Genomic DNA, 57,671 nt, shown 5'->3' with positions numbered 1-57,671 from the left:
GATACCTTGGTTAACGTTAATGGTGGTGGATTCTCCGGACAAGCCGGAGCAACTCGTCATGGAATTGCTCGTGCTTTACTTTCCGTTGATCCCGACTTCCGTGGACCATTAAAGCGTGCAGGTTTATTAACCCGTGATGCTCGTATGAAAGAACGTAAGAAGCCAGGTCTTAAAAAGGCTCGTAAAGCTTCACAATTTTCAAAGCGTTAAAATTATATTGTTTTATCAAAACACTTCTCTTCGGAGAGGTGTTTTTTATTGAGATTATTTTAAGCTTGTCCTCAAAACGATATTCCACGGCAAATTTGTATTAGAATACAATCCGTTATTGTATAATGAACGCATCAAATTTAAAGGGGTAACGACACATGCCTGTTAAGAAGAAGACTTTACGGCTAAACATGCTCGCAATGTTTATTGCCATCATTTTACTGCAGACCTCAATTCCACTAATTGGCTATATCCCAATTGGACCGCTTGAAATTACGATCATCCCGATGACCGTTGTTGTTGCGACTGTTTTGTTGGGGACAGTCGACGGCGCAATCATCGGTGGTGTTTGGGGATTCACCACTTTTGTCAGGGCGTTCGTTTGGCCTACCAGCCCATTGGCAGCAATTGTTTTTGTTAATCCGTTAATCTCGGTCATTCCCCGAATCATGATTGGGGTCGTTGCGGGAGTTGCTTACACATATTTACGAAAGCACTTGAAGAGCCAGGCAGCCAGTATTTCCATATCGGCGGTTTTAGGGTCTTTAACCAATACGATCCTGGTGTTAGGTTTGATCTATTTGTTTTACAAAGCCAAGGCGCCTCAACTTTATCAAATTAATATTAAGGAATTGTTGCCATACTTGTTGGGAGTCGTTGGTACCAATGGAGTTCCCGAAGCAATCTTTAGTGGAATCGTAACGCCGTTGATTGCTATTCCAGTTAAAAAGATATTTGATCGTACCAATCATTAAAAAAATAGGCCTTGCACGTATATGCAAGGTCTACTTTTGAATCATTATTTCTTGTTGGATTTTTTGGACTTTGAATCTTTAGATTCGTCATCGTCTTCATCATCTTCGACTTCAGGTTGAGGTGCAGCCTTTATCATCTTTAGGTGACGGTTGTTGATAACGACTTTCTTGTGATACTTGTCAATGATTTCAGGATCATCCGATTCAAAGGTGATCAAAAACGAGTTGGTATAGCTCTTATCCACGAAACCGGTAAATGTTTGTTTTTCGATCTTGAATGAAACCTCATCACCAACATGAAATTTTGATTGAGCTTCAGATACTTCGGTGTTTTTAGCCATTGGTTTTCATCTCCAGATTTAAGTGTCAGCTGATAACATAACCGAAAATACAACATTTGTCAATTTTTACGCACTAACATTAATGCGTAATATGTAAATTTTGTTTGTCTTTATTCCCATTTATCGTTAGAATTAATTTTAAAGTTAGAAAGTTTGAGGTTGGATTGGCAAAATATAAGAAGGGGCGGAAACGCCGGGCAAAAAAAGCAAATATGATCCTTATGCTGATCCTGGTTATTTGTGGATTGGTCATTATTTTGGGTTTCCATGCACTATATGAAAACGGGTATCATACGGATAATGCTCAAAATTCAAATAACGAGGTGGCTGTGGAACACCGCAAGTTTATTAACAAATTGGCACCGCAAGCGCAGCGGCTCCAAGGACAGTACAATATTCTTCCGAGTATTACACTGGCCCAGGCAATTTTAGAGTCTGACTGGGGAACCAGCAAGCTTGCCAGTAAGTACTACAATTTGTTTGGGGTCAAGGCACAGGATAATACGACTCATTCTGTTTATTTGAATACTCAGGAATTCGTAAATGGCCGATATGTGACAATCAAGGCGAGATTCCAAGTATATCAGGATTGGAACGAATCCCTCGCTGATCACGCTAAATTGCTTGCGTATGGGACGAAGTGGAACCCCCAGCAGTACAAGGACGTCATTGCCGCAGACAACTACCTGCAGGCAGCTGATGGCCTTCAGCAGGATGGTTACGCAACCGACCCGACTTATACCAAAAAATTGATAGCCATAATCAAACAGTATAAACTATATCAATATGATGATTAGAAAGGAATTTTGAGATGGACTTACTTAAGAAACGCATATTAGAGGATGGCACTGTATTACCCGGGAACGTACTAAAGGTGGATAACTTTTTAAATCACCAGGTTGATGCCAAACTGATGGACCAAATTGGCAAAGAGTTTGCCCGCTTATTTAAAGATGAAGGGGTTACAAAGGTTGTGACCGTTGAATCATCTGGGATTGCTCCAGCTTTGACCACGGCCATTCACATGGGAGTACCGCTGATCTTTGCCCGTAAACATAAGAGCTTGACGTTGACGGATAATTTGTATACTGCCAGTGTTTATTCATATACTAAACAGGTTAGCAACGATATCAGTGTTGATAAGCGTTTTTTGAAGCCTAATGATCGAATTTTGATTATCGATGATTTCCTCGCCAACGGACAAGCTGTCCAAGGTTTGTTGGAGATTGCCAAATTAGCTAACGTTCCTGTTGCCGGAGTTGGCATCGTGATTGAAAAGAGTTTCCAGAAGGGCCGCTCAATGATTGAAAAAACTGGCGTCAGACTTGAATCACTTGCCAGAATTGCTTCGTTGGACAATCAAAAAGTAACATTTGTTGAATAAGCTTTCTTCAAAAATGGTACGATAAATTCAGTGATCCATAACTATTAGTGATAATTACGAAATGAAAGTAGTGAAATCAATTGGCAAACGCAAATGTCATCTATCCTGGTCAAACAATTGGAATTCTAGGGGACAGTACGAGTACACCCACTCTGCTGGCTCGTGCAAAGCAGATGGGCTTTAATGTCGGAATGTACAGTTCTAATGAGAACAGCAAGGCAATGGAGTTGGCAGACTATAAATATATCGGCCCATACAGTGACAAGGAAACATTAAAAATGTTTGCTGAACGCTGTGAGGCCGTTATATATGATAATGAGTTTATTGATTCTGACGTTGTTAGATATATTTCACAGTTCACAGCTGTTCCACAGCAGGATGGCATGCTGGATATTGTCCAAGATCGTTTAATTGAGCGAACATTTTTTGAAACACTGAACATCAATATGGTGCCATACTCGACAATTGTCACTTTGGAAGATATTTATCAGGCAATTAATTCAATTGGTTACCCCGCAATTCTGAAGCCGATTCAGCGTGGTCTGAATGGTGGTAAAGAATTATTAATCAAGAATCAGGCTGACATTGTTTTAGCTTCCGGTTTCTTGGATTCCGGGACCTATATTCTGGAATCATATGTTGAGCATGATACGGATTATTCGGTGATTGTGACGCGAACAGAATCGGGTTCAACCGTGATGTTTCCTCCGGTGGAAGTGGTTTATGTGGGCGATCAGCTGATGACCGCATATACGCCTGCCCAACTTGACCCAAGTGTTAAAAAAGAAATGGAACGCATTACCAATGAAATTGCGAAGAATGTTGACTACGTTGGCACATTTGAAGTTTCATTATTTCTTGCTAAGAGCGGTTCGATTTACGTTAGCCGGGTTGCTCCCAAGTTGAGCCCAGCCGGATTTGTTTTTGACTATGCTGCCAACGCAGATGAATTTGAACAGCATTTACGAGCAATTGCCGGATTACCGTTAACAAAAATTATTCCTGGAATTGCGACTGTCTTTCAAGCAATTCGACAAAAGGAGTATCAACGGGTTCAAACTCAATGGGTTATCAAAGATAACTGGCATTTTACCTTCTATGGCAATAAGCCAAATGATGATGCCCAATGTGTGGGTCACGTTTTAATTCCAACCAAATCAATTTCGGATACTTTGGTGAAGCTTGAAGCGACCGGTATCTGGAAAGATGTCGATTATAAATCAAAATATAGCAGTATGTAGAGAGTCGGGAAGCCGACTTTTTTGTTATAATTAAAAAGATAAATGCGAGAGGATGGAATATTTAGTGGCAGAAGAAAGTTTATTAACAGGTTTGAACAAAGATCAAAAAGACGCCGTTGTTCACACAGAAGGTCCAGTCCTGATTATGGCGGGTGCCGGCAGTGGAAAGACAAGGGTCTTAACCCATCGGATTGCGTACATAATTGAACACAACCATATTATGCCATGGCGGATTTTAGCAATCACTTTTACCAATAAGGCTGCCCGGGAAATGCGTGAACGGGTTTCAAAACTGCTGGGTGAAGGTGGAAACGATGTCTGGGTTTCAACATTTCATGCACTTTGCGTGAGAATTTTGCGGCGCAATATTGACTTGCTTGGATACAATAAAGCATTTACGATTGCTGACACCAGCGAACAACGCACGTTAGTCAAACGGGTTCTTCGAGATCTTAATATTGATCCCAAAAAGTTTGATCCGAGATCAGTATTATCGAGCATTTCAAATGCGAAGAATGATTTGTTGACACCTAAGCAGTTCAAAGCTCAGGCTAATAGTGCTTTTGACCAGATTGTGGCCGACGTTTACGAACGTTATCAAGCTGAGCTCAAGCAAAATGAGTCACTTGATTTTGATGATTTGATCATGATGACGATTCAGTTATTTGACGAAAATAAAGATATATTAGCGCACTATCAAGACAAATTTCAATATATTCATGTTGATGAATACCAGGATACCAATGAAGCCCAATACAGATTAGTCAATATGCTGGCTAAAAAGAATCAAAACATTTGTGTTGTTGGGGATGCCGATCAGAGTATTTATGGTTGGCGGGGTGCCAACATGCAAAACATTCTCGATTTTAAAAAAGACTATCCATCAGCTCATGTGACTTTGTTGGAACAAAATTACCGTTCAACTAAAACAATTCTGGACGCAGCCAATTCAGTCATTGCACATAATGACAACCGGGCAGACAAGAATTTATGGACTGAAAATGCCAAAGGCGATCAAATCTCATACTACCGTGGTCAGACCGAAAATGATGAAGCCAGATATGTTGTCGCTAAAATTCAAGAAGAAATGGCAAAGCCAAAAAGAAATTATGGCAGTTTTGCGATTCTTTATCGTACCAACGCTCAGTCACGGGTCATTGAAGAAACACTGCTTAAATCAAACATTCCTTACACGATGGTTGGCGGTCATAAATTCTATGATCGAAAAGAGATTCGAGATACCCTTTCATATCTGACGTTATTGGCTAATCCAAATGATTCCATGAGCTTTGAACGAGTGATTAATGAACCTAAACGTGGAATCGGTCATGCCAGCATTGAACGGTTACGGGCATTTGCCAACGATCATGGCTGGAGTCTCTTAGACGCATCGAAAAACGTCGACTTGGCTAATGAAATTTCCACAAGAGCGAAGAACTCAATTTCTGGATTTGAACAGGTCATGCATTCAATCTCAGATAAAATGGACAAAATGTCAATTACCGAGATTACTGAAGAAATCTTGGACAAGAGCAGTTATTTAAGTACTTTGAAAGCATCCAAATCACTTGAAGCGCAGACCAGGTTAGAAAACTTGGAAGAATTTATTTCTGTTACTCAAAAATATGATGAAGACAACGAAGGCGAAACCGGCCAGCAAAATTTGGTTGATTTCTTAAGCGACTTGGCTTTGGTTTCCGATCAGGACAGCCTTGAAGAAGACAACGCCCAAGTTACTTTAATGACGCTTCATGCTGCCAAAGGATTGGAATTTCCAGTTGTCTTTTTGATGGGAATGGAAGAAGGATTGTTCCCACTTTCAAAAGCTGCTGCCGATGAATCGGAACTCCAGGAAGAGCGGCGATTGGCCTACGTTGGGATCACTCGGGCCAAAGAAAAGCTGTATATTACCAATGCGTATTCAAGAATGCTCTATGGACGACGTCAGAACAATCCGGAATCACGGTTTGTCAACGAAATTACTCCGGGACTCATTCACAGCGATAATCAGCAGCAGTCGGAAACGCCACTCACAACACCATTTGACCGAAGAACCAGAAGAGCTACGGCCACGACTTACCATCGGCCAAATAAAGTCGTTGAAACACCTAAAGGAACCGGTGCAGACAAGAAAGCCTGGTCGGTTGGTGACAAAGTAGCCCACAAGGCCTGGGGTGTTGGAACGGTTGTTAAAGTAACCGGAACCGGCGAGGACATGGAACTTGATATTGCTTTTAAACAAGAGGGCATTAAGCGGCTTTTAGCAGCATTTGCTCCAATCAAAAAACAGGAAAACTAATCAACAGAAGGTGTTATTGTGGCATTTGAAAATGTTTCCGAACAACAGGCTGCCCAACAGGCGGCTGGATTACGGACTCAATTAAATAAATGGGCGGATGAGTATTATACGTATGATTCTCCCAGTGTGGAGGACTCGGTTTACGATAAGACGTATCAACAATTGGTTGATCTTGAAACCAAGTTCCCACAAATTGTCACACCGGATTCGCCAACTCAAAAAGTCGGCGACCATACATTACCTGGTTTTACCAAGGTTAATCACGAGATTCCAATGCTTTCTCTTGGGGATGTCTTTTCTAAAGATGAACTGGGAGAGTTTGTTGATCGCTTGTCCGAAAATGATGCAGTTGAATTTGAATATAACTGTGAACTGAAAATTGATGGATTGGCGATCAATCTTCGTTATGAAAACGGTATTTTCGTTCAAGGATCTACTCGGGGTAATGGTCAAATCGGTGAGGATATTACCCGGAATTTGAAGACGATCAAATCGATTCCGCGAAAACTCAGCCGGCCGATCAACATTGAAGTCCGTGGTGAATGTTACATGCCAAAGGAATCCTTTGCCAAATTAAATGAGGAGCGGCAGCTTAATGGGGAAGAACCCTTTGCTAATCCTCGAAATGCTGCTGCCGGAAGCTTGCGGCAGTTGGATCCACGTGTGACAAGAAGCCGTAAATTAAGTACATTTATGTATAATGTTGCCGATATTGATGATCTGCAGTCAGATACTCAGAGCGGTATGCTCGAAGAATTCAAGGAATTGGGATTCACCATTAATCCTGACTACAAAGTTGCTCATAATATGGCTGATATTGATCGGTATGTAGATAAATATAAAGACCTGCGAGATGGCCTGCCGTATGGAATTGACGGGATCGTCATCAAGGTTAACTCATTGCCTCTACAAAGGTCTCTGGGGGCAACTGTCAAAGTTCCCCGATGGGCGATTGCATACAAATTTCCACCTGAAGAAGTTCAAACCGTTGTGAGAGATATTGAATGGACCGTTGGCAGGACAGGGGTTGTTACACCAACCGCCGTTATGGATCCAGTTGCTTTGGCGGGCAGTACGGTTAGTCGTGCTTCACTTCACAATCCGGATTATCTGCAGGAAAAAGATATTCGAGTTGGTGATACTGTCAAGCTTCATAAAGCGGGCGATATTATTCCTGAAATCTCCCAGTATTTGGCTGATAAACGACCTGCGGACAGCAAGCCCTATAGCATTCCAACCGAATGTCCATCCTGTGGCTCCAAACTGGTTCATTTAGATGAGGAGATTGCACTGCGGTGCATCAACCCACAGTGTCCAGCTCAGTTGAAAGAAGGACTGACCCACTTTGCCTCAAGGGATGCCATGAACATTGACGGACTGGGGCCGAAGATTATTGCCCAACTGTTTGAAAAACACATGGTGTCTGATGTCGCCGGCCTTTATGGGCTTTCATTTGACCAGTTGCTGACCTTGGATAAATTTGGTGAGAAATCGGCAAATAAACTGTTATCCGCGATTGATAATAGTCGTGGTAATTCGTGTGAGCGCCTTTTGTACGGATTAGGAATTCGCCATGTCGGGATTAAGGCTGCCCGACTGATTTCTCAACGTTTTAAAAATATTGATAAGGTTATGCAGGCAGGCGCGCAAGATATTGCTGAAATTGATACAATGGGAATGATTATTGCTGACAGTGTTGTGACTTATTTTTCAACCCCCGAATCCAAACAGTTGATTGATCAGCTCAAACAAGTCGGCGTCAATATGGACTATTTGGGAGTGACGGATGAGGAGATTGCCGAAAGCGACTCCTTCTTTACCGGGAAAAGATTTGTTTTAACCGGTAAACTTCAAAACATTACCCGTCCCGATGCAACCCAATGGCTCGAGGATCATGGTGCTAAAGTCAGCAGTTCAGTATCAAAAAATACAGATGTAGTTGTTGTGGGGGAAGACCCCGGCAGCAAGTACGATAAGGCAAGAAGCCTCGGCGTCGAGACCTGGGACGAAAATCGTTTCCACCAGGAAATGGCCGATGAAAAGTGACAATGGAGGAACAAATTGTGAAAAAAATTATCCTGGGAATTTCAATCATTCTGTCGGGATTTATGCTGGCAGCGTGCGGCAGCGTCGATAATTTATCAAAGGACACCAGTAATTCCAGCGGATCCAAGGCGAAGACCCAGTTAACCGGACAGACAAACACTGATTATTACCAAGGAGTCATTAAAAATGGCCGCTATCAGACCAGTAAGTCTCGTGGTGTCAGTGTTTCTCAAGAGTCAAATCAATTTAACATTAAGGGATTTGAAAACGGCTTGTTGGATATTTCTAAAAAGGAATTTTCGACTAAAAAGTATATATTCCAAGAAGGCCAATATCTTTCAACCAGTACAGTTGAAAATTGGCTGGATCGAAAATCAAAGTCAAATCCAACCGGCTTGAATCCTGTTAAATCGAAGTCGACTAATCCAAATACCAGAAATCCGGTTTATCTATCTCAAATTGACGAGCAGGATTTTATGACTCAAAGCGGCAAGTCACTTAGATTGTCCGGAATGACCATTGGGTTGGCGATTAATTCAGTTGATTACTACAAGAAGACGGCTTATGGCCCGACCTATGAAACCAATATTTCCAATGCCCAAGTTAAAAAACAGGGAAAAGCAATTGCCAACCAGGTTATCAAACGCTTGCGGCAGCGTAAATCTCTCAAGAATATTCCAATCATCATTGCATTGTACAAACAGGCATCTGACGATAGCTTGGTAGGTGGTAATTTCTTTGCTTACTCAATGAATGATGATGGGGAAACCAAGGTTGCCAAATGGAATACAATTAACCAGAAAAATTATGTCTTTCCAATGCAGTCCAATAAAAAGGGACCAAGTCAAAACGATGCTGATTCTTTTGACAACTTTAAATCCGAAATTCAAGGATTCTTCCCTAATTTGAGTGGGGTAACTGCCCAAGCACAGTACACAGACGGTTCATTGAGTGGGATGAACATCAGTATTACCACTCAATTCTACAGTCAAACTGAGATTATTAGTTTTACCCAGTACATTCAAAATGCGGCACAAAGATATCTGCCGGCAAATGCCCCAATTGATATCACGGTATCCTCGACGGAAGGCATTCAAAGCTTCCTGAGTCGGAAACAGAATGAAAAGAAGTTTTCTGCTCATATTTTCAATAGTTATTAATTTCCAAAAAATGCCATTCTTTCTATGGTAAAATTATTGTTGTTATAAAATTTTGAATATTCAGAAGAGAGAAGGATTTCAATGACTGAAAAGATCTCCGAAGATCAAGTAAAACACGTTGCTGAACTGGCCAAACTAAAAATTGCCGATGATCAACTGCCATATTTCACAACTCAGCTGGATCAAATCATTGGTTTATTTGAAACTTTAAGCGAGGTAGACACTGAAGGTGTTGAACCTACAAGTAGTGTGACCGATCAAATTAACGTTATGCGAGACGATATCGCAGAAAACTGGAACCAACGACAGGCACTTCTTGATAATGCGCCTGATACCGCCGATGGTTACATTAGAGTGCCAACCATTATTGATGAAAGCGGGGATAACGAATAATGAACTATTTTGATCAATCATTAAGCAGCATTCATAAACAACTGGTCAACAAAGAAATCTCTGCTAAAGACCTGACTCAGCAGACCTTGGATAATATCAAGGCTGTCGATGGTGATATTAATGCCTTCATTACCGTCGATGATGAAGGGGCTTTGAAAACGGCTGCTGATGTCGACGCCAAGGGCATTGATGCGGATAATGTATTATCAGGTATGCCAATTGCCATCAAGGACAACATGGTGACCAAGGGCTTGAAGACAACTGCTGCCTCAAAAATTTTGGAGAACTTTAAGCCAATTTATGATGCCACTGCGGTGGATAAGTTGAATAAATTAGGGACGATTACAGTTGGTAAGACCAACATGGATGAATTTGCCATGGGTGGGTCAACTGAAAATTCTGCCTTCAAGATTACCCACAATCCTTGGGATACAACCAAGGTTCCCGGTGGTTCATCAGGTGGATCAGCTGCTGCCGTTGCGTCCGGCGAAGTCATTGCTGCGTTAGGTTCGGATACCGGTGGTTCAATTCGTCAGCCAGCTTCATTTAATGGGGTTGTCGGAATGAAGCCAACTTATGGTCGTGTCTCACGTTGGGGCTTGATTGCATTTGGTTCAAGCTTGGATCAAATTGGACCAATTACCCGCAACGTTGCCGATAATGCCACTATCATGAACGCAATTGCCGGACATGATAAGCATGATTTAACTTCATCAACTAAAGAAGTTCCCGACTTTACCAGTACCTTGAACAAGGGTGTTAAGGGCTTGAAAATTGGTATTCCAACCGAGTTCATGGCTCAAGGCTTGGATGATGATATTAAACAAACTGTTTTGGATACTGCCGAAACCTTCAAAAAATTAGGGGCAACTGTGGAAGAAGTGTCTCTTCCACATACCAAATACGGTGTGGCAGCATACTATATTATTTCTTCATCAGAAGCTTCTTCAAACTTACAACGATTCGATGGGATTCGATATGGCCGCCGTGCCAAAGATATCAAAGACCTTGAAGATTTGTATGTTAAGTCACGTTCTGAGGGCTTTGGTGACGAAGTTAAACGTCGGATCATGCTGGGGACATTTTCTCTTTCAGCAGGATTTTATGATGCATACTTCAAGAAGGCTGCTCAGGTTCGGACTTTGATGATTAATGACTTTACAAACGTTTTTAAAGACTATGACTTGATTCTGGCACCAACTGCTCCAACTCCTGCATACGGAATTGGTGAAGATGTGTCGGATCCAATGACTATGTATATGAATGATGTTTTGACTTTGCCGGTTAACTTGGCTGGACTTCCAGGGATGTCAATTCCTGCTGGTTTCTCCAAAGGGTTGCCTGTCGGCGTACAGCTTATCGGCCGTCCTTATGATGAGTTGACTGTCTATCAAGCAGGAAATGCGTTTGAACAAGAAACCGATTTTGCCAAACAAACACCAAAGATGGGAGGAAATAACTAATGAATTTTGAAACGACAATCGGACTAGAAGTCCACGTTGAGTTAAAAACCAATTCCAAAATTTTTAGTCCATCTCCTGTAGAATTTGGTGATGAACCCAACTCCAACACAAACGTTATTGACTGGGGCTATCCTGGTGTTTTACCAACGACTAACAAAGGCGTTGTCCACGATGGTATTATGGCTGGCTTGGCGCTTCATGCACAAATTGAACGCCATCCACACTTTGATCGAAAGAACTATTTTTACCCTGATAATCCTAAAGCTTACCAAATCACACAATCAGAAACCCCAATTGCTCATGATGGCTGGGTTGAGATCGATGTTGACGGTAAGAAAAAGAAAATTGGAATTGCCGAAATGCATATTGAAGAAGATGCCGGAAAGAACTCCCATGCTTCTGAATATTCATATGTTGATTTGAACCGTCAGGGAACCCCATTAATTGAAATTGTTTCCAAACCTGACATTTCTTCACCTGATGAAGCATATGCTTACTTGGAACAATTACGTCAAGTTATCCAGTTTACTGGTGTATCTGACGTTAAGATGGAAGAAGGATCCATGCGTGTTGATGTCAACATTTCAGTTCGTCCGGTCGGCCAAAAAGAATATGGTGTTAAGACTGAGCTGAAGAACTTGAACTCATTCAACTACGTTAAGAAGGGGCTTGCTTTTGAAGAGCAGCGTCATCAAAGAGTTCTCATGTCTGGCGGCAAGATTTCTCAGGAAACTCGTCGTTTTGATGAAACCACCGGTCAAACAATTCTGATGCGGACCAAGGAAGGCTCTGACGATTATCGTTATTTCCCTGAACCAGATTTACCAGTTTTGAACATTTCCCAAGAATGGATTGACTCCATTGAAAAGGAACTGCCAGAGCCACCGGCAAAGCGTCGTGAACGTTATGTCAACGAACTGGGAATTACTGACTACGATGCAATGGTTATCACTCAGACCAAGGAAATGTCCGACTTCTTTGATAAGATGATTGCAGCGGGTGCGGATGCCAAATTAGCTGCCAACTACCTCCAAGGTGATGTTAATGCCTACATGAACGATAATCAGGTCGAATTGCAAGACACCAAGATCACACCTGAGCACTTGGCAACGATGATCAAACTTATCTCAGATGGAACAATTTCTTCAAAGATGGCCAAGAAAGTCTTCAAGGCAATTACAAATGGCGAAGAACCAAAGAAATTTGTTGAAGACAAAGGGATGGTTCAATTATCCGACCCTGCCAAGCTTCAGCCAATTGTTGATGAAGTTGTTGCTGCAAATCCTCAATCAGTTGAAGATTTCCACAACGGTAAAGATCGGGCCATTGGATTCCTTGTTGGTCAGATTATGAAGCAAACCCATGGGAAGGCAAACCCACAAGTTATTAACAAAATGCTAAAGGATTCAATGAGTAAATAGAAAGTCGGGATAAATATGCGAAAACGGGCCCGGGTTATTTATAACCCCACTTCGGGAAGAGAACTTCTCAAGCAAAAGTTGGTCGACATTTTAAATATTTTTGAGCAGGCTGGTTATGAGACCAGTGCTTATGCGACAACCGCTGCGAAGGATTCTGCTAAAAATGAAGCGCGTCGTGCAGCTGAAGACGGGTTTGAATTAGTTGTGGCCGCCGGCGGTGATGGGACGATTAATGAAGTTGTGAACGGAATTGCCCCATTGAAGAAGCGCCCTAAGATGGCAATTATTCCTGCCGGGACAACTAACGATTACGCACGGGCTTTGCATATCCCTCGAGAAGATCCCGTTGACGCCGCGAAGGTTGTCCTCAAAAAGCAAACCATTCGGATGGATATTGGCCGAGCAGGTGATAATTACTTCATCAATATTGCAGCTGGTGGACTTCTGACAGAACTGACCTATGATGTTCCTTCTGATCTAAAGACCTTCTTTGGGTATTTGGCTTATTTGGTCCGGGGTGCAGAATTATTGCCACGGATTAAGCCGATTCAGATGGATCTTAAATATGATAATGAGGAGTTCAAAGGAAAAGCCTCGATGTTCTTCTTGGCTTTAACTAATTCAGTTGGTGGGTTTGAACAAATTGTTCCCGATGCTTCATTAGATGACGGAAAGTTTACTCTGATCATCGTTAAGACCAGCAACTTGGTGGAAATTCTCCATCTGGCTTCTAAAGTCCTTAACGGCGGTCGACACGTGGATGACCCACGGATTGTTTACAAGAAGGTTCGCAAGGTCACTGCCAAACCGGTCCATGATCGGATGCAGATTAACCTAGATGGTGAATACGGTGGGGATGCCCCGATGACGTTTGTTGATCTTAAACAACACATTGAATTCTTTGCCAATACTGATGAAATTCCTGACGATGCCTACTCGGAGGAAACCAATGAGATGAGAAGAGTCGAAAAGAACTTCGTAAAAGGCGTTGACAAACTCCCTGATAAAGAATAGTTTAATAAGATGTTATAATTGCGTTACGAAGTTTTCGTTTCGCAATTTTTGTTTCTAAGATTAAAAAAGGTGAATAAATGAAAAAGATAGTACCAGTCCAAAAGAACCAAGATTATGATGTTGATATTAGCGACTTAACTTATCAAGGTTTGGGAGTTGCGAAGATTGACGATTTTCCAATCTTTATTGAAAATGCCCTTCCAACCGAGAACGTGACGATGAAAGTTATCAAAGTGAAGAAAAACTTTGCGTTTGGTCGAGTCGTTAAGATCAATAAAAAGAGTAAAGACCGAGTTGAATTGGTCGACAAAGCCTATACCCAAACTGGGATTGCACCTCTTCAGCATCTTAAATATGATGCTCAACTCAAATTTAAGCAACATCAAATTGAAGTTGATTTCAGTAAGATGAAGCTCGATGTTCAAGTTAACCCAACGATTGGAATGGATGATCCGACCCACTACCGCAACAAAGCCCAAATTCCTGTTAGAATGATTAACGGTAAACTTCAAACTGGATTTTACCGGAAGCATTCCCATGACTTAGTTCCGATTGAAGATTTTTACATCCAGGATCCAAAAATCGATGAAGCAGTGGTTGTCGTTCGAGATATTCTGAGAAAATTCCGAGTTCAACCATATGATGAAGAGGCCAACAAGGGTGTTGTTCGTAACATCATGGTTCGCCGTGGTCACTATTCCCATGAAATGATGATTGTTTTGATTACCAGAACTGAAAAGCTGCCCAGCAGTGGTGAAATTGTGGCAGAGATCACAAAGGCCCTTCCAGAAGTCAAAAGTATCGTTCAAAATGTTAATCCTCAAAAGACCAATGCTTTGATGGGTAAGAAAAACAAAGTTTTGGCCGGTAAATCCACAATCGAAGACACTTTACTGGGATTAAAATTCGATATTTCTGCCAGTTCATTTTATCAAGTTAATCCGGTACAAACCGAAAAGCTTTATGAAATGGCAACCAAAAAAGCTGATTTATCTGCTGACGATACTGTGATTGATGCTTATTGTGGAATTGGAACAATTTCGCTCTCAATGGCCCGGGTTGCCAAGCAGGTCTATGGTGTTGAAATCGTCCCAGAAGCAGTTGAAGATGCCAAAAAAAATGCTAAACTGAACGATCTGACCAATGTGCATTTCGTTTGCGGGAAAGCTGAAGATCAAATGGCAAAGTGGCAGGAAGATGGTCTGAAACCAGATGTCATCTCAGTGGATCCCCCACGTAAAGGGCTTGAAGCAAGCTTAATTGACAGTGTTGTTAAAATGAACCCTAAGCGTGTTGTTTACGTTTCATGTAACCCCGCAACATTAGCTCGGGACGTCAAATTATTCACTGAGCAAGGCTACGAGGTCAATCAACCAGTTCAACCCGTTGATCAATTTCCACAAACGGTTCATGTGGAATCAATCACCGTTTTGGAACGAAAATAATACAATAATTAACGCCAAAATTTTGATAATTTTGGCGTTTTTTGTTGTCAAAAACAAAAAAATCAATTATTTTTTGCAAACCAGCTGAAACTCCTATTATGAAAGCCAAAGTAGCAACCCTATCAACAAAATACAAAATGAATGTATAAATTGGCCGAAACGACTATTATATCAACCTTCAAATCGTTTACATTCCATATTTAAAGGCCTTGGACAGACTTGCTAATCATTTGAACTGAATGCATATTTTTGTTAAGGTTTTATAAGTCGTTCAATTACTGACATCCACACACGTTTGTGTAGTGACAGGTAATTGATTTTTATTTATCCAGAATATTGATAAGGAGGAGCACATGACAGCAAAACTACAAGTGCAACATCTTACCAAAATTTTTGGCCGGCGGATTCCGCGAGCTGAAGAATTATTAAAACAAGGTAAGTCAAAAGCTGAAATCTTAAAATCAGCGGGAGCAACTGTTGGTGTGAATGACGCCAACTTTGAGGTCAATGACGGTGAAATCTTTGTAATCATGGGATTATCAGGAAGTGGTAAATCTACTATGATTCGAATGATCAACCGGTTAATTGAACCCACATCCGGTAAAGTATTAATTGACGGTGAGAACCTGACGGATCTTAACAAAAAAGAATTGCTTGATGTTCGAAGAAATAAGATGAGCATGGTTTTCCAAAATTTTGCTCTGTTTCCAAATCGGACGATTATCGAAAATACTGCGTATGGGCTGGAAGTTAAGGGCGTAGATAAAGACGAACGGTTAAAGAAGGCACATGATGCCTTGGAACTGGTCGGCCTCCACGGTTATGACAATCAGTATCCAACCCAGTTATCCGGTGGGATGCAGCAGCGGGTTGGCTTGGCCAGAGCGCTGGCTACCGACTCAGAAATTTTACTAATGGATGAGGCGTTTTCCGCCTTAGATCCTCTTAATCGAAAAGATATGCAGGATGAATTACTGGATCTACAGGAAAATCTGCATAAAACCATTGTGTTTATTTCTCATGATTTGAATGAAGCCCTGCGGATAGGTGATCGAATTATGATCATGAAAGACGGAGAGATTGTTCAGACCGGAACACCTGAAGAAATCTTGACCCAACCAGCCGATGAATATGTTGAAAAGTTTATTGAAGATGTCGACCGGACAAAGGTCCTCACGGCAGCCAACGTGATGATTCGACCAACCTTTGTCAATATTGACAAGGACGGACCGAGAATTGCCATGCGACGGATGCGAGAGAACGAAATTTCATCTGTTTATGTGGTAAACAGCAAGCGCGAATTTGTTGGCGTTGCCGACGCTGACCACGTGATGGGCTTGATTAAACAAAAGAATCCGGATTTGAGGTCGGTTGTCCAAGCGGATGTGCCAACGACCTCTCCGGAAACGCCAATCACAGAAATTATGGAAACAATCTCTCAGACACCGATCCCATTTGCAGTGGTTGATGAACAAAATCACTTAATGGGAATTATCATTCGAGGTGCCGTTCTGGGTGCCATTTCAGGAAATGAGGTGACAGAAGATGAATAACATTCCACAATTACCAGTTTCAAGCTGGATTGATAAATTTGTTGACTGGCTCGCCAGTTTTGAAGGCTTCTTCAATGGGATGACCAATTTCATTGGCGGCATCATTAATGGCTTCCAATGGGTCTTTGATATCCTGCCAATTTGGTTGTTTATGTTAATCGTTCTTGGCCTCACATATTGGCTGAATCGAAATACCAAACATTGGACACTGCTGATTTTTGAAGCAGTTGGTCTGCTCTATATCTGGAACCAGGGATTCTGGCGTGATATGACACAAACGCTGACGTTGGTTTTGACATCAAGTTTAATTGCGTTAGTAATCGGGGTGCCACTTGGTATCTGGATGGCAAAATCAAAGCTGTTTGCGGTGATCAATAAGCCGGTCTTGGACTTCATGCAGACGATGCCGGCCTTTGTTTATTTGATCCCAGCTGTGGCATTCTTTGGGATTGGAATGGTGCCTGGGGTCATTGCATCAGTGATTTTTGCCATGCCGCCAACAGTTCGGATGACCAATTTAGGAATTCGGCAAGTGCCAAATGATTTGATCGAAGCCGCTGATTCTTATGGATCGACCGGTTGGCAGAAGCTGTTCAAAGTGCAGCTGCCACTGGCAAAGTCCACTTTGATGGCTGGTGTCAATCAAAGCATGATGCTCTCACTTTCAATGGTTGTGATTGCCTCAATGATCGGGGCGATGGGGCTCGGAAACAAGGTCTACTTCGCAGTTGGCCGAAACGATGCCGGTGGCGGATTTGCCGCCGGGTTAGCGATTGTTATTTTGGCAATCATCCTTGACAGGATCACCCAGGCAATTAATCGAACCAAAGTCCCTAAGTCTTAGAAAGGGGTTATTATGCGAAAAACAAACAATAAATTTCTTGTAACGATTGCACTGTTCTTCTCGATGATTCTCCTTTCTGCTTGTGGAAGCAAACCTGCCAAGTACCATGCCGATGAAAGTCTCGGTAAGCAGATTAATTACACAATTACGGGTATTGAAGCTGGAGCCGGCATCATGTCCAGTACGCAAAAGGCCATGAAGGCGTATGGGCTGGACAATGCTAAATGGCAGCTTCAAACCAGTTCGACGGCAGCTATGACCAGTACACTCGGCAAAGCTATTAAGAATCGCCAGCCAATTGTTGTCACCGGCTGGACGCCTCACTGGATGTTTACCAAATACAATTTAAAATTCTTGAAAGATCCCAAAAATGTTTATGGCAAAGCTGAAGATATTCACACCATCGTGCGAAAGGGCTTGAAGCAAGATAAGCCGGAAGCCTATCAGATGTTGAACCGGTTTAATTGGAAACCCAAGCAGATGGCAAATGTCATGCTGAAAGTTAACAATGGCGAGGACCCACACAAAGCCGCCAATGACTGGATTAAGGCCAACAAAGGACAGGTTGATACCTGGACGAAGGGGATCAAACATGTTCATGGTCAATCAATCAAGCTGACATATGTTGCCTGGGATTCGGAGATTGCATCGACTAATGTGGTTGCCAATGTTCTTCGTTCACTTGGGTATAAGGTTGATATCCAAGCAATGGAAGTTCAGCCATTATGGGCCTCAATCGCCACCAATGCTGCAGACGGTATGGTAAGTGCCTGGCTGCCAACAACCCAAGGCCTGTACTATAAAGACTACAAGGGCAAATTTGACGACTTGGGAGCTAACCTGCATGGTGCCAGAGTTGGCCTTGCAGTTCCGACGTATATGAAGAATGTGAATACAATAGAAGATTTGAAGTAGCTACAAGAAGGCTCGGCAAGCGGTCCAATTACGGAAATTGAGGATTAATACAATATGGTATCCTTAAGCTCGCCGATCATCATTCAGTAGCTAAATAATTTTTTAAGAAGCACCAATCTATTGAGGTTGGTGCTTTTCTTTGTGATCAAAAGTTAACTGTTTCACTTTATTGAACAAAATTTCAATAAAGTTCTTTACATATGTTCTAAATTCCGGTAAACTATCACTATAAAGAAATGAAAGGGGTTACATTACTATGACAAAAGAAATGACGACATCTCAATTAGCTAAATATTTGGACCACACAAACCTGAAACCAGACGCAACTGAGGCCAGCATCCGTGAAACCTGTGAAGAAGCGATCAAGTATAATACCGCTTCAGTTTGTATCAACTCATATTGGATTCCATTGGCTGCTGAACTTCTTAAAGATACCACCGTTAAACCAATTACTGTTGTTGGCTTCCCATTAGGGGCAACCAACACTGAAACCAAAGTTTATGAAGCAATTACAGCGATTGATGACGGTGCGGAAGAAATTGATATGGTTCTTAACGTTGGCGAACTCATTGGCGGTAACCTCGCATACGTAACCGCTGATATTCAGGCAGTTGCTGAAGCTGTTCACGCTAAGAATAAGATGCTGAAAGTTATTTTTGAAACGTCATTATTGAACGATGAACAAATCGTTGATGCATGTCACGCTTCTGAAAATGCTGGTGCCGATTACGTTAAGACCTCAACTGGATTCAGCACAGAAGGGGCAACCCTTCATAACGTTGAGTTGATGAGAAAGACCGTTGGCAGCAAGCTTGGAGTTAAGGCATCCGGCGGTATTCATTCACGTGAAGAAGCAGTGGCGATGATTGAAGCCGGAGCCAGCCGACTGGGCGTCAGTGCAACAGTTAAAATTTTATCTTAAGTGACCTATTTTTAGGGGAGGCATTTAAATGACAGTTGAAAAGTATAAACGCATCTTTGGTATTGTAATGGACTCGGTCGGTACGGGGGAAGCACCGGACGCAGCCAAATTTGATGATGTGGGTTCCGATACACTGGGACATGTTGGTGAAGCATACAAAGGGAAATTAAATATCCCCAATCTACAAAAATTAGGGATTTCCAACCTACATGAGACACCTATCGAAGGTGTTGATAAAGTAGACTCACCTATTGGTTACTACGGGAAAATGCAGGAGATGTCCGCTGGAAAAGACAGTATGGACGGCCACTGGGAAATGATGGGGCTGCCGGTTCAAAAACCGTTGAACACATTTCCAAATGGGTTTCCTGAAGATATTCTCAGTAAACTGGAAAAATTCTCAGGTCGAAAAATAATTGGCAACCGGCCGGAATCCGGCACCAAGATTATTGCCGAACTCGGTGAACAGCAGATGAAGACTGGTGACCTGATCGTCTATACTTCGGGAGATTCGGTTATTCAAATTGCTGCCCACGAAGATGTGATTCCTTTAAAGGAACTTTATAAGATTTGTGAATATGCAAGAACCCTGGTGAATGGACCTGAATATACGGTTGGTCGGATTATTGCCCGTCCATATGTTGGACCCGACAAGGATCATTTCACCCGAACTGCAAACCGGCATGATTTCACTCTGGAACCCACAGGAACGACTGATTTGGACTTCCTACAAAAAGCCGGTGTCCATACGGTTGGAATCGGCAAAATCAACGATATTTTTTCCGGTCATGGGATTGATGAAGGCTACCATAACGAAAGCAACATGGATGGGATGGATCACGTGGATCACGTGATGGCAGAAGACTTTACCGGTTTTTGCTTCACCAACCTGGTTGATTTTGATGCCATGTATGGCCACCGTCGAAACCCAATCGGCTTTGGGGAAGCCTTGATGGACTTTGACAAACGTTTGGGGACGGTCCTCAAGAACCTTAAAAACGATGACTTACTGTTAATTACCGCGGATCATGGTAACGATCCTGGATTCAAAGGAACCGATCACACCAGAGAACTGGTACCGATCCTGGCATGTTCACCGTCAATGACTGAAAGCGGCAGCTTAGGTGTCCGCAAGACATTTGCCGATTTTGGCAAGACGGTTCTGGATAACTTTGATGTTAAAGGCAACGATATTGGAACCAGTTTTCTAGCTGATTTGAAATAAATGGAGGCAATCATATGAGTACACACATTGGCGCAAAGCCCGGCGAAATTGCCGACACTGTTTTAATGCCTGGTGACCCACTGCGGGCAAAATTTATTGCAGAAACTTATTTGGACAATCCAGTCCGATACAGTGAAGTCCGAAACATGTTTGGCTATACCGGAACCTATAAAGGCAAACGAATTTCGGTTCAAGGGTCAGGCATGGGGATTCCATCTCTTGCGATTTATACCACTGAGCTCATCAAAGAATATGGGGTTAAGACCATCTATCGGGTTGGTTCATGTGGTGGGATGAGTCCCGATGTTAAAATCCGTGATGTGATCCTTGGTCAATCTGGAACGACTGACTCATCGATTATCCAAAATACCTTTGGCCCTGGCATCTACTATTCGCCAATCGCCGACTTTGGTCTGCTTGATTCGGCTTACCATACTGCTCAGGAAATGGGCATTAGTACCAAAGTTGGGAATATCTTCGCCGCCGACCGGTTCTATAACGATGAATTGGATATCCATAAATTGATCGATTACGGTGTTTTGGCAACTGAAATGGAAACTTCAGGACTTTATCTACTTGCTGCCAAGCATCACATTCGGGCACTGACTATTTTGACTGTGAGTGATCATTTGTTAACCGGCGAGGCCCTGTCAGCAAAGGAACGGGAAACTTCGTTTGATGAGATGGCAAGGTTGTCATTGGAAACGGCAATCAAAAACATGAAATAAGACAATCATTGGAGCGATCACATGGATGAAATCAAGGACATCACAAAGCTCAAGCAAAGTTTACGGGTGGCCGAACTATATTTCCAAGATAATTTAAGTCAGATTGAAATCGCTGAACGATTGGGCGTTTCCCGACCAACGGTTTCCCGGCTGATTCAATTTGCCAAAGATAATGGGTTGGTGAAGATCCAGATTGTCAATCCACTGGTTGATTCACAGGTGTTGTCGCAACAGCTGGCCGACAAATATGGTGTCGAATTTCACGTGGTTCCAAATAACTATGGTGGTGCGACGACCATTCAAAATGGGGTTGGGCGGTATACCGCGGACTTTCTGGCCGCAACCGTCCAGGCTGGCGATATCATTGGAATTGGCTGGGGGTCAACGATTCATTCGGTAACGAGACAATTGGAAGAACAGGATGTGTCCGGCGTTCAGGTTGTCCAGCTTAAAGGAAGTATGAGCCATTCCCAGGAAAAGACCTGGGCGTATGAAAGTGTCAATGAACTGGCGCAGGCGTACCACACTCATCCGGAATATTTACCGTTACCAGTGATTTTTGATAACAAAGTCACCAAAGATATGGTGGAAAGTGACCGGCATATTAAGCATATTTTGGACCTCGGCCGCCAAGCCAACGTAGCGTTGTTCACCGTTGGAACGGTTCGATCGGAGGCGTTGATCTTCCAACTTGGCTATTTCAATGACCAGGAAAAAGAGGAGATTCAGCAATTGGCGATCGGTGACATCTTTTCAAGGTTTGTGGATGCGCAAGGTAAGATTGTTTCCAAGGAAATTGACGATCGAACCATCGGCATTCAATTAGATGAACTGAAGTCAAAAAAGCATGCCATTTTGGTAGCCACCGGCAATCGGAAAGCGGCTGCAGTGCATGCTGCGTTGACCGCCCACTACACGAATTGTGCAGTCTTGGACCAGAGTTTGGCTCAACTGTTACTGGACTATTAGCAAGAAGCCCAATCCCAAAGCGTTTAGTTTGAAGACGGATTGGGCTTTTCTAAAAGAATTATGTAAAAGTTTTTATGTCACTGATATTCGAAGGGGGATTATAAAATGAGAATGGTAGATGTGATTCATGCAAAACGGGCCGGCAATCAGCTGACCGATGAGCAAATTCAATTTTTTGTCGATGGAGTGGTTTCCGGTGAGATTCCCGACTACCAAATCAGTGCATTACTGATGGCCATCTTTTTCCAGGGCATGACCAGCGAGGAACAATCCAAACTTACGATGACGATGATGAAATCGGGCGATCATTTGGATTTAAGCGACATCCCTGGTGTCAAAGTTGATAAACATTCAACTGGTGGTGTTGGTGATAAGACCAGTATTCCTTTAGCAGCCGTTGTTGCAGCACTGGGAATTCCAGTGCCGATGATTTCAGGCAGGGGTCTGGGTCATACCGGCGGCACTTTAGATAAACTTGAAGCAATTCCCGGCTATAAAGTTGAGATCAGCGAACAGGACTTTATTGAACAGGTCAAGAAAGATAAGTTGGCGATTATTGGGGCGACTGGGAATATTGCGCCAGCCGACAAAAAAATATACGCACTCAGGGATGTCACTGATACGGTTGATTCCATTCCGTTGATTGCCAGTTCCATCATGAGCAAAAAAATTGCTTCCGGAGCAGATGCCTTGGTGATTGACGTCAAGACCGGTGCGGGTGCCTTCATGAAGACCCTTGATGATTCACGGGCGTTGGCTAAAGCATTGGTTGGTATCGGCAAAGGTGTCGGCATGCAGTGTATGGCACTTATTACCGACATGAATCAGCCGCTTGGGGATGCAATTGGCAACTCACTTGAAATTCAAGAGTCAATCGACCTCCTCAAGGGCAATGGTCCGGCCGACCTGGAAAAGCTGATTGTGGATATCGGCGGTTATATGGCAGTTATGGGTGGCAAGGCCAAGACGACCGAAGAAGGCCAAAAGTTATGTGAGGACGTTATCCACAACGGTCAGGCACTGGAACGATTCAGAGCCATGATTGCCGATCAGGGCGGTGACTCAGATGTTGTCGACGACCCGGAAAAGATTCTACCGCAAGCCAAATACAAGATTGATCTGCCCGCCAAATCCACTGGTGTGGTCTCCAAAATTGTGGCCGATGAAGTCGGGGTTGCCAGCATGTTGTTAGGTGGCGGCCGACAGAAGGCTGATGATAAGCTGGATTACTCAGTCGGAATCATGCTCCATAAAAAAATTGGTGATCCGGTCAACTCGGGTGATTCATTGTTGACCATTTACAGCAACCGTGAGAATGTCGATGACATTAAAGAACTTCTGTATAACAACATTGAGATATCTGATCACGCTGAAAAGCCAACGTTGATCTATGAAACTGTTGAATAAGTTTACACAAGAATGAGCTGACACAAAACTTTTTGTTTTGATGGCAGCTCTTTTATATTTATTGATCTAAGCGTTCTCTATCGGTTATGGCATGTTTAGTATCCAAGCACCTTGACTCACACCCTGATACCTAGTAGACTTCACCTAAGCAACACGTGGTATCGAAATTTAGTTTGATATTCAAACTAAATTGGGTTATTATGTTGGGTGTTCCGAAAAGAACTCGGTAATTTGAAATTTTGAGAGATATTTTTTCGACATTTAGTTTGATAGTCGAACTATTTTTCAATCCAGATTGCCACCCTGTAAGTGAAAGGAAGAAATCAATGAGTGTATTAGATGCATCTGAAATTATGGATCTGATTCCCAACCGTTATCCGATTTTATTTATGGATAAAGTTGACGAATTAAATCCTGGCGAGTCAATTGTTGTAACCAAGAACGTCACCATCAACGAAGAATTTTTCCAAGGCCATTTCCCTGGAAATCCAGTGATGCCCGGCGTTTTGATTATTGAATCATTGGCTCAGGCAGCTTCAATCTTGATTTTGAAAACTGAAAAGTACAAGGGAAAGACAGCCTACCTTGGTGCCATTGATGACGCCAAGTTTAGAAAAGTTGTTCGACCTGGTGACGTGTTGAAACTTCACGTCACAATGGAAAAGCAGCGTGAAAACATGGGTAAGGTTAAATGTGAGGCCAAAGTTGACGACAAGGTTGCTTGCTCAGCCGAGTTAACATTTATCGTTCCCGATCCAAAGAAGAAAATTTAATTACCAATCTAGGAGAGCTGAAATGAATTCCCAAAATGATGAAATTAAAAAAGACTATGACTTTATCAACGAGTCGCTGATCAACGTATATGACAGTATCATGCGAATTGAAGAAAGTGAGATTCGAAAAAGTCGTTTTAAGGACATCACTGCGAAGGAAGTTCACTTGGTTCATACGATTGGCTTACATGATCGAAAGACCACTTCACAAGTTGCCCATATTCTCAAATTGAGCAAGGGAACTCTCACCGCCAACTTGAACAATCTTGAACGCAAAGGCTACGTCATGCGAATCCCTAACGTGGAAGACCATCGGATTATCAATCTGGGGCTGACAAGCAAGGGACGACTTTTATACCGGGCCCATGATGCGTTTCACAAATTGTTGGTTCAGCGGTTCCTCAAAGGTTTTGGCGACAGCGAGATTCATTTGATCAAGCAGGCAATGGTCAACTTGGAAGAATTTATTGACGAGGTATCGGCAAAATGAAGTATGAAGATTTTAAAATAATCAGTTCTGCCAGTGCGATACCCAAACGGGTGGTTGATAACGATGAACTCTCGACGATGATGGATACCTCAGACCAGTGGATTACGCAGCGAACCGGGATTAAGCGGCGACATGTTGCAGTTAATGAAACGACTAGTTCGCTTGCGACTCAGGCAGCTGAGAAGCTCCTTGATCAAAGTGATCTGGACGCTGCAGACATTGACCTGATTATTGTTGCGACCATGTCACCTGACTATTTGACCCCTTCTGTGGGTGCGATGGTTCAGGGAAATATTGGTGCGGATCATGCGATTGCATTTGATGTTGATGCAGCTTGTTCAGGTTTCGTTTATGCTTTGAAGGTTGCCGGACAAATGATGATGGCCGATCACGAGATGCATGCCATCGTCATTGGCGCCGAAACATTGAGTAAGCTGATTGACTGGCATGATCGTTCAACCGCCGTCTTGTTTGGCGATGGGGCAGCTGGCGTTTTAATTTCTAATACCGCTAACCAGGGTTCGTTCATTTCTGAAGATTTAACAACCCTGGGAAAGCTTGGGAAATATTTAACCGCCGGGCAAGTTGGGGTTAAGTCACCATTTGCAGCCGATGACACTCAGTATTCGCCATTCTTTAAAATGAATGGCCATCGGGTTTATGGATTCGCGGTTAAGAATGTTCCCGAATCGATTAACCGTGCGCTTGCAAAAGCCGGTATGACGGTTAATGATATTGACCATTTCGTCTTACATCAGGCTAATGAGCGAATTATTGAAAGAATTGCCGAGACTTTAAATGCACCAATGGCAAAGTTTCCCGTCAACATTAATGAATATGGGAATACGTCCGCGGCAAGCGAACCAATTTTATTGGCGGAACTTGTGGACAAACAAATCATTAAAAGGGGGGATGTCGTTGCCCTATCCGGATTTGGTGGCGGATTAACTGTTGGAACAATGATTATTAAGTACTAAAAAAACTTGGAAACATAAAATTTGGAGGAAATTAAAATGACTAAAGAAGAAGTATTCAACAAGGTAAAAGAAATTATCGTGGACCAATTAGACGTCGATGCAGACAAGGTTAAAGAAAACACTAACTTCAAGAACGATCTAGATTTGGACAGCTTGGACATTTTTGAAGTTGTCGACAAGATTGAAGATACTTACGATATTGAAATTGATACTGACGAAGGTATGGAAACAGTTGGCGAATTAGTTGACTACGTATTGAAACAACAAAGCAAGTAAAGTGGGGTGAGAGATTGGAACTAGGATATTTATTTAGCGGTCAGGGCAAACAGTTTGCCGGCATGGGGCATGACCTCTACCAGCAAGAGCCCATTTACCGTCAAACAATTGAAGAAGCTTCTGAAATACTTGGACAGGACATGAGTGATCCGAAGATCTTTGATGATCCGGTAAATACTCAAGTTTCAATTGTCACCCTGAGTACAGGAATTTATCGGATTCTTGAACATGATTTGGGTAAGCCGGTTGGTGCAACCGGGTTGAGCTTGGGAGAGTATAGCGGCTTGATCGCTGCCAAAGCCTTGAGCTTTGAAGACGGTCTGCCTCTGGTTCGAGACCGGAATCATTATATGGATCAAGCCGGCCAGCATCATCCAGGCAAAATGGCAGCGGTTCTCAAAGCAACTAAAAACGTTGTTGATGAAGCCTGTAAAGTCGGTTCCGAAAAGGGACCTGTCTATGCGGCCAACTACAACACGGATACACAAACTGTCATCGGCGGATCTGAAGCCGGATTGAAGGCCGCCACTGAATATCTGCATGAACACGGAATTAAGCGGGTTGTACCGTTGAAAATGACGGTTGCTTCCCATACACCATTTATGCAGGAAGCCAGTGATCAGCTGGAGAAACGGTTGGCAGACGTCGATTTTCAAAAGACGGAATTTCCGGTTTTTAGTAACACGATTATCAAGCCGTTTACTCGTCTTAATGTGAAGAAAACATTGGTGGCTCAGCTGATCAATCCAACCCATTTCAATGAATGCTTAAAAGAATTACTGAATCTGAATGCCGATGTGTTAATTGAAATTGGACCAGGTGATACGTTGATGAAGTTTGCCAAAACAATCATCTGCAATGCTGATAAATATCACATCGACAGTGTTGAGACCTTGAATCAGGTTCGATCAAATAAAAAGTTGGTGAAATAATGACTGAAACAAATCAGATCGCTTTAGTTACCGGTGCTGCCAAAGGAATTGGCTTATCAATTGCCAAACGGCTCTCCGACGATGGGATGACGGTCGTCATTAACGCCCACCATGAATTAAGCGATGAGCAGACAAAGGATCTAGCTGATGCAGGTTATAACTTTGACGTTTTAGTTGGCGACGTTGCCAATGAAGATGATGCCGAGCGGATGATCAATGAAGTTGTTGAAAAGCACGGCCAAATTGACGTGTTGGTTAACAATGCAGGAATTACCAAAGATAAACTTTTGAGCCGTATGAAATTGGATGACTTCAAAGCGGTTTTGGATACAAATTTGGTTGGCGCATTCAACATGACTAAATTTGCAATGAAATTCATGCAAAAGTCTCGTAAAGGGGCAATTGTGAACATTTCGAGCATCTCTGGTCTGCACGGTAATCTCGGCCAGGCAAATTACTCATCGAGTAAAGCCGGGCTGGTTGGTTTAACCAAGACGGCTGCTCGTGAAGGCGCTTTGCGTGGCATTCGTTCCAATGCGGTTGCACCTGGGATGGTCAAGACTGACATGACTGAAAAAATGAGTGAGCGTCGTCAAAGCGAATTCACCGATCAAATTCCGTTGAAACGATTTGCGGAACCAGCTGAGATTGCTGATGCAGTTGCGTTCTTAGCTGGCAACCAATACATCACCGGTCAAGTGATCACGGTTGACGGCGGATTAACAATTTAGTTTGTTAAAGGAGTAATTAAATGAGCAGAGTAGTTGTTACAGGAATGGGTGCCGTTACGCCAATCGGTAACGATGTTGATAGTTTTTTAACAAACTTATTTGCATCCAAGGTTGGAATTGCCCCAATTACAAAATTTGATTCAGAGCCCACTGGCATTACCGTTGCCGGTGAAGTAAAAGATTTTGATCCCTTAAAACGGGTTGATAAAAAGTTTGCCAAACGAAACGATCTGTTTTGTACTTATGCTTTGTATAGTGCCAAAGAAGCCATGGAGAACGCCGGCTTAACAGATGGTGGTATTGATCCTGAAGAACTGGGTGTTATCTACGGATCTGGAATTGGTGGCTTAACGACTATCGAACAACAGGTTATCAAGATGCACGATAAAAGTCCAAAGCGGGTTTCACCATTATTTGTACCGGATTCGATCATTAACATGGCAGCTGGGAACATCTCAATTGCCTTTAATGCTAAAAATACCAGTCAGGCAATTGTAACCGCCTGTTCATCAGGAACCAATGCGATTGGGAATGCTTTTGAATACATTAAGCAGGGCAAGGCGCAAGTCATGATTGCCGGTGGTACCGAAGCCTCAGTCAACGAAATTGGAATTGCCGGATTCGCTGCTTTGACTGCCTTATCTAAAGCCACAGATCCTGAAAAAGCATCTATACCATTTGATAAAGACCGTAACGGCTTTGTCATGGGTGAAGGTTCAGCAACCCTGATTCTGGAAGACTACGATCATGCAAAGGCTCGTGGGGCTAAGATTCTTGCCGAAGTTGTTGGTTATGGAACAACCAGTGATGCTTATCATATGACTGCTCCAGACCCTGAAGGTAAAGGTGCCAAAAGGGCTATGCAGCAGGCTGTTAAAGAAGCTGGCATTGATGAATCCCAAGTCGATTACATCAACGCCCACGGTACCAGTACCCATGCCAACGACAGTGCCGAAGCCAAAGCTATCAGTGAAGTGTTTGCAAACAACGATCATGTTAAGGTCAGCAGCACCAAAGGGATGACTGGACATGCATTGGGAGCTGCAGGGGCCATTGAGGCTGTTGCAACAATCGGCGCAATTCAGCATAACCAGATGCCGGTCAACGTCGGTGTGGTCAACCAAGACGAAGAATGTAACGTTGAATTGGTTAACGACAGTAATAAAAAAGCTGAAGTCAACTATGCCATCAGTAACTCTTTTGGTTTTGGAGGCCATAACGCCGTAATTGCATTTAAAGGGTGTGATTAGGTAATGGATAAAAAAGAAATTGAACGGTTGTTAGAAAAATTTGACCAGTCATCATTGAAAAACTTTGAGCTGGCACAAGACGACTTTAAGCTCAAGTTCAGTAAGCGAGACGATGAGCACGTTGTTGTGGAGAATTCCGCAACACCCAGCTCGGTCAACACCGATGGTTCAGGGCATGGACAAACTATTTCAGGACAATCAGATGCTCAATCTGCCCAACCTGTCAGTCAAAATGTGGCTGAAATTAAAGCACCATTGGTCGGCGTTGTTTACTTCGCCCCAAGTCCTGATAAACCGGCTTACAAAAAGCAGGGTGATCACGTTGAAAAAGGCGATGTGGTTTGTGTCATCGAAGCCATGAAAATGATCAATGAAGTCAAGAGTGACGTAACTGGGACGATCTCCAACATTTTAGTTGAAGACGGCAGCATGGTTGAATATGATCAGCCAATTTTCCAAGTAACGAAGGAGTGATCAAATGAAACCAGATGTTCAAGATGTCATCCCTCAACGTTATCCATTTCAAATGATTGACAAGTTTGTTGATGTTCAACCAGGTGTGAGTGCCTCTGCAGTTAAACTGATCTCAATCAACGAGTGGTTTTTTGCCAATAAGAAAGCCGGTAATCTGGTTGTTCCACGGCCAATTATGATTGAATCAATGGCTCAGACCGGCGTTGCTGCTATTCTTTCAATGCCGGAATATAAAGGCAAAAATGCTTTTTTCGGCGGAATTAAGAATGCCAATTTTCAAGATGACTTCAGACCAGGTGACAAATTGATATTTACTGTTCAATTGAAGAAGTTGAAACACAATATTGGCCTCGGCCATGGAATCATTACACGAGACGGTCAACAAATTTGTGAAGCAGATCTGATTTTTGCCGTCGAGTAATAGAGGTGAGCGAATGTTTAAAAAAGTATTAGTGGCTAATCGCGGTGAAATTGCCGTTCAAATTATTCGAGCCCTCCATGATATGGGAATTACTGCAGTGGCAGTATATTCAAGTGCCGATAAAGACAGTCTGTTTGTTCATTTGGCTGACGAAGCCATTTGTATTGGTGGACCTCAACCCAGTGAATCGTATTTGAATATGGCGCAGATTATCAGTGCTGCCAACCTGACTGGATGTGAAGCGATTCATCCAGGTTACGGATTCTTATCGGAGAACGCCGAGTTTGCCCAACTTTGCGAAACCTGCCACATCAAGTTTATTGGTCCGAGTCATCAATTAATTGAATTGATGGGTGATAAGGCCAATGCCCGAGAAGCAATGAAGAATGCCGGTGTACCAGTCATCCCCGGTAGTGATGGGGTTGTTAATACTGTTCCCCAAGCTGAAGCGGTGGCTGAAAAAATTGGTTTTCCGGTGTTACTGAAATCCGCTGCCGGTGGTGGTGGTAAAGGAATTCGTGAAGTTGATCGTCCCGAAGATCTTCGTTCAGCCTTTGAGCAAACCCAACAAGAAGCTCGAATATCGTACAATGATGGCGATATCTATGTCGAAAAGCTTATTCGCAAGGCAAAGCATGTTGAAATGCAGGTAATTGCGGATAATTTCGGTCATGTGGTCTATTTGCCTGAACGGGATTGTTCTCTTCAACGCAACCATCAAAAAGTCATTGAAGAGAGCCCATGCGTTCTGATTAGTCCAAAAGAACGAAAAGAACTGGGGAGAATTGTAGCCAATGCCACACTTAAGCTCGGTTATACCAATACTGGAACTTATGAGTTCCTGATGGATGATGATCATCACTTCTACTTCATGGAAATGAATACCAGACTTCAAGTGGAGCACACAATTACTGAAGAAGTGACCGGTATCGAATTGGTTAAAGGCCAATTAGTAGTGGCAGCCGGTGAGGAGCTGCCATTTACTCAAGCTGACGCAGCTGTTAAAGGTCATGCGTTGGAATGCCGTCTAAATGCCGAAGATCCTGCCAACAATTTTGCACCACAACCCGGCCAGATTAATCATTTATTTTTCCCGGCCGGATCACTTGGTGTTCGAATTGACTCAGGAGTCACAACGGGGAGCTTTATTTCACCATTTTACGATTCAATGATTGCTAAAGTCATCGTTCATCTAAACGATCGAGATACGGTGATATCTAAAATGCATCGGATTTTAAAGGAACTGGAGATTGAAGGGATCCGGACGAATCAGGATTTCTTGGATTATTTAATCAGTACTGATAAATTCCATGAAGGCATTTATTCGACCAGCTATATTCAAAATGAAGTGTTGAGCGATAAGGAGGGATTCCATGTTACGGAGTCGGTTTAATATGCCAAGTCATGAAGAACTGGTTAAGCGGATGGACGCCATTCCCGATCATATACTGCGGGAATGCCCGATTTGTCACTCAACCTTTTTTTCGTTGCGGGCCGGCACAAGTAAAACGTGTCCCAATTGCGGCTATGGTTTTCGGATTACTGCCAAACGCAGGGCAAAGATTACCTTTGATTCGTTTGAAGAAATTGATAAACAGATGACCGTGCCTGAACAATACAAGGATGAAAAGTATTTAGCTAAAGTTAAAAAGGCGAAGAAAGTCACTGGAATCAACGAAAGTGTCCTTACGGGCATTGGAACCCTTGATAAGCAGCAGGTCGGTGTCGGAATTATGGATCCATTCTTTGTCATGGGGAGTTTGGGAAGCGCTACTGGCGAAAAGATTACCAGGATGTTTGAAGAAGCAACCCGAAAGAAGCTGCCGGTCATTATGTTCACTGCTTCAGGCGGTGCCCGGATGCAGGAGGGAATTCATTCGCTCATGCAAATGGCAAAGGTGTCAGGCGCTGTTGAAGCCCATAGTCAGGCAGGGTTATTCTACGCAGTCGTTCTTTGTGATCCGACAACTGGTGGTGTGACCGCCAGCTTTGCGATGCAGGGGGATGTCATTTTGGCTGAGCCTCACGCGCTGGTTGGTTTTGCCGGCCGCCGGGTGATCGAACAGACCATCATGCAGAAGCCGCCAAAGGACTTTCAAAGTGCCGAAACTGTTATGGAACATGGGTTCATTGACGCAATCGTTCCCCGAAAAGAAATGAAGCAGACGTTGAAACAGTTAATTTCTCTTCATACAAAGGAGCAGGGTTATGGCAGATAAAACAGCATACGAGCGCGTTAAGGCTGCTCGACGGCCGGATAAGATTACCACTGCCGAACTGGTTCACGGGTTGACCACCAGTTTTTTTGAACAGCATGGTGACCGACTGGAAGCTGACGACCCGGCAATTATTGGTGGAATTGGTTTGTTGAACGATAAACCAATTACCGTTGTCGGCATTCAAAAGGGTGCTGATACCGACGAAAACATTGCCAGACATTTTGGCAGTCCCACTCCGGAAGGTTATCGAAAGGCGCTGCGGATCATGAAGCAGGCTGAAAAATTTCACCGGCCAATTTTAGCCTTGGTGAATACACCAGGAGCTTGGCCGGATGTTGATTCTGAATATCATGGTCAAGGTTCGGCCGTGGCCCAGAACATTATCCAAGGGATGCAGTTGAAGGTTCCCTACATCACGATTATTGTTGGTGAAGGTGGTAGTGGTGGGGCACTTGCCCTGTCTTGTGGTGATCGGGTCTTCATGTTTGAAGACAGCATTTATTCCGTTCTGTCACCAGAGGGATATGCCAGCATCATGTGGAAAGATTCCTCGAAGGTTAAGGAAGCGGCTGAAGAACTCAAATTAACGCCTGAAGCATTATTAGAAGATGGCATTATTGATAAAATTATTCATGAGTATGAGCCAGGTGATGATTTGAGTAATTTACGCAGCTTTCTTGATCAGGAATTTTCTGAATTGGCTGAACTGCCAATCGATGAACTGGTTGATCGAAGAAACCAACGTTACCGGAATTTCTAATTGAAGATAAAATTTGGAGGAACAAATATGAGCGGCTTTTTAGATGGAAAAACAATCGTTATCATGGGGGTTGCAAACAAACGCAGTATCGCCTGGGGCTGTACCCAAGCAATCTTGAATCAGGGTGCCAAAGTCGTTTTGACCTATCAAAATGACCGGATTAAAAAGAGTCTGGAACGATTTGTTCCCGATGACGCAGATTTATTGGAATGTGATGTTTCTGACGATGAAAATGTCAAAGCAGCATTTGAACAGATCGGCAGCAAATACGGCAAAATTGACGGTGTTATTCATGCCATCGCATACGCTGACAAGGATACGTTAACTTCCGGTTTGGTAAATACAACTAAAGTCGGCTATGATTTGGCTCAAAATATCAGTGCTTATTCATTGATTTCGGTTGCCCGTTATGCCGAGCCGGTATTGAACAACCCAGGCAGCATTTTGACATTGACTTACTTCGGATCAACCCGGGCAATTCCTAATTACAACATGATGGGCGTTGCCAAAGCAGCGTTGGAAGCAAATGTCCGCTATCTGGCATCTGACTTGGGTGCTAACGGTGTCCGCGTTAATGCAATTTCAGCCGGTGCCGTTAAGACCCTTGCCGTTACTGGAATCAAGCACCATAGTGAATTATTGAAAGAATCAGAATCCCGAACAGTGGACCAAAAGAGTGTCACAACAGCAGAAATTGGAAATGTTGCAGCGTTCTTAATGAGTGATCTCTCAACTGGTATGACTGGCGACGTGGTTTACGTCGATAAGGGTGTCCATTTGATTTAATGAGTTGGTTAGCGAGAGGAATAGATAATGGTAAATCACCAGACACAAATTTTAGGTGCACTGTTGAACGCGGGCGGCCGTTATGTCTCAGGTAACGCGCTTGCCAAAAAATTGAATATTAGCCGACCGGCTGTGTATAACAACATTCAAAAGCTGGAACAGTGTGGCCATTTGATTGCGACAAAGAAGGGATTGGGTTACTGTTACCAAAAATCCCAATTCTTTGACACTGCTGTGATTGACCATTATCGAACCACAACCATGCCGGTTGCAATTCATACGTTCAGAAGTATTTCCTCGACCAATGATTACGCAAAACAGTTCAGCAGCAGTCAGGATTTCGAAGAACCGCAAGTTTTTGTTGCGGACACCCAGACTAAAGGCCATGGCCGCTTGGGAAGACACTTTTATTCACCGATTGATGGTGGAATTTATTTAAGTATTCTCATCCCGCTGCAGAACCGCCAAACAATTCACTCAGGCTTGATAACCACAGGGACAGCAGTTTGTGTCGTCCGATCCCTGAAGCGGTTTTTCCCTAACGAAGATTTCCGAGTCAAATGGGTAAATGATATATTGGTCCACGACAAGAAATGCGGCGGTATCTTAACCGAAACTATTTCAAGTCTCGAAGACGGATTACATGAGAATGTGATTGTTGGGATTGGCTTAAATATTAATTCGGCTAATTTTCCTTCAGCAATCGCGCACAAGGCAGGGGCAATCGTGAACAATACATCAATTGATAAAAATCGCATTGCCGCCAGTATTATTGATCATTTCTTCTATATGTATCAGACCTATGCTAGTGGCAACTTTCTTCAGGAATATGCCAAATTATCGGAAACTCTGGGCAAAAAGGTTCAAGTTGTGATGGGTAATCAAACCATTACCGGCTTTGCGGATCATTTCACGGGCGATGGGGCATTGGTCATCAAAGAAGATTCTGGTCAGATGGTGACTGTTTCAAGTGGTGAGGTCACAAAAGTTTATTTACCAGGGAATTCCTACCTGGGATAATTTTATATACTCAAACGGTTAACCGAGGCGATGAACGGCGTTAACCGTTTTTTGAAAGGCGAACACGATGAAAATTAAAGAATTGGTTCAAACGTCATTAATTGTGGCGGCCATTATCGTTTTAGGCATGATTCCGCCAATTCCACTGGGGATCATTCCGGTTCCAATTGTGATGCAGAATCTGGGGATCATGTTGGCGGGAATTGTTCTTGGCTCTAAAAACGGCACAATAGCAGTCGGAATATTTCTCCTCTTGGCTTTTCTGGGATTTCCAGTCCTGAGTGGCGGCCAAGCTGGTCCAGCTGTCTTTGTCGGGCCCACAGCAGGATATCTGTTAGGTTGGCTACTAACTCCTTCAATGATGGGCTATAGTCTGTCACGGCCATTTATGAGCCGTTCATGGGGTCAACTGACAGGCATCTGGGTCACCGGCGTTTTGATCGTTAACATTATCGGTGCAGTCTGGCTTTGGATTGTGACACCAATTTCTTTGATTGGGGCACTTGGTTCTGGTCTGGTATTTTTGCCGGGTGATACGATTAAAGCAGTTGCAGTGTACCTGGTCGCTGTCAGGATGAAGATGTTGAGTGGGGCATTTTCGCGAAATTAGGTTTATGTATGGAAAGAGGCTCAAGCAAACCGGGATTGGTTTGTTTGAGCCTCTTGTTTTGTGTGGACTTGTGTAGTTCTAATGCTACTTAGTTGAAACGTGTTTNACGAGCCAGATGCTAACTTCTAAGCCAACTTTGGTTCAAACCCAAGACCAGGGTTTCAACCAAAGTCGCCTTAGAAACCGCATCTACCGGCTCTCGTCACACTCTGCTCTGTTCTAATGGAACACCAAATTCAATCCCATTACCATTACAATACCAACCACGGAGATCACTGTTTCCAGCACCGTCCATGTTTGGAGTGTTTGCTTGATGGTTAAATCGAAATATTCTCTGAACATCCAGAAGCCGGCATCGTTTACGTGTGATGCGGCCAATGAACCTGCACCAATGGCGAGCACCATCAATGCCGGGTCAACTCCGGCTTGAGCCATCAATGGGGCAACAATTCCTGCGGCAGTCAATGACGCAACAGTTGCTGAACCTAACGCGACTCGAAGCACAACGGCAACCAACCAGCCCAAAATTAATGGAGAAATTGGTGAACCGATGAACAGTTGAGCAACGGCTTTACCAACACCACCATCGATCAGAACCTGCTTGAAGGCACCACCACCACCAATAACCAAGAGCAGCATGGCAATTGATTTAACGGCATTTTCAAGTGATTCCATGATTTGAGCAGTTGATCGTTTACGACCCCAGCCCATTGTATACATAGCGAAGAACAATGAAATCAACATTGCGATACTTGGTGATCCAATAAACTCAACGATTGAGTCAACCATTGAAGGATTCTTTGGCTCAACCCCACCATTGACAGTCATCTTATAAATTGTTGAGATTGCTAATAAGATAACTGGGAAGAGGGCAGTTAATACTGAGAGTCCAAACGATGGAGATTCTTCAGGAGTGAATTGCTTAACTTCACCGATTGATGAAAGGTTACCTTTACGTTCAAAGGCAGCCGGTGCGAATTTGCGTGCCATTCTTGAGAACAATGGTCCGGCAATATATGCAGCAATAATTGCGATTACGAAACCGAACAAGAGAACTTTACCATCGTTGGCACCCAATACTTGCGCAATGGCAACTGGTGCTGGATGGGGTGGCAGGAATCCGTGGGTAACTGACAAAGCAGCGGCCATGGGAATCCCCAAATAAAGAATTGGAACACCGGCTTCAACGGCGATTGCGAAGACGATTGGTACCAGTAAAACCATACCAACTTCGAAGAATAACGCGATTCCTAAAATAAATGAAGCAATCATAACGGCGATCTGGAGACGTTTCTTACCAAAACGTTTGATAAGGGTTTCGGCGATCATATACGCACCACCGGAATCAGAAACCAGCCGCCCTAACATGGCACCAAAGCCAAAGACCATGGACAACTCGCCAAGTTGGCTCCCAATACCATTTGAGACAGAATCAGCAATTGTGCCCAAAGGCATTTGGAGCATGACGGCGGTAACAACAGCAGTTAATACCAACGAAACGAAGGTATTAATTTTGAACTTGATAATCAGAACCAGTAAGAAGATGATTCCGATTAACAAAGCTAGAAGCTTTAGTATCATAGTTTTCCCCTTTCAAAATACGAAACTAACGAACAACTATTCAGATTTTTTAGTGCCCTCATCCTGGTTCTCATGACGGCGTTGATACTCGGCAATGTTTTTATATTCGGGCTGAAGTGAACGGCTCAAACGAATATAAATTGGAATCAATTCCCGGTAGGACTGGAAGTTCTTTGGATTTGGATGATGGACAACCGTGGTGCCAACAAAATTGGAAACGTCTGACAAGCTGTCAATCAGTCCCAAACTATACATCCCAAGGGTAGCAGCCCCAAGTGCGGTACTTTCAAAGCTTTCTGGAATGGCAACATCCTGCTCAAAAATATCAGTGAGCATTTGACGCCAAAGTGCTGAACGGGCAAAGCCACCATTAGCTTGAATGCTGGTTGGCCGGCCGACAACTTCTTCCAATGCCAATGCGACAGTGTAGAGGTTGTAAACAATTCCTTCCAACACGGCACGGATCATATCGGCACGGGTGTGAGTCCGGTTTAACCCGAAGAATGATCCCCGAGCATTTGCATCCCAGATTGGTGCTCGTTCACCACCCAGGAATGGGAAGAACAGCAGACCGTTTGAACCGGCAGGAACCTTGGCAGCAATTTCTGTCAGCAGATCGTATGGATCAATGTGCATTTGTTCAGCGGTGACCTTTTCGGGCGCACAAAGCTGATCACGAACCCAACGGAAGACAACACCACCGTTATTAACCGGTCCACCAATTACCCACATATTTTTGGCCAGGTAGTAACAGAACACCCGTGCCTTTGGATCGGTATGCGGCTTGTCGGTAACAACCCGGACAGCACCTGAGGTTCCAATTGTAACTGCGACAACGCCCGGTTGAATGGCATTGACGCCAAGGTTGGCAAGTGGGCCATCTGAGGCACCAATAATAAATGGGGTATTGATATCAATTCCCAGTACTTTGGCATATTCTTCGTGCATGCCCTTTAACTGGTAGGTGGTATCAACTAATTCAGGTAATTGATCACGGGTAACTCCAGCGATCTTTAATGCCTGTTCGTCCCAATCCATGTTATAGATGTTGAACATCCCGGTTGCGTTGGCGATTGAATAATCTTCTTTTAATACACCAAATAATTTGTAAAGAATGTATTCCTTGATACCGACGAACCAACGAGCTTTCTTAAACAGGTCCGGTTGGTCGTTGCGTAACCAGATTAATTTGGTGAGCGGAGTCATTGGATGAATTGGTGTTCCGGTATGTTTGTAAATTTCCATACCTTCTGGGCTGGCTTTAAGCTTATCAGCATAGTTGACAGCTCGGTTATCGCCCCAAGTAATTGCCCGGGTCAGTGGCTTGTGATCTTTGTCCAGCAGAATCAAGCTGTGCATTGCACATGAAAAGGCAATCCCTTTGAGTTCACCCGGTTGCATATCAGCTTTTCGTACCAATTCGGTAATTCCATCGGACATCGCAGAAAAGATTTCTTCTGGATCTTCCTCAGCCATATCAGGAGTGTCCTGATACAGCGGGTACCCATTGTTGGAATATCCGTGAACCTTTCCTTTAACATCGTAAAGCACGGTTTTAACACTGGTGGTTCCAATATCAACACCTAGCGTATAATCCATGTTAATAACTTCCCTTCTTTATTAGTTGAGCCGGCGGTCGAAACGCTTTCAAATGATGGCAAAAAATATAGCTGCATCGTTAAACCAATATCAGACGCTGAAGGATTGGCACGCTACCGCTTCTAAATAAAAATAGCATTATAACTATAAGAGTTCAAATATTTTGACCATTTGATTTTCCAATTTTGAAAACGCAACCACAATTATATGAAAAACAGTTTCACAATGCAAGCATTTTGTTGTAAAATATTTACATTGATGAAAATAAGACACTTACTATTCATGAAAGGTGATCATTATGAGCTCGCCAGTTCAAATTTTAAAACAGTCATTTGACGAATTAAGTCGCACAAACAAAAAAATCGCAAAATATGTGATGGAGAATCCACAAGCTGCTTCGGAGGCAAATATTGAGGACTTGGCTAAAATAACCGAAACTTCAACTGCTTCTGTATCACGCTTGGTTAAGACACTTGGTTATGGAAATTTCCGAGAGTTTACTCTGGCCCTTGCATATACCCAGTTGCGCCCACAGAATCTGCCAATTTTTAAAGACATTGACGCCAACGATTCGTTGGGCACCATTGCCGATAAAATTTTTAACAGCAGTCAGCGGGCAATTCAAGACACCCGTGCCGGGATTGACGAGGATGAATTTGCCAGAGCTGTACTTAGAATAATCCATTGCCGTCGCTTGGGGCTCTTTGGCCTTGGCGGCTCTTCGGTTGTGGCATTGGATGGATATCACAAATTTTTGCGGACATCGATTGAATGTTTCTATTACCCAGACTTTGACGTACAGCTGATGCAAGCTGTAAAATTGGGTGAGGATGATTGTGCAATCGTTGTTTCACATTCAGGAAAGAATCGTCAAACCCTGAAAGTTGCAGAAACACTCAAGAAGCGAAAGGTACCTGTGATTGGCATTACCAGCTATCCGGATTCGCCGCTTGCCGTTCATAGTGATATCACGTTTATTTCGTCAAGTGACGAATCAAATTATCGTTCTGAAGGGATGTATTCACTGATTGCCCAACTGGCGATTGTCGATACGCTGTTTATGATGGCAACTGTCCGCATGGGACCTGCAACTGAAGACACGATTCGCAACGTTCAAAATATTATTGAGAGTACCCGCAGTTAATCACTCATTTGCCGGGTAACTGAGATGACCTTTATATGAAGCGAAGAGATATTCAACCAATATATGCTGAAACTTACCAGCGCCGAAAGCGCACTCGAAGGGTAGGTCTCGGCATTTTTTTGTTGATATTGGTGATTATCTCGGGATTCTTCCTAATTCGTTGGCATGAAAATGAGCAGCTCAAGAAATATCCGATCCGCGGAGTTGCCATTGATCAAAGTAATGGATACATTGATTTTGAAAGTTTGAAGAACCGCGGAATCAGCTTTGTCTATCTAAAAGCGACTCAAGGGGCAGCCTTTACTGATGATAGTTTTGACAGTAACTTTCAACGGAGCCAGGGGTCTCAGCTGCCAATCGGTGTTTACCATTATTTCAGCTTTACAAGTTCACCGACTGAACAATTTAAAAATTTTGTCCGTCAAGTCAAATACAATACCGGAAGTCTGCCAATTTGTATTCAAATTCAATATTATGGCAGCTTCGATGAGTCAACGGTTCACTGGAAGAAAGCAAGAAGACAAGTGGTTTATCTTTCAAAACTGTTAAGGAGCTATTATAAGCGTCCCGTTGTGATTTCTGCTACTAAGCAGGTTATCTCGCGCTTAAAGCTGACAGCGGACTCCAAAACGCAATTCTGGCTGACCGATGGCAAAATTGGCCAACCGAATGCCGATGCCACGTTTATCCAAGCTGATGATAAAGCCGGCTTTAGATTGGATAAACAGCTGGTGTTCCTACCGATGTCGGTTTTTAACGGAAATCGAAGCGAGTGGCACAGGTACGTGGATTAGGCATGAATGGCAATATAGCAACAGATCATGCTTACCAAAACAAAAAGACCTAACCAGCGTCAGGTCTCATCAATCTGCATTTTCGCCACCATTTGCCGACTGCAGATCGTAGGTATAATTTTCGGATTCATCATAAAATTTGATTGGTCGAGCTTCATTTCCCCGAATTTCAAGCTTATAGCCGTATTTATCAACGTAAGACAGCTCGTAGCGGGTCAATAGCGAAACCTTGGCCGACATATCCTTGCCGTCAATCAATAATTTCAAGTCCGGACCGATCTCCAACTGGTGTTGGCGGTTTCTGTGATCCTTAAATTGCCAAGTGCCGACAAAAAACAGTGGATCTGCTGGATCAGGTTGATTTTTAGGCTTTTTCTTGGTATGGAAAAGACTGATTAAAAAAGACGCCATGAATATCAAAAAACTACGTTTGCGCAAAATATCATCCCCCTAAAGCATATTAGAAACTAAGTATACTTGATAAATATAACAGAGAGGGTCTGATTTCGTTTTCATTGGGTTAAAAGCTTGTTACAATTTAATTAAAGAAGGGTGGTTGTCAAATTGATTAAGTTAGGAATAATTGGAACCAACTGGATTACACAGCGGTTTATTGATGCCGTCAAGCTATCACAGAAGTATGAACTAACGACGGTTTACTCACGTCATGAGGAAACCGCAAGGCAATTTGCGGTTAAAAATGGTGCAAGTGAAACCTTTACGAATCTGGATTCATTCTTTTCAAAGGGCAAATTCGATACAGTCTATATTGCTTCGCCAAACAGCCTGCATTTTGAACAAGCAGAAATGGCGATTCAACATGGTAAAAATTTGATTGTGGAAAAGCCGGCTTTCAGCACCCAAAAGCAAATGGCCAAGATTCAGAAAATGTTGGCTGAGAATCCTCAAGTTCTGTATTTTGAAGCCGCAAGAAATATTCATACCGAAAATTTCCATGCAATTGAAAAGAAATTGGGCCAGCTCCAGGTTGTTCAAGGTGCCGAGTTTACTTATTCAAAGTATTCTTCTCGATATGATTTAGTACTCCAAGGCCAGGAGCCAAACGTTTTTTCACTTAAATATGCCGGGGGTGCGCTTCAGGATTTAGGTGTTTATACGGTATATGACGCTGTGGCACTGTTTGGGATGCCAGAAGAGACAGCTTATTTTCCTCAACTGATTCGAACCGGCGTTGATGGAAAAGGTACAGCAATTCTACGGTATCCAGAGTATAATGTAACTTTAAACTTTTCAAAAATCAGCAACTCGCACATGACCTCAGAAATATACGGTTTAAAGGATTTAATTGAGATTGACGATGCCGGTGAAATCAATGCCGTGATCTATATTGATGACGATAATAACAAGCAGGTAATTGGTAATACCATTGATGAAAATCCAATGCTGCCTGAAGTTGAGGACTTTGCCCGGGTCATCGACGATCCCAAGAATTCTCAAAATAAAAAGGACTACGATTATTGGCTGCAGCTGAGTGTTTACGTTAATAAGCTGATTTATAATTTGCGCCAAGCCGCCCATATTTCATTTGTGGGTGAAAAAAAGTGAACAACTAGAAAATGGAGACCCATTGTGATAGAAGAATTTAAAGAACATGCAACTAAATTAGGTTACAAGAAGCCGACAGCTATCCAAGAGGCTGTGTATCAGCCATTAAAGGACGGCAAAAGTGTTTTGGGATTAGCCCCGACCGGTTCTGGAAAAACGGTGGCCTTTGCTTTGCCGCTGCTGGAAAACATTCAACCTGACGATGGCTTATCGTTACTGGTCATTGAACCTTCTGCCGAACTGGCCATGCAGACTCAAAAAGTTTTATTGGAATGGGGGAAGCTGATCGGTTTATCTGTTCAGGGAATTATCGGTGGTGCCAACATCACCCGTCAAGTAGATAAATTAAAGGATCACCCCAATGTGATTGTTGGAACGACTGGTCGAATCATGAACCTGATCGATCTTGGCAAATTGAAATTGGATTCGCTTCAGTCAATTGTGATTGATGAAGCCGATAATTTATTGAGTGAGGACACCCTGGCTTCCATCAGGTCACTTGTTGACCTGGCTCCGGATAGTGTTTCATTGGGATTCTTTTCAGCGACTAAGAATGATCTTCTGGAGCACATTAATCGTTGGTTTATTCAAGACATTCAAACCTTTGATGTATCGGCAATTGATGATACCCGAGGGATTGTTAAGCACACATTGTTGGAAGTTTCCAACCGCAAAAAAGAACAGATGCTGTTGCGATTCCTTCATATGAAAGAATTCAAGGCACTGGTTTTCTTTGATCAATTGGATACTCTCCAAAAAGTTGCCGGCTTTCTTTCGCACCGGCATATAACCGAGGCTGAAAAGTTAACCAGTGAACAACGGCAGACTGCTCGGCAAAAGGCATTGCGTGATTTTAGGGATGGCAAGATCCGACTGCTGTTAACAACCGACGTCGCTGCAAGGGGGATGGATATCGACAAACTTCCCATTGTCGTTAATTTCGACCTGCCTTCTGATCCCAAAACCTATATTCACCGAGTTGGCCGAACCGGCCGAATGCATCAAGACGGCATGGTTGTTAACATGGGGGATGATCATGATCTTCGCGATTTGAAGAAACTGGTTAAACCCTATGGATATGAGTTGAAGAACATTTATTTTGACGGCAATCAGTTGTCGGATACGCGGCCGAAAACACCAATTACTTTGGACGAGGAAGATAAGAAATTTGATGCCAAATCGTCTAACCATGCAGAAAAAAAGCATGAGGGTAAAAAGCCGTCTTTTAATAAACCAACAAAGCCCAAGCCAAAGGGCAAAAAGAAGCATAAGCATTCGAAGCGAAAAGGGATGCACCACAAGCGAACGGAAGGATAATTTCTCTTTACAGCCTTGCTGATAAATGAGAAAATTGTAGTGCAGTTGTTTTGGCCCCATAGCACAACTGGATAGGGCACCCGCCTCCTAAGCGGTTGATCCCGGTTCGAGTCCGGGTGGGGTCATGTATATAGATCTACTGAATTGGCATCATTAAATTAAACAGCAGAATCGGACATCATCTTGACGATGATCGATCCGATTCTGCTGTTTTACTGTGTCTATTTGTTTCGTTGTTCTGCCCGCTTCAATAAATCGTCTTTGATTTTAGGCTCCATTTTTTCGTATTTGAAATAGAAAACCATGATGCCGGCTACAATTGCATAAATGATGACAGGCAGCCAAATGAAGCAAAAGCTGATTGCCGAAGACGCGTGGGCCGTCTGGTTCTGATTGGCGACAAATCCAGCCATATCCAATATTTTCGAAGGAATAAAGCTGCCGAAGCCTGAGCCTAATTGGATACAAAAAGCACTTCCAACCGCAGTTAAGAATCCAGAAGCACGGACGCCACTCTTCCATTCCCCAAAATCAACCGTGTCTGCCAACATGGCAAATGGCATTGACATTGCCAAGGCTGAACCTAAAACTCCAATTGACCAGGAAATGATGACCAGCACGAAATTTCCACCAACCATGGCCATCATCGCCTGGCCAACAGCACCAATTCCCAAACCAATCAGCATGGTTGCCGTTTTGTTAGTGACTTTTACGATGAATGGAATGGAAATGCTTGAAATAATCCCTAAAACCTGTAAACCATTGAAGACGGCTGCCAGTTCAGCGTTGCCGAGATTATACTTTGCGTAGTAGGTGGAAAAGCTGTTTCGATCAGCCTGAGCGATCCAAAAAGTTGCGAAGGAAATGACCAACAGATACCATGGAACGTTACCAACGGTCGCTTTCAGACTTTGTTTAAACGGAAGCGACTTTTGGCTGACAGGAACTCTTTCGCGCATGTTTTTGAATGCCGTGATTAATAAAAAGACCGCCGCAACACCAAATAAAGCAATGGTGATCATGAAGCCATGTTTGTCGTTTCCTCTACCGAAGAATGCTACCAAGGGAAGCGTGAATGTACTGGTAACAAATGATCCAATCAGACTCCCCACCATTCGGTAGGAATTGGCGCCAATCCGTTCACTGGGATTAAGTGTCAGATTGGGCAAAATAGCCGAGATCGTGGTTTGGATACCGGTGTATATGACACCGGCAGCCAGGACATATGTAATTCCGGCGTATAGAAGTTTGGCAACACCGTGTATGTTAGGGGCGGTAAAAGCCAAAAAAGTGCTCAAAGCAAAGGGAATTGCCAGCCAAAGAAAATATGGTCGGCTTTGGCCCCATTTGGTATGTGTGTGGTCAACGATTGAACCCCAAAAGATTGCACTCACAGCATCAACAATACAAGCAATCAAAATGATCATTCCGGCAGCTGAAACGGGGATGTCGAATACATCTGTGTAAAAGTAAAGAATATAACTGGACATACTGACATAAAGCAGGTTACCTGCCATATCAGTGAAGGAATAACTGATTTTTTCCAGCGTTGGTAATTTGGCATTAGCCTTTGCCGTTTCTTCTTTTAAATCCATTAATAGACCTCCAACATATTGATTTCACATGATTAATATCGTTTCCAAATATTTTTATTATATGCTGATTTCGATCATCTTCAAGGACAATTATGATAAAAAACTGGTTAAGAATGTGTCAAAGCCCTATTAAATAGGCACTGTTTAGCTATGCCAAAAGTGTTGAATTTATTAAAATATGACCTCCACTTTCTCTTTATTAGTGACAATTTATAATATCTAACAATTAAATAATTGGGTATTGTGAAATCGCTTTCACATGCCTATAATATACATGATTCAAAAACTTGAGGAGGTTGACAATTTATGCGCAGAATTAAATTTCGTTGGTTAATGTTACTGGGAGTATTTGCTGTGTTGGGGTTGATCATCACTGGCTGTGGTCAGAAAAAATCAGCAGATAAGGGACCACTGACCGTTGCGACTTCTGGGACGCTGTATCCAACATCGTTCCATGATCAAAAGACCAATAAGCTGACCGGCTTTGATGTTGAAGTTGTTCGAGCAGTTGCCAAAAAGTTGGATAGAAAAGTTGTCTTTAAGGAAATGAACGTTGATGGTCAGGAAACTGCCGTTAAGACCGGCAAGGCAGACATGGCTGCCAATGATTTTGCCGTATCGCCACAACGGGCAAAACAGTTTGCTATTTCAACACCATACAAGCATTCGTTTAACAGTATCGTTGTTCGTCAAAAAGATGATTCCGGGATTCATTCATGGGCCGATATTAAAGGTAAAAAGGCCGCTGGAGAAGCTGGAACCGGTTATCAACGATTGGCAAAGCAGTTAGGTGCCAAGACTGTTAACTATAACAACGTTTCAAACGACATTTATTTAAGGGATGTCGAAAGTGGCAAGACTGATTTGATCATGAATGATTATTATCTTCAGAAATTGGCATTGGCGGCTGTTCCAAACAACACTTTGAAGATTATGCCAAACATGTACTTCAGAACTAATGAAGACGGCAAGGGTGTCGGTATCTTGATGAAGAAGGGTGACACGAAGCTTCAAAAACAAGTTGATAAAGCTCTCAAAGAACTCAAGAAGGACGGGACGCTGAAGAAACTTTCAGAGAAATACTATCATGCTGATGTTACTAAAGAACCTCATGTTCATATCTCAAAAACATTTACAATTAAGTAGGGCGGGCGTTGCGATTGGATATTATTAAATATTTGTCGATTCCGGATTTTTTCAATGCACCACTTGCATTTCATTCTGTTCCAAGAATATTGGCAGGTTTTCCGATGTCGATTGCGCTGACTGCGATTAGTTTTATATTGTCATTAATCCTGGGATTATTTTTGACACTGGCGCAGTTGAGCAAGCACAAACTTCTACACTACCCTGCCCGGGCATTCATCTCGTTCATGCGGGGTGTGCCGATGCTGGTTCTACTGTTCATCATTTATTTTGGATTCAGAGCAGATGCTCTTCCGGCAGCGGTGATTGCCTTTACCATCAACTGTAGCGCCTTTGTTTCGGAAGTCTATCGTTCTTCATTCAGCGCCGTTGATCACGGACAGTGGGAAGCTGCGTATTCTTTAGGATTACCTTATCGGAAAGTGATTTCAAAAATTGTTTTTCCACAGGCATTTAAAATTGCCATTCCGGCCCTCGGAAATATCTTGCTTGATTTGTTTAAAGGCACTTCATTGGCAGCCATGATTACTGTGAGTGAAATGTTTATGGATGCCCAGATTGTTGCGGGTGCTAATCAGGATTATATGACCATCTACATCACGATCGCCGTGATTTATTGGTTCTTCTGTTGGCTGATGACAATTGGGCAAACCCAGTTGGAACGTGAAATGGCAAAATAATGGATTTAAAAGGACCCTCGAAAATCAGAAATGATTTTCAAGGGTCCTTTAGTTTATTTTAATTACATTAATAGTTCGGCAACAACTACCAGGATAACGACCATTACCGCTGCAATTGCCAACAATTTAAAGCCATCAGCTTTGGTGTAATAGCCTTTTGGGAATTCCAGACGCCTTTCCCTTAAATTTTGTCTGTTAAGTTTTGACAAGTTATTCACCGTCCTTGTTCGGATGATCTTTGTTAGTGCTGTTTTTGAACACAGCCCATTTTGACCAAAAATAATTCAAAATAATTACGACAATATTTTCAAATATTTTCACTAAAATTTGATTTTGATGCATTAATGTAATTCCGATCCATAGAAGGATCCATTCAACAACCAAAGTGGCAACTCGGCCGCCAAAGAAAGAACTCATTTCTTTGAGATCACTAAGAAGTGATTTGGAAGGGGAGTGGAAAACATACGCTTTATTAGTTATATAGGCGAATAGGACACTGATCACCCAAGCAATAAAGTTGTTGATCATATAATTCATATTCGTGAAAATATGCAATCCCGAAAAGATTAAGACATTTACTGCTGTGGTTAAAACTCCCCAAAAAAGATACGCAATAACTTCTTCGTATTTATCATACAGCTTCTTCATTTGAGCAATCATAATTAACGTTTCTCCGCAATGACAAACTTAGGACGGTGCTTGGTTTCCAAGTAAATCTTCCCAATATAAGTCCCCAAAATTCCCAGACTGAACAGTTGGACACCACTTAAAAGCAGTATGATGGAGACCATTGAAGCCCACCCATTGACTGAACCGCCGAAGAACATTGCCCGAATGACAACGAAGAACAGCCCAATGATCGACAAAATGAAGGTCACAATTCCAACGAAAGTCGCCAACTTCAACGGGACATCTGAGAAATCCACGATGGCTTCCATTGAATACTCAAATAATTGAAAAAGTGACCAAGACGTCTTTCCGGCAGCTCGCGGGACACCCTCATATGCAAGGTATTTGGTTTTGAAACCAACCCATGAGAACAGTCCTTTACTGAATCGGTTATATTCAGGCAATTCCAAGACTGCATCAACATACTTACGTGTCATTAGTCGGTAATCACGGACATTTTGCTTCATTTGAACTTTCGACATCTTGTTGATGATTTTATAAAAGCTTGCGGAAAGAAATGCTCTAATCGGATTTTGCTTGCGACTGGTTTGAACACAGCCGACAACATCGTAATCCTGCTTTGGATCTTCAAGAATATCAACCATCTGCAGCAATAGCTCAGGTGGATCCTGGAGATCAACGTCCATGACGGCGACATAATCGCCGTGAGCATTTGAGAGACCAGCAGCAAATGCAGACTCTTTACCAAAGTTTCTTGAAAATGAAATATAGTGAACTTCGTCCGGATGTTCAGCATGCAGCTTTCGCATCACGTCCAAAGTTTTATCAGCTGAGCCATCGTTGATGAACAGGTAATCTGGCTGATATTGTTCTTCATGGGATGCATTTAGTTTATCGAATACTTTTTCTGTTGTGTTATAGAAAAGTTCAACCGTTGGTTCCTCATTATAGCAAGGAACAATTAGACTGATCGTTTTCAAAATATTTCCTCCCGTACATTTGTTGATGACTTTGCTTTTGTAAATGTTTATTGGTAAGCTGGATTCCGTTTGGGTCCACCAAAACAAATACGGAGCTGAAGGATTCACTTCAGTTCGGCTATGTAAAAAATGAACATCTAACAGATTATACCATATCATATTTTTTGAAAAATTAAGTAGCTGTTAAGTTTCTCGTCATCTTTGATATAATTGAGAACATACAAAGGAGAATTAATTGATGAAACCAATAAAAGTCATGTCCATCTTTGGAACCCGTCCCGAAGCAATCAAGATGGCACCGATCATTTTGCTTATGCAGCAGCATTTAAATGAATTTCAGCCCATTACAGTGGTTACTGCACAACATCGTGAGATGCTTGACCAGGTTCTGGATGTGTTCCACATTACCCCTGACTATGACCTCAATATTATGAAGAAGGGCCAGACGCTTAGCGACATTACAACTCGAGTGATTACAGAACTGGATCCGATTATTGAAAAAGCCCAGCCGGATATTATTCTGGTTCATGGTGATACGACAACGACGTTTGCCGCCAGTATCAGTGCTTTTTATCATCAGATCAAAATTGGCCACGTTGAAGCAGGACTGCGGACTTGGAACAAGTTGTCGCCATACCCTGAAGAGATGAATCGGCAGTTGACCGATGTCCTGGCAGATTTATATTTTGCCCCAACCTCGCTCAGCAGGGATAATCTGTTAAAAGAGAATCACCCGGATAAAAATATTTTTGTGACTGGAAATACCGCAATCGATGCGTTGAAACAGACGGTCACAAAGGATTACCAACATTCTGTGTTTGATGAACTCAAAGAAAATTCAAAAATGATTCTTTTGACGATGCATCGTCGTGAAAACCAGGGAGAACCAATGCGTCGGACATTTCAAGCCATTAAAGAAGTGCTTGCAGAACATCCGGATGTTGACGTTGTTTATCCGGTTCATTTGAGTCCCGCGGTTCAAAAGGTTGCTCATGAAGTATTTGATGGCGTTAAAGCAGTTCATTTGATTGAACCGTTGGATGTTTTGGATTTCCATAACATGTCGGCCCGGAGCTTCTTTATCATGACCGACTCCGGTGGGGTCCAAGAAGAAGCACCATCATTGAAGAAGCCCGTGTTGGTCCTTCGAGATACTACTGAACGGCCCGAAGGCATTAAAGCCGGCACTTTACGGCTTGTTGGCACGGATCCGAAAGTGGTTAAACGCGAAATGGAACGGCTCTTGGATGACCCCAAGGAATATCAAAAGATGGCTGAAGCCAAGAATCCATATGGGGACGGGCATGCATCAATCAGAATTCTTAATGCAATTAAGGATCATTTCACCAAATAATTTCAGGAAGACGATAAATGATGAAGCGAATATATGAATTCAGCAAAAATTTCATTCAAATAATTGTTAAACGCTATTCATCCGGAAACGTCTCCGATTCTGCGGCGGTACTGGCGTTTTATTCCTTACTGTCGATTTTTCCAATCTTTTTTATCATTGGAAGTATCTTAAATTTGTTCCACATTCATCTCAGTGAAGTTGAAGTATATATTCGGCCGCTGTTCCCGGAACGGATTTACAGCATGCTTGAACCAATCATTAACTCCACGCTGCAGAGTGGCGGTGCCAGTCAGCTGTCCGTTGGTCTGATTGTGACGATTTGGTCAGCCAGCCGGGCGATTGCGGCTTTTCAGCGCAGTATCAATAAAACTTATGAAGTCGCCGAAAATCAAACGGCCATTTCCAACCGACTGATTTCATTTGTCTGGATGCTGGTTTTAATTATGGCCCTCGTTGTTTTAATGTTTGTGTTCGCATTCAGCCAAATGTTTTTTGAATGGTTGAATCCAATTCTGAATGTCCCACATTGGATCTTGAATTTAATCGGGACCGTTAAATGGCCCGGAACAATTGTTGTTGCATGGCTGCTCTTGAGTCTGCTGTTTTATTTCGTACCGACGGCCAAGGTGAAATTCCGTTATGTATGGGTTGGCGCGTTGGTTGCGACTGTTGGATTGATGTTGTTGGCGCAGGGATTCACATATTACCTGAGGTTCTTTTCTCGAAGGATTGACGCATACAAGACGATTGGAACTTTTATTGTTCTAATGTTTTGGTTGGACTTTTCCGGAATCATTATGTTGTTTGGCGGTGTAATCAATGCCACCATTCAAGAAATCCGCCAAGGAAAAATCCAGGAGCAGGACGATGCGATTGAAACCGTCTGGAAGAAAGCCCGCAGAATTCGAAAGCACAAGTAGGCCGTAAATAAGTATTTGTGGATTATCAAAATAAAGAGGTCAGAACAAAAGTTTGGCTTTTGTCCCGGCCTCTTGTACATGAAACATGCTACTTACTGACTTTTGCCACTAGTTCAGCGGTAAACTTGTCGAGCTTTTCAATATCTTTTTCATCAGGTTCCAAATTAATCTTAAGGCTTTCCGATCCCTTTGTGGCACCGGTTTTTTCGAAGGTAGCCTCGAATTTGTCAACTGACGTATTGTAGAACTCTTCATAAAAGACATCACCGGAACCGGCAACCCCAAAAATTTTACCCTTCAGGTCAAGTTCGCCTAAATCATCATAAAAGTCCATGCCTTCTTCGGGCAGGGCGCCTTCATCGTACGTGTAAGGGCAAACGACACAAATGTCGACATTTTCAAAAACTGACGGATCGGTTTGGGAAATCTCCGTTTCTTCTACCTGAACATCGGCGTCTTCCAAGGCTTCAGTGACAATGTCGGCAATGTCTTCATTATTTCCTGTAATTGTTGCGTAAACTACGTGTGCAGTAATCATATTATTTCATCCTCTATCTTAAATTGATTTCAGTATACCAAATAGAAAAGGCAAAGTGAATTTCAACAACGTTGGTAAGAAAGGATTTTTATGGCAAAGACAATCACCAAAATCGAAGCTCAAAAACGCAAAGGCCGGTTCAACGTATACGTTGACGGTCAATATGCATTTCCGATCAGCGAAGAAGTTTTTATCAAATATCGGGTTTTTAAAGGGATGGAAGTCGATGATCAGCTCATCGAAACGCTTAAAAATGCTGACAACATTTCCAAGATACATAGCAGAGCCCTGAACTATTTGGCTCACAACTTGCGAACCGAATATGAAGTCCGGGAAAAGCTGGCTGACTTGACCGAAGATGCTGATGCCATTGACAAGGTGATCAATATTTTAGCCGATCAGACTCTAATCGATGATCAGAGATATGCCGACAGCTATGTCCGAACGGTGGCTCGAGAGCGAAAAAATGGTCCCGACTTCATTCGCCGTCATTTAAAAGATAAACGAGTGGATGCCAACAAGGTTGAAACCTCGCTGGATCATTATTATCCGGAACAAGATGTCATTGAGATCGGTGTCGAAGTTGCTGAAAAGCAGTTAAAACGATACAAGCGTGATTCTGCCAAGATGGCCATCAACAAGACCAAAGAACTGCTGATGCGCCGCGGATTTCCCTATGGCGATATTGAGGAAATTATGAATCAGACAGATACTGACGATATGGAACAACAGGACCATGAAGTAATCGATAAAGTTGCTGAAAAGTATTTCAGACAGTACAAAAGACTCGAACCTTATGAGCGCAACCAAAAAATTAAGCAGGCACTTTACCGAAAGGGCTTTTTGATGGATGATATTTCAATTGCCATGGAAAAGCTCCCAAAATAAAATAATTTCGAAAATAAACCCCACTCTGATATAATGACAATTGGATTGGTAACAATCGATGTTGTCAGCTTAGTCAGAAAGTGGGTACCATATATGCCACGACTACAAAAATTACCTGGAGAAGGAGAATTTATTGCGATTCAAAGCTACAAGCACGATGGCAGCTTACATCGAATTTGGCGGGATACGATGGTACTAAAGACGAGCGAAAATTCACTAATTGGCTGTAATAATCATACTCTGGTAACCGAGGATGACGGGAGACATTGGGTCACCCGTGAGCCGGCTTTGGTCTACTTTCACAAACACTATTGGTTTAATGTTGTGGCCATGATCCGTGATGATGGGATTGCTTATTATTGCAACCTGGCTTCACCATACGTCCTGGACAAGGAAGCTTTAAAGTATATTGATTATGATTTGGACGTTAAAGTTTTTCCGGACGGCCGACGAAAGCTGCTGGATGCCGATGAGTACTTGACCTTCAGCAAACGGTGGAACTATGGTCCTGAGATTGATCACATTTTAAAACGCAATGTCAGAATTTTAGTGGATTGGATTGAAAACGAAAAAGGTCCGTTTTCAAAAGAGTTCATTGCCATTTGGTACGAACGGTATTTGGAACTGTCTCGTCACAGTCAATAATTCGATCTTCAGGAGAGTGGTTGGTGCAATTATTGCATCAGCCATTTTTGATTTATGCTACAATTGTTGATAATAAGCAAATTGGATCTATCAATTTAGAAGTAAAGGAGCCTACGAATGCTGGAACGATTAAAAAAATCTCCGCTCATGTTTTGGTCATTGGAAATCTTGATCGTGGTGGCGATCATTTGGATCTGTACAAAAATCAGTTTTGTGTTTTCACCAATCGCCATCTTCTTCTCCACGGTCTTCATTCCCATTTTGTTGGCCGGAATTTTATTTTACATGCTTAATCCAATCGTCAATTTGATTACCAAAGTCAGAATTGGCAAGCACAGGATTACCAGAACGTGGGCGACCACCCTTGTTTTCCTACTTTTGATTGGTCTTATCGCATTAGCGGCAACCGTCTTTATTCCAAAGATTTTAAACCAGTTGGTGACGTTGGCCAATCAAATTCCCAACGCTGCTGATCAGGGGCAAAAATTAGTTGATAAGCTGTTTAAGGACATGAATTCCCAACAGCTTCTGCAAAAAATTGATTTTACGTCTTTAACCGATAAATTGACAAGCAATGTCAACAAGTACGCTGAAACAATTTTTAATGGGGTTACAAATGGGCTCGGCGGCATTATTTCGACAGCAGCCAGCGCAGTGATAACGGCAGTGACTGTTCCGGTTGTGTTATTTTATATGTTGAAAGATGGCTACCGGCTCGCCCCGACAATTAAGGGATTTCTGCCTGAACGACATCGTGAACAAACCATGGAATTGCTCGGCAAAATGAGCCGCACAATCTCCAAATACATCTCTGGTCAGATGATTGAGTGCTTATTTGTTGGAACATTTACAGCGATCGGCTATGTGATTATTGGGATACCTTATGCATTACTGCTGGGTGTGATTGCCGGAATCTGCAACATTATTCCTTACCTGGGACCCTATATCGGAATTGCCCCTGCACTGGTTGTTTCCTTCTCAAATGGCGGCCTCTGGGCAGTTGTGTACAACGTGATCGTTGTTTTAATTGTTCAGCAGATTGATGGTAACTTGGTTTATCCAAATGTGATTGGGAAATCATTGGAAATTCATCCACTGACAATCATTATCATCCTGCTGGCTGCCGGTAACATTGCCGGATTGATGGGAATGATTCTGGCTGTTCCACTCTACGCGGTCGTCAAGGTTGTGGTTATTCATATGTATAATATTTATCAGTTGGAATAACACAAAAACGTTAATAATCTTTAATAAATATTGACGTTGACGGTGATTATGCTACTATTTAAGATGTGTTTATTTTAATTCGCATTTTAAGTAATGATTAAGTAGGAGATTCTATGAAAAAAGTAATTACGTATGGAACGTTTGATTTGCTGCACAAAGGCCATGTTCGTTTATTGAAACGCGCAAAGGCACTTGGTGACCACCTCACCGTTTGCTTGTCTTCAGACGAGTTTAACGCTGAAAAGGGTAAGAAAGCTTACACGTCATACGAAGATCGAAAATATATTCTTGAAGCAATTAAATACGTGGACGAAGTTATCCCTGAAACCAACTGGGATCAAAAGATTCATGATGTTCAGGATCGAGACATTGATGTGTTCGTCATGGGTGATGATTGGAAGGGTAAATTTGACTTCTTGAAGGACTACTGTGAAGTTGTTTATCTACCTAGAACAGAGGGAATTTCAACCACTAAGATTAAGGAAGATCTGGGCCTTACTGATACACAGGATTGGAAAGCTTAAAATCAGAGCATGAAAAATCCGGTTCGGTGATTTAACGAAAGACGCGTGCAGCATATATGAGATTCAAACGAGGCTGAGGACAAGACTACGTGTTTTGTCTCAGCCTCGTTTTATTCAGGAGGAAAATTATGGGACGAGCAATCTTTTTGGCAACGATGATTCAAGGAATTCGCAAAGTAACGTTTAGGCGGCAGCTGTTGTCGCTGGTTAGCAATGATTTTCAAGTCGTTGTGTTGTTTGCAATGACTGATTTTGATGAAATCTGGCAGGCAAAGCAGGAATTTGCAAAAATTCAATTGCCCACTGGTGCGCCGAAGGTCCGATTGATTTCGCTAGCTGACATTTATGCCGACCATGATGGGGTTGTCCTCAAGCCAACCGATTACATTAACCCTGATTTATCAGGATTAAAAGAATATGAGTCTCATCAAGGGAAAATGACCATCACCAGATACATCGACGATAATGGAAATATTGTTGCCGAAACGCTGTTTGGTGAAAATTCTATCCGTCTACATACATTATTCTTTGACCAGAACAGCCGAATTATTCAAATTAACAATTATGATGACCAGGATAAATTATTTGGAATTGGAAAATATGTTAATGATAATTTGGATGAGAGCCTGCTGCTGAATGCCAAGGGCGAGTTGGTGTACAGATTTACCAACTACATCAAGGATCAGAAGGTCAGCTATAATATCACTCAAAGTTCAACGATTGCAGCACCGCAAGACTTGACGGAAGTTCAAGACGATACCGTGAAAACGGCTGACGAAACACTTAGAACGTTTGAAGGCCAAGGCAAGTCAACTTTTACCAAAGCTCTTTCGTACAGTGATTATCATCGTTATGATGATATCAATGCCTTTTACCATCAAGTGCTGCTCAATATGAATATTGAAGATGCCCGAACTTACATTGACATTGACAACATTGTTGATGCCTCCAAGTATCTTCCAAGTAAACGAATCTTTAATTATTAAGGGGAAATTATAGTGCGAGCGATATTATCAGGAGTCCATCAAAAAAAAGGTAAACAAGTTCTTGAATTTGAGCTGTTGGATGTAACGGTGCCTTTAGAAACCGCGTATGTTTTATTTGTTGAAAAAAATAGTTTGGCGTCAATCATGAAGCCAATCAGTAAGGTGCTTTCTCATAACATCATCCGGGTTAACATTGATGCTCAGGATTTTCATTTTCAATCCAGTGATCAGACTGAATTTGAGTGGCAGATTTTTCTTATTAACAATAGCTTGACCAATAAAAATGTCATTCAAGTTGAAAGTGAGTATTTGAGTGACCGGCATCAATTGGAACTAACCAGTTACTATCAATTTAACAGTGATGCCCAGGGGATGGCTTTATTTAATATTCGAACCCATCAATCGGATGACGAGTTTATGATTAATTCAGTCAACTTGACTGATGTTGATTTGGAAATTACTGGGTATAACAAGATTAACGGAACGTTGATCAAGAATCAGCGCATTATTCTCAAAAGCCATTCAACTGACGGCAAATTGGAGTATCCAGTCAGCAAAAAGCTGTTCGAAGGGATGTTTACGGTGTCAATTCCGTTGACGGACATTCCCCAAAACTCGGTTGGTGAATTGTTCATTGAGTATGAACTCAATGGTAAAGAAATCAAGCAGCGATTGATTATTTCCAAATCATTGGCAGGTCAATCCACCGACATCCAACTTCCAGGTAATCGGGAGATTACTTTGGAGAAGCGCTATGATAATGGTATCTTGGTCAAAGAATTCGCTGGTGCTTCACTTCTTCAAAAAGTTGGTGCCGCCGGCGGTAAAGCTTCGACAATGATTGATGTTATCAAAATGATTCAAGAAAAATTAAATCTTGTCCGGATGCGTTTCCTGTTTAAGTCGGGACACTCACCATATGAGAATACCACGATTATTTTTGAAAGCTTTGGGGGCCGCCAAGTGAGTGACAGTCCGTACGCAATTTATAAAGTTTTCAAGACATTGTACCCTGGTATCAATATGATCTGGTCAATTGATCGCTCACAAAAGAAATTCTGTAAAGAAAATCAAATTGCTTATGTGGTCCGACGAACAAACAAGTGGGTTCGGATTTTGGAAAAATCACAATTTTGGATTAGTAATGCCCGATTCCCAACTTGGGTAAAAAAGCCATCTTACGTCACATATATTCAAACATGGCATGGAACACCGCTTAAAAAACTGGGCTTGGATATCGAAAACGTTTCGATGCCCGGCACGACAACCGTCAAATATCACAAAAACTTTGTCCGGGAAGCAAACCGTTGGGATGCTTTGGTTTCACCCAATGATTATTCTACCCAAATTTTCCGTTCTGCATTTGGATTTAATAACCAGATCCTGAAGATTGGGTATCCTCGAAATGATGAATTAATCAACACCCAACCCGAGGACATTGACGCAATCAAAGAGCAGCTGGGAATTCCTCTGGACAAAAAGGTGGTCATGTACGCACCAACATACCGTGACAATCAATTTGCCGAGAAGGGTAAGTATACTTTCGAATTACCATTTGATCTCGATGATTTCAGAAAGTCATTTGGCGATGATACCGTGTTAATTCTACGGATGCATTATTTGATTTCTAATGCATTGGACATTTCGGATTACTCTGATTTTGTGTACGACTATTCAAATTATCCAAATATCAGTGATTTATACCTGGTATCTGATTTGCTGATTACGGATTATTCGTCAGTATTCTTTGACTATGCATATTTGAAGCGACCAATCCTGTTCTATCCTTACGATTACCATTTGTATAAGGAAGAACTGCGAGGATTCTATCTCAACTATGAGAAGGATCTTCCGGGTAAAATTGCCGAGAATTCCAAGCAGCTTTTGGAAGAAATTAACCATGCATTGGCTCATCCTGACATGGCGGCCAATGAGAAGTTTATGAACTTTTATAATCGCTTCTGTGCGATTAATGATGGCTTAAGTTCGCTAAAAGTTGTTAATTACGTTATGCATCAAATTGAAAGTGGAATGTAATCTTTTCCAGGATCCATGCCGAAAGCTGACTTTCGCGGCTCTTCGTCAACTGTTGTTGGTGAATCC

The 57,671-nt window shown here is 42.6% G+C and carries 59 protein-coding genes and 1 tRNA gene (1 of these 60 running past the window's edge); 51 read left to right on the top strand and 9 right to left on the bottom strand.

What is annotated here, in order from left to right; all coding sequences use genetic code 11:
• Positions 1 to 210: the 3' portion of a 30S ribosomal protein S9 gene (rpsI, locus tag FD17_RS06990; protein WP_003559561.1), read on the top strand. It extends 183 nt beyond the left edge of the window; 210 of the gene's 393 nt are visible here — the last part of the coding sequence; the start codon falls outside the window, past its left edge; the stop codon is at positions 208 to 210.
• Positions 211 to 368: 158 nt separating this feature from the next.
• A complete protein-coding gene (locus tag FD17_RS06985; protein WP_057825027.1) occupies positions 369 to 965 on the top strand; it encodes an ECF transporter S component in 597 nt (198 codons plus the stop codon).
• A 44-nt stretch (positions 966 to 1,009) separates the two neighbouring features.
• Here the strand turns inward: FD17_RS06985 and FD17_RS06980 are convergent, their stop codons facing one another.
• Positions 1,010 to 1,306, bottom strand: coding sequence for a hypothetical protein (locus FD17_RS06980; RefSeq protein ID WP_057825026.1), 297 nt, complete (start codon positions 1,304 to 1,306; stop codon positions 1,010 to 1,012).
• Positions 1,307 to 1,470: 164 nt separating this feature from the next.
• Between FD17_RS06980 and FD17_RS06975 the strand changes: the two genes are divergently transcribed.
• The 34 genes from FD17_RS06975 to FD17_RS06810 all read left to right on the top strand — a co-directional run bounded on the left by FD17_RS06975 (position 1,471) and on the right by FD17_RS06810 (position 35,454).
• Positions 1,471 to 2,103: a glycoside hydrolase family 73 protein gene (locus FD17_RS06975; RefSeq protein WP_082617165.1), complete on the top strand. Its 633-nt coding sequence runs from the start codon at positions 1,471 to 1,473 to the stop codon at positions 2,101 to 2,103.
• Between the two features lie 14 nt (positions 2,104 to 2,117).
• Positions 2,118 to 2,690, top strand: coding sequence for a xanthine phosphoribosyltransferase (locus FD17_RS06970; protein ID WP_057825023.1), 573 nt, complete (start codon positions 2,118 to 2,120; stop codon positions 2,688 to 2,690).
• A gap of 80 nt (positions 2,691 to 2,770) precedes the next feature.
• Positions 2,771 to 3,931 carry an ATP-grasp domain-containing protein gene (locus tag FD17_RS06965; RefSeq protein WP_057825021.1) on the top strand — a complete coding sequence of 387 codons (1,161 nt, stop codon included), beginning with the start codon at positions 2,771 to 2,773 and terminating at the stop codon, positions 3,929 to 3,931.
• Between the two features lie 64 nt (positions 3,932 to 3,995).
• Positions 3,996 to 6,230, top strand: a complete 2,235-nt coding sequence (gene pcrA, locus FD17_RS06960; RefSeq protein WP_057825018.1) for a DNA helicase PcrA — start codon at positions 3,996 to 3,998, stop codon at positions 6,228 to 6,230.
• An 18-nt stretch (positions 6,231 to 6,248) separates the two neighbouring features.
• Positions 6,249 to 8,276, top strand: a complete 2,028-nt coding sequence (ligA, locus tag FD17_RS06955; RefSeq protein WP_057825015.1) for an NAD-dependent DNA ligase LigA — start codon at positions 6,249 to 6,251, stop codon at positions 8,274 to 8,276.
• Positions 8,277 to 8,293: 17 nt separating this feature from the next.
• On the top strand, positions 8,294 to 9,436 hold the full coding sequence (locus FD17_RS06950) for a CamS family sex pheromone protein (RefSeq protein ID WP_141737025.1): 1,143 nt from the start codon (positions 8,294 to 8,296) through the stop codon (positions 9,434 to 9,436).
• Positions 9,437 to 9,517: 81 nt separating this feature from the next.
• Entirely contained in the window at positions 9,518 to 9,829 is a 312-nt protein-coding gene (gene gatC, locus FD17_RS06945) for an Asp-tRNA(Asn)/Glu-tRNA(Gln) amidotransferase subunit GatC (protein WP_057825008.1), read from the top strand.
• Positions 9,829 to 11,292 (top strand): Asp-tRNA(Asn)/Glu-tRNA(Gln) amidotransferase subunit GatA, encoded by a 1,464-nt coding sequence (gatA, locus tag FD17_RS06940; RefSeq protein ID WP_057825006.1) that lies wholly within the window; start codon positions 9,829 to 9,831, stop codon positions 11,290 to 11,292. The genes gatC and gatA overlap by 1 nt, the downstream gene beginning before the upstream one ends.
• Positions 11,292 to 12,713, top strand: coding sequence for an Asp-tRNA(Asn)/Glu-tRNA(Gln) amidotransferase subunit GatB (gene gatB, locus FD17_RS06935; RefSeq protein ID WP_057825004.1), 1,422 nt, complete (start codon positions 11,292 to 11,294; stop codon positions 12,711 to 12,713). The genes gatA and gatB overlap by 1 nt, the downstream gene beginning before the upstream one ends.
• Positions 12,714 to 12,728: 15 nt before the next feature.
• Positions 12,729 to 13,727 (top strand): diacylglycerol kinase, encoded by a 999-nt coding sequence (locus tag FD17_RS06930; RefSeq protein ID WP_057825002.1) that lies wholly within the window; start codon positions 12,729 to 12,731, stop codon positions 13,725 to 13,727.
• Between the two features lie 77 nt (positions 13,728 to 13,804).
• On the top strand, positions 13,805 to 15,172 hold the full coding sequence (rlmD, locus tag FD17_RS06925; protein WP_057825000.1) for a 23S rRNA (uracil(1939)-C(5))-methyltransferase RlmD: 1,368 nt from the start codon (positions 13,805 to 13,807) through the stop codon (positions 15,170 to 15,172).
• A gap of 353 nt (positions 15,173 to 15,525) precedes the next feature.
• Positions 15,526 to 16,725 carry a quaternary amine ABC transporter ATP-binding protein gene (locus tag FD17_RS06920; protein WP_057824999.1) on the top strand — a complete coding sequence of 400 codons (1,200 nt, stop codon included), beginning with the start codon at positions 15,526 to 15,528 and terminating at the stop codon, positions 16,723 to 16,725.
• A complete protein-coding gene (locus FD17_RS06915; RefSeq protein ID WP_057824997.1) occupies positions 16,718 to 17,569 on the top strand; it encodes an ABC transporter permease in 852 nt (283 codons plus the stop codon). Before FD17_RS06920 ends, FD17_RS06915 begins: the two co-directional genes overlap by 8 nt.
• 12 nt (positions 17,570 to 17,581) lie before the next feature.
• Complete coding sequence (locus tag FD17_RS06910; protein WP_057824995.1) at positions 17,582 to 18,484, top strand: glycine betaine ABC transporter substrate-binding protein; 903 nt, start codon at positions 17,582 to 17,584, stop codon at positions 18,482 to 18,484.
• Between the two features lie 256 nt (positions 18,485 to 18,740).
• Positions 18,741 to 19,406, top strand: coding sequence for a deoxyribose-phosphate aldolase (deoC, locus tag FD17_RS06905; protein WP_057824993.1), 666 nt, complete (start codon positions 18,741 to 18,743; stop codon positions 19,404 to 19,406).
• A gap of 28 nt (positions 19,407 to 19,434) precedes the next feature.
• Positions 19,435 to 20,631: a phosphopentomutase gene (locus FD17_RS06900; protein ID WP_057824991.1), complete on the top strand. Its 1,197-nt coding sequence runs from the start codon at positions 19,435 to 19,437 to the stop codon at positions 20,629 to 20,631.
• A 14-nt stretch (positions 20,632 to 20,645) separates the two neighbouring features.
• A complete protein-coding gene (gene deoD, locus FD17_RS06895; protein ID WP_057824989.1) occupies positions 20,646 to 21,359 on the top strand; it encodes a purine-nucleoside phosphorylase in 714 nt (237 codons plus the stop codon).
• Positions 21,360 to 21,380: 21 nt separating this feature from the next.
• Positions 21,381 to 22,328, top strand: coding sequence for a sugar-binding transcriptional regulator (locus tag FD17_RS06890; protein ID WP_057824988.1), 948 nt, complete (start codon positions 21,381 to 21,383; stop codon positions 22,326 to 22,328).
• 105 nt (positions 22,329 to 22,433) lie between these two features.
• Complete coding sequence (locus FD17_RS06885) at positions 22,434 to 23,735, top strand: pyrimidine-nucleoside phosphorylase (RefSeq protein WP_057824986.1); 1,302 nt, start codon at positions 22,434 to 22,436, stop codon at positions 23,733 to 23,735.
• Between the two features lie 326 nt (positions 23,736 to 24,061).
• Positions 24,062 to 24,508, top strand: a complete 447-nt coding sequence (gene fabZ / locus FD17_RS06880) for a 3-hydroxyacyl-ACP dehydratase FabZ (RefSeq protein ID WP_020281148.1) — start codon at positions 24,062 to 24,064, stop codon at positions 24,506 to 24,508.
• Between the two features lie 22 nt (positions 24,509 to 24,530).
• On the top strand, positions 24,531 to 24,998 hold the full coding sequence (locus FD17_RS06875; RefSeq protein ID WP_057824984.1) for a MarR family winged helix-turn-helix transcriptional regulator: 468 nt from the start codon (positions 24,531 to 24,533) through the stop codon (positions 24,996 to 24,998).
• A complete protein-coding gene (locus FD17_RS06870) occupies positions 24,995 to 25,975 on the top strand; it encodes a beta-ketoacyl-ACP synthase III (protein ID WP_057824982.1) in 981 nt (326 codons plus the stop codon). Before FD17_RS06875 ends, FD17_RS06870 begins: the two co-directional genes overlap by 4 nt.
• 36 nt (positions 25,976 to 26,011) lie before the next feature.
• Positions 26,012 to 26,251 (top strand): acyl carrier protein, encoded by a 240-nt coding sequence (locus FD17_RS06865; protein WP_057824980.1) that lies wholly within the window; start codon positions 26,012 to 26,014, stop codon positions 26,249 to 26,251.
• Positions 26,252 to 26,265: 14 nt separating this feature from the next.
• Positions 26,266 to 27,183 (top strand): ACP S-malonyltransferase, encoded by a 918-nt coding sequence (locus tag FD17_RS06860; protein ID WP_057824977.1) that lies wholly within the window; start codon positions 26,266 to 26,268, stop codon positions 27,181 to 27,183.
• Positions 27,183 to 27,914 carry a 3-oxoacyl-[acyl-carrier-protein] reductase gene (fabG, locus tag FD17_RS06855; protein WP_057824975.1) on the top strand — a complete coding sequence of 244 codons (732 nt, stop codon included), beginning with the start codon at positions 27,183 to 27,185 and terminating at the stop codon, positions 27,912 to 27,914. Before FD17_RS06860 ends, fabG begins: the two co-directional genes overlap by 1 nt.
• 20 nt (positions 27,915 to 27,934) lie before the next feature.
• Positions 27,935 to 29,164 carry a beta-ketoacyl-ACP synthase II gene (gene fabF, locus FD17_RS06850; RefSeq protein ID WP_057824974.1) on the top strand — a complete coding sequence of 410 codons (1,230 nt, stop codon included), beginning with the start codon at positions 27,935 to 27,937 and terminating at the stop codon, positions 29,162 to 29,164.
• Between the two features lie 3 nt (positions 29,165 to 29,167).
• The gene (gene accB / locus FD17_RS06845; protein WP_057824972.1) at positions 29,168 to 29,638 is read left to right on the top strand and encodes an acetyl-CoA carboxylase biotin carboxyl carrier protein; all 471 of its coding nucleotides are present in this window, start codon (positions 29,168 to 29,170) and stop codon (positions 29,636 to 29,638) included.
• A gap of 4 nt (positions 29,639 to 29,642) precedes the next feature.
• The gene (locus tag FD17_RS06840) at positions 29,643 to 30,059 is read left to right on the top strand and encodes a 3-hydroxyacyl-ACP dehydratase FabZ family protein (protein ID WP_057824970.1); all 417 of its coding nucleotides are present in this window, start codon (positions 29,643 to 29,645) and stop codon (positions 30,057 to 30,059) included.
• Positions 30,060 to 30,072: 13 nt separating this feature from the next.
• A complete protein-coding gene (locus FD17_RS06835; protein WP_057824969.1) occupies positions 30,073 to 31,452 on the top strand; it encodes an acetyl-CoA carboxylase biotin carboxylase subunit in 1,380 nt (459 codons plus the stop codon).
• Positions 31,433 to 32,278, top strand: coding sequence for an acetyl-CoA carboxylase carboxyltransferase subunit beta (locus FD17_RS06830; RefSeq protein ID WP_057824966.1), 846 nt, complete (start codon positions 31,433 to 31,435; stop codon positions 32,276 to 32,278). The genes FD17_RS06835 and FD17_RS06830 overlap by 20 nt, the downstream gene beginning before the upstream one ends.
• Positions 32,268 to 33,038, top strand: coding sequence for a carboxyltransferase subunit alpha (gene accA, locus FD17_RS06825; protein WP_057824964.1), 771 nt, complete (start codon positions 32,268 to 32,270; stop codon positions 33,036 to 33,038). Before FD17_RS06830 ends, accA begins: the two co-directional genes overlap by 11 nt.
• A 27-nt stretch (positions 33,039 to 33,065) precedes the next feature.
• On the top strand, positions 33,066 to 33,824 hold the full coding sequence (gene fabI, locus FD17_RS06820) for an enoyl-ACP reductase FabI (protein ID WP_057824962.1): 759 nt from the start codon (positions 33,066 to 33,068) through the stop codon (positions 33,822 to 33,824).
• Between the two features lie 27 nt (positions 33,825 to 33,851).
• Positions 33,852 to 34,844 (top strand): biotin--[acetyl-CoA-carboxylase] ligase, encoded by a 993-nt coding sequence (locus tag FD17_RS06815; protein WP_057824960.1) that lies wholly within the window; start codon positions 33,852 to 33,854, stop codon positions 34,842 to 34,844.
• A gap of 67 nt (positions 34,845 to 34,911) precedes the next feature.
• The gene (locus tag FD17_RS06810) at positions 34,912 to 35,454 is read left to right on the top strand and encodes a biotin transporter BioY (protein ID WP_057824958.1); all 543 of its coding nucleotides are present in this window, start codon (positions 34,912 to 34,914) and stop codon (positions 35,452 to 35,454) included.
• Positions 35,455 to 35,673: 219 nt separating this feature from the next.
• On the opposite strand, the gene FD17_RS06805 is transcribed toward FD17_RS06810, so the two are convergent.
• Both FD17_RS06805 and gntK read right to left on the bottom strand, forming a co-directional pair.
• The gene (locus FD17_RS06805; protein WP_057824957.1) at positions 35,674 to 37,035 is read right to left on the bottom strand and encodes a gluconate:H+ symporter; all 1,362 of its coding nucleotides are present in this window, start codon (positions 37,033 to 37,035) and stop codon (positions 35,674 to 35,676) included.
• 36 nt (positions 37,036 to 37,071) lie between these two features.
• Positions 37,072 to 38,634: a gluconokinase gene (gene gntK, locus FD17_RS06800; protein ID WP_057824955.1), complete on the bottom strand. Its 1,563-nt coding sequence runs from the start codon at positions 38,632 to 38,634 to the stop codon at positions 37,072 to 37,074.
• A 298-nt stretch (positions 38,635 to 38,932) separates the two neighbouring features.
• Between gntK and FD17_RS06795 the strand changes: the two genes are divergently transcribed.
• Entirely contained in the window at positions 38,933 to 39,778 is an 846-nt protein-coding gene (locus FD17_RS06795) for a MurR/RpiR family transcriptional regulator (RefSeq protein ID WP_057824952.1), read from the top strand.
• Between the two features lie 35 nt (positions 39,779 to 39,813).
• Complete coding sequence (locus FD17_RS06790) at positions 39,814 to 40,572, top strand: GH25 family lysozyme (RefSeq protein ID WP_057824951.1); 759 nt, start codon at positions 39,814 to 39,816, stop codon at positions 40,570 to 40,572.
• A gap of 69 nt (positions 40,573 to 40,641) precedes the next feature.
• On the opposite strand, the gene FD17_RS06785 is transcribed toward FD17_RS06790, so the two are convergent.
• Positions 40,642 to 41,010 (bottom strand): DUF4828 domain-containing protein, encoded by a 369-nt coding sequence (locus FD17_RS06785; protein WP_057824949.1) that lies wholly within the window; start codon positions 41,008 to 41,010, stop codon positions 40,642 to 40,644.
• 126 nt (positions 41,011 to 41,136) lie between these two features.
• On the opposite strand from FD17_RS06785, the gene FD17_RS06780 reads away from it, so the two are divergent.
• The 3 genes from FD17_RS06780 (at position 41,137) to FD17_RS06770 (ending at position 43,580) form a co-directional block, all read left to right on the top strand.
• Positions 41,137 to 42,138 carry a Gfo/Idh/MocA family protein gene (locus FD17_RS06780; protein WP_057824947.1) on the top strand — a complete coding sequence of 334 codons (1,002 nt, stop codon included), beginning with the start codon at positions 41,137 to 41,139 and terminating at the stop codon, positions 42,136 to 42,138.
• A gap of 24 nt (positions 42,139 to 42,162) precedes the next feature.
• Entirely contained in the window at positions 42,163 to 43,455 is a 1,293-nt protein-coding gene (locus tag FD17_RS06775) for a DEAD/DEAH box helicase (protein ID WP_057824945.1), read from the top strand.
• A gap of 52 nt (positions 43,456 to 43,507) precedes the next feature.
• Positions 43,508 to 43,580 (top strand) — tRNA-Arg (locus tag FD17_RS06770).
• Positions 43,581 to 43,676: 96 nt separating this feature from the next.
• Here FD17_RS06770 and FD17_RS06765 read toward each other — a convergent pair.
• Positions 43,677 to 45,050, bottom strand: coding sequence for a glycoside-pentoside-hexuronide (GPH):cation symporter (locus FD17_RS06765; protein WP_057824943.1), 1,374 nt, complete (start codon positions 45,048 to 45,050; stop codon positions 43,677 to 43,679).
• Between the two features lie 306 nt (positions 45,051 to 45,356).
• On the opposite strand from FD17_RS06765, the gene FD17_RS06760 reads away from it, so the two are divergent.
• Together FD17_RS06760 and FD17_RS06755 are read left to right on the top strand one after the other, a co-directional pair.
• Positions 45,357 to 46,196 carry a transporter substrate-binding domain-containing protein gene (locus tag FD17_RS06760; protein WP_057824941.1) on the top strand — a complete coding sequence of 280 codons (840 nt, stop codon included), beginning with the start codon at positions 45,357 to 45,359 and terminating at the stop codon, positions 46,194 to 46,196.
• A gap of 14 nt (positions 46,197 to 46,210) precedes the next feature.
• A complete protein-coding gene (locus FD17_RS06755) occupies positions 46,211 to 46,876 on the top strand; it encodes an amino acid ABC transporter permease (RefSeq protein WP_057824939.1) in 666 nt (221 codons plus the stop codon).
• Between the two features lie 62 nt (positions 46,877 to 46,938).
• On the opposite strand, the gene FD17_RS13335 is transcribed toward FD17_RS06755, so the two are convergent.
• From FD17_RS13335 to FD17_RS06745, 3 genes are read right to left on the bottom strand one after another with little or no spacing between them, the layout of a single operon-like run.
• Positions 46,939 to 47,085: a hypothetical protein gene (locus tag FD17_RS13335; protein ID WP_164479011.1), complete on the bottom strand. Its 147-nt coding sequence runs from the start codon at positions 47,083 to 47,085 to the stop codon at positions 46,939 to 46,941.
• A gap of 1 nt (position 47,086) precedes the next feature.
• Entirely contained in the window at positions 47,087 to 47,536 is a 450-nt protein-coding gene (locus tag FD17_RS06750; RefSeq protein WP_057824937.1) for a GtrA family protein, read from the bottom strand.
• Between the two features lie 2 nt (positions 47,537 to 47,538).
• Entirely contained in the window at positions 47,539 to 48,486 is a 948-nt protein-coding gene (locus tag FD17_RS06745; protein WP_057824935.1) for a glycosyltransferase family 2 protein, read from the bottom strand.
• A 238-nt stretch (positions 48,487 to 48,724) separates the two neighbouring features.
• Between FD17_RS06745 and wecB the strand changes: the two genes are divergently transcribed.
• Both wecB and FD17_RS06735 read left to right on the top strand, forming a co-directional pair.
• Positions 48,725 to 49,840 (top strand): non-hydrolyzing UDP-N-acetylglucosamine 2-epimerase, encoded by a 1,116-nt coding sequence (gene wecB, locus FD17_RS06740; protein WP_057824933.1) that lies wholly within the window; start codon positions 48,725 to 48,727, stop codon positions 49,838 to 49,840.
• A gap of 17 nt (positions 49,841 to 49,857) precedes the next feature.
• On the top strand, positions 49,858 to 50,760 hold the full coding sequence (locus FD17_RS06735; RefSeq protein ID WP_057824931.1) for a YihY/virulence factor BrkB family protein: 903 nt from the start codon (positions 49,858 to 49,860) through the stop codon (positions 50,758 to 50,760).
• Positions 50,761 to 50,848: 88 nt separating this feature from the next.
• Here FD17_RS06735 and FD17_RS06730 read toward each other — a convergent pair whose 3' ends face one another.
• The gene (locus FD17_RS06730; protein ID WP_057824930.1) at positions 50,849 to 51,298 is read right to left on the bottom strand and encodes a flavodoxin; all 450 of its coding nucleotides are present in this window, start codon (positions 51,296 to 51,298) and stop codon (positions 50,849 to 50,851) included.
• A 90-nt stretch (positions 51,299 to 51,388) separates the two neighbouring features.
• On the opposite strand from FD17_RS06730, the gene recX reads away from it, so the two are divergent.
• The 6 genes from recX (at position 51,389) to FD17_RS06700 (ending at position 57,605) form a co-directional block, all read left to right on the top strand.
• Entirely contained in the window at positions 51,389 to 52,186 is a 798-nt protein-coding gene (recX, locus tag FD17_RS06725) for a recombination regulator RecX (protein WP_057824928.1), read from the top strand.
• Between the two features lie 93 nt (positions 52,187 to 52,279).
• The gene (gene ntdP, locus FD17_RS06720; RefSeq protein ID WP_057824926.1) at positions 52,280 to 52,831 is read left to right on the top strand and encodes a nucleoside tri-diphosphate phosphatase; all 552 of its coding nucleotides are present in this window, start codon (positions 52,280 to 52,282) and stop codon (positions 52,829 to 52,831) included.
• Between the two features lie 117 nt (positions 52,832 to 52,948).
• Positions 52,949 to 54,058 (top strand): AI-2E family transporter, encoded by a 1,110-nt coding sequence (locus FD17_RS06715; protein ID WP_082617163.1) that lies wholly within the window; start codon positions 52,949 to 52,951, stop codon positions 54,056 to 54,058.
• 113 nt (positions 54,059 to 54,171) lie between these two features.
• On the top strand, positions 54,172 to 54,582 hold the full coding sequence (gene tagD, locus FD17_RS06710) for a glycerol-3-phosphate cytidylyltransferase (protein ID WP_057824923.1): 411 nt from the start codon (positions 54,172 to 54,174) through the stop codon (positions 54,580 to 54,582).
• Positions 54,583 to 54,710: 128 nt separating this feature from the next.
• Complete coding sequence (locus tag FD17_RS06705) at positions 54,711 to 55,568, top strand: hypothetical protein (protein WP_057824920.1); 858 nt, start codon at positions 54,711 to 54,713, stop codon at positions 55,566 to 55,568.
• Positions 55,569 to 55,580: 12 nt separating this feature from the next.
• Entirely contained in the window at positions 55,581 to 57,605 is a 2,025-nt protein-coding gene (locus FD17_RS06700; RefSeq protein WP_057824918.1) for a CDP-glycerol glycerophosphotransferase family protein, read from the top strand.
• Positions 57,606 to 57,671 lie beyond the last annotated feature (66 nt).

It is taken from the genome of Lentilactobacillus sunkii DSM 19904 (assembly GCF_001435575.1).
Taxonomy (GTDB): Bacteria; Bacillota; Bacilli; order Lactobacillales; family Lactobacillaceae; genus Lentilactobacillus; species Lentilactobacillus sunkii.
The sequence above is the reverse complement of the archived record's forward strand: the minus strand, read 5'-3'. Positions and strand labels throughout refer to the sequence as shown.

What these genes read in the sequence shown, in the direction of transcription:
- deoC (WP_057824993.1), top strand. Translation starts at nt 18,741, where the DNA reads ATGACAAAAGAAATGACGACATCTCAATTAGCTAAATATTTGGACCAC.
- FD17_RS06735 (WP_057824931.1), top strand. Translation starts at nt 49,858, where the DNA reads ATGATGAAGCGAATATATGAATTCAGCAAAAATTTCATTCAAATAATT.
- FD17_RS06930 (WP_057825002.1), top strand. Translation starts at nt 12,729, where the DNA reads ATGCGAAAACGGGCCCGGGTTATTTATAACCCCACTTCGGGAAGAGAA.
- FD17_RS06830 (WP_057824966.1), top strand. Translation starts at nt 31,433, where the DNA reads ATGTTACGGAGTCGGTTTAATATGCCAAGTCATGAAGAACTGGTTAAG.
- fabG (WP_057824975.1), top strand. Translation starts at nt 27,183, where the DNA reads ATGACTGAAACAAATCAGATCGCTTTAGTTACCGGTGCTGCCAAAGGA.
- accA (WP_057824964.1), top strand. Translation starts at nt 32,268, where the DNA reads ATGGCAGATAAAACAGCATACGAGCGCGTTAAGGCTGCTCGACGGCCG.
- FD17_RS06835 (WP_057824969.1), top strand. Translation starts at nt 30,073, where the DNA reads ATGTTTAAAAAAGTATTAGTGGCTAATCGCGGTGAAATTGCCGTTCAA.
- FD17_RS06765 (WP_057824943.1), bottom strand. Translation starts at nt 45,050, where the DNA reads ATGGATTTAAAAGAAGAAACGGCAAAGGCTAATGCCAAATTACCAACG.
- FD17_RS06920 (WP_057824999.1), top strand. Translation starts at nt 15,526, where the DNA reads ATGACAGCAAAACTACAAGTGCAACATCTTACCAAAATTTTTGGCCGG.
- accB (WP_057824972.1), top strand. Translation starts at nt 29,168, where the DNA reads ATGGATAAAAAAGAAATTGAACGGTTGTTAGAAAAATTTGACCAGTCA.
- FD17_RS06900 (WP_057824991.1), top strand. Translation starts at nt 19,435, where the DNA reads ATGACAGTTGAAAAGTATAAACGCATCTTTGGTATTGTAATGGACTCG.
- gatB (WP_057825004.1), top strand. Translation starts at nt 11,292, where the DNA reads ATGAATTTTGAAACGACAATCGGACTAGAAGTCCACGTTGAGTTAAAA.
- FD17_RS06805 (WP_057824957.1), bottom strand. Translation starts at nt 37,035, where the DNA reads ATGATACTAAAGCTTCTAGCTTTGTTAATCGGAATCATCTTCTTACTG.
- fabF (WP_057824974.1), top strand. Translation starts at nt 27,935, where the DNA reads ATGAGCAGAGTAGTTGTTACAGGAATGGGTGCCGTTACGCCAATCGGT.
- FD17_RS06970 (WP_057825023.1), top strand. Translation starts at nt 2,118, where the DNA reads ATGGACTTACTTAAGAAACGCATATTAGAGGATGGCACTGTATTACCC.
- FD17_RS06715 (WP_082617163.1), top strand. Translation starts at nt 52,949, where the DNA reads ATGCTGGAACGATTAAAAAAATCTCCGCTCATGTTTTGGTCATTGGAA.
- FD17_RS06870 (WP_057824982.1), top strand. Translation starts at nt 24,995, where the DNA reads ATGAAGTATGAAGATTTTAAAATAATCAGTTCTGCCAGTGCGATACCC.
- FD17_RS06910 (WP_057824995.1), top strand. Translation starts at nt 17,582, where the DNA reads ATGCGAAAAACAAACAATAAATTTCTTGTAACGATTGCACTGTTCTTC.
- fabZ (WP_020281148.1), top strand. Translation starts at nt 24,062, where the DNA reads ATGAGTGTATTAGATGCATCTGAAATTATGGATCTGATTCCCAACCGT.
- recX (WP_057824928.1), top strand. Translation starts at nt 51,389, where the DNA reads ATGGCAAAGACAATCACCAAAATCGAAGCTCAAAAACGCAAAGGCCGG.
- FD17_RS06890 (WP_057824988.1), top strand. Translation starts at nt 21,381, where the DNA reads ATGGATGAAATCAAGGACATCACAAAGCTCAAGCAAAGTTTACGGGTG.
- FD17_RS06840 (WP_057824970.1), top strand. Translation starts at nt 29,643, where the DNA reads ATGAAACCAGATGTTCAAGATGTCATCCCTCAACGTTATCCATTTCAA.
- deoD (WP_057824989.1), top strand. Translation starts at nt 20,646, where the DNA reads ATGAGTACACACATTGGCGCAAAGCCCGGCGAAATTGCCGACACTGTT.
- FD17_RS06985 (WP_057825027.1), top strand. Translation starts at nt 369, where the DNA reads ATGCCTGTTAAGAAGAAGACTTTACGGCTAAACATGCTCGCAATGTTT.
- FD17_RS06705 (WP_057824920.1), top strand. Translation starts at nt 54,711, where the DNA reads ATGGGACGAGCAATCTTTTTGGCAACGATGATTCAAGGAATTCGCAAA.
- gatA (WP_057825006.1), top strand. Translation starts at nt 9,829, where the DNA reads ATGAACTATTTTGATCAATCATTAAGCAGCATTCATAAACAACTGGTC.
- FD17_RS06815 (WP_057824960.1), top strand. Translation starts at nt 33,852, where the DNA reads ATGGTAAATCACCAGACACAAATTTTAGGTGCACTGTTGAACGCGGGC.
- FD17_RS06980 (WP_057825026.1), bottom strand. Translation starts at nt 1,306, where the DNA reads ATGGCTAAAAACACCGAAGTATCTGAAGCTCAATCAAAATTTCATGTT.
- wecB (WP_057824933.1), top strand. Translation starts at nt 48,725, where the DNA reads ATGAAACCAATAAAAGTCATGTCCATCTTTGGAACCCGTCCCGAAGCA.
- gntK (WP_057824955.1), bottom strand. Translation starts at nt 38,634, where the DNA reads ATGGATTATACGCTAGGTGTTGATATTGGAACCACCAGTGTTAAAACC.
- rlmD (WP_057825000.1), top strand. Translation starts at nt 13,805, where the DNA reads ATGAAAAAGATAGTACCAGTCCAAAAGAACCAAGATTATGATGTTGAT.
- gatC (WP_057825008.1), top strand. Translation starts at nt 9,518, where the DNA reads ATGACTGAAAAGATCTCCGAAGATCAAGTAAAACACGTTGCTGAACTG.
- ntdP (WP_057824926.1), top strand. Translation starts at nt 52,280, where the DNA reads ATGCCACGACTACAAAAATTACCTGGAGAAGGAGAATTTATTGCGATT.
- FD17_RS06730 (WP_057824930.1), bottom strand. Translation starts at nt 51,298, where the DNA reads ATGATTACTGCACACGTAGTTTACGCAACAATTACAGGAAATAATGAA.
- FD17_RS06885 (WP_057824986.1), top strand. Translation starts at nt 22,434, where the DNA reads ATGAGAATGGTAGATGTGATTCATGCAAAACGGGCCGGCAATCAGCTG.
- FD17_RS06865 (WP_057824980.1), top strand. Translation starts at nt 26,012, where the DNA reads ATGACTAAAGAAGAAGTATTCAACAAGGTAAAAGAAATTATCGTGGAC.
- FD17_RS06795 (WP_057824952.1), top strand. Translation starts at nt 38,933, where the DNA reads ATGAGCTCGCCAGTTCAAATTTTAAAACAGTCATTTGACGAATTAAGT.
- tagD (WP_057824923.1), top strand. Translation starts at nt 54,172, where the DNA reads ATGAAAAAAGTAATTACGTATGGAACGTTTGATTTGCTGCACAAAGGC.
- fabI (WP_057824962.1), top strand. Translation starts at nt 33,066, where the DNA reads ATGAGCGGCTTTTTAGATGGAAAAACAATCGTTATCATGGGGGTTGCA.
- FD17_RS06760 (WP_057824941.1), top strand. Translation starts at nt 45,357, where the DNA reads ATGCGCAGAATTAAATTTCGTTGGTTAATGTTACTGGGAGTATTTGCT.
- FD17_RS06875 (WP_057824984.1), top strand. Translation starts at nt 24,531, where the DNA reads ATGAATTCCCAAAATGATGAAATTAAAAAAGACTATGACTTTATCAAC.
- FD17_RS06810 (WP_057824958.1), top strand. Translation starts at nt 34,912, where the DNA reads ATGAAAATTAAAGAATTGGTTCAAACGTCATTAATTGTGGCGGCCATT.
- FD17_RS06790 (WP_057824951.1), top strand. Translation starts at nt 39,814, where the DNA reads ATGAAGCGAAGAGATATTCAACCAATATATGCTGAAACTTACCAGCGC.
- FD17_RS06915 (WP_057824997.1), top strand. Translation starts at nt 16,718, where the DNA reads ATGAATAACATTCCACAATTACCAGTTTCAAGCTGGATTGATAAATTT.
- FD17_RS06750 (WP_057824937.1), bottom strand. Translation starts at nt 47,536, where the DNA reads ATGATTGCTCAAATGAAGAAGCTGTATGATAAATACGAAGAAGTTATT.